The following is a 41,220-nucleotide window of genomic DNA, read 5'->3' on the forward strand; positions in this document are numbered from 1 at the left end:
CTTGCTAAAACAATTGATAGGCAAATTGTAGATTCGTTTTATTTGCACCCAGGTAATTACATTGCTGGTGGCTGTAAAGAGGCGGTAATAGATTCTCCTGATACAGCGACGTTTGAACAGCGTTTAGCCTGTGTACCAGAAGAGTTAAAACCGTTAGTGCTGGCCATGTACGCTAAGCCATTTCACCGTAAAACAGAGATAAATACCAATAGCTGTGAGTATTAATAATCCCAGCTCAACAAAACTAAGCAGCAATTAAATTGCTGCTTTTTTTTTGCTCAAAAATAACGCTATACTAATACCTCCTCTTCAACTGGGCGGTACTTATGCATGCAACAAATTGAAATATTTGATATTCCAAGTCCTTGCAAAAGTATTTGCTTAGTTAACAACAGAGGATATTGCAAAGGGTGTTATCGTAGTCGGGATGAACGCTTTTCGTGGAATACCTTATCGAACGACCAAAAAAAGAAGGTGCTTAGTTTGTGCCAGCAGCGCTACAAGCGCTACCTTCAAAAAAAGCAGCAAAATGCAGTGCCAAGCACGCAGGCGCAGCAGCAAGGGTTCGACTTTTAAAAGCTTAATCCATATTTGGCTCTTAGTGCGTACACAGTGCCATTGTTAGTTAGGTTAATTAATGACATTTTAAGCTTTTCTACTAAGTTTTCATTACGTTTATTTAAATAATGATAAAGCGGATAAGTACTCAATACTTCTTTTACAAAACAGCCTTGAGGTGACGGGAGCTCATTATTTTGCATTATAAAGTTAATCATTAAAGCTCCCTGTACTTTTTTCTGAGCAAGCAAATTAAGTTGGGTATTCATGCTTTTAACTTTAATAATATTCCCTGCAAACTGTGTGCTTGCTAAATAATGTTCTTGCACAGGGTAGCCATCAACGATTGCGACGCTATCGAGCTGTTCTAAACTGTTAGGTAAACAGTTTTTATATAATACTAAGTCAAACTTAAATAGCTCATAATCGACTCTAATTAAGTTTTCGTAATTTTCTTCAACGCTTGCATCTCTTCCTAACTGCCCATCAAGTACGCCATTATTTGCAGCGAGCAAAGCATTTTGGTGACTAAAATCGATTATATGTATTTTAAAACCGATATCTGCGTATGCTAACTTTAATAGCTCTAAGGCATAATCAGCTTGAGGTGTACTTTGCGGACGATTAAAAGTGAGGTTGTATTGATGACTAAAACAAGAGGCACTAAAAAATAAATTTACCAATAATAACAAGATACTAAAATGTCTATTCATTATCAGTTCCAATTACTACAGAAATAAATAAAATAAGACGCGTATAATAACAAGGAGATTACCTCTTGCCCAGTTTAGAGGGGGAATCAAATAATCTTAAAAGCGAATGAGGAAGTATTGTGAGTTTTAATTTATGTCTATTACCACGTGAAGAAAAATATCAAATTCAGTTAGATTATGAAGCGTCTTTTTGGGCGTATCAAATTAAGCGTAATAAAAAAACGAGAGAGCAAGTTTACAACACAATCCACAGCCGCCCAATGGCAGAGCAAATGGTTTTGAAACAAAAGTTTGAACAGTATTTAGCGCTAATGCTTAGCTAAATATCGATATAAAAATGTATAAAGTTGAAGTGTTAAATGAACTAAAAACCCCACTTGTGAATAAATTTTACAAAAAGCACAGCGTAAGAGGGCGTGCTAATAAGCAAGATAAGGTATGGGTTACTTACTATAATAATGAAATAGTGGCAGCATGTAGGTTACAAGATAAAACAGAGTTTTTATTTTTATCTACCATGTTTGTTGCGCTGGAACATCGCGGTAAAGGGATTGCAAAACAATTGCTTTCAACACTCTTAAAGTCGCAAAATAGAGAGATAAAGACCTTCGCATATGAAAACGTAGCTGATTTATATTGTGCTATTGGTTTTAACCAGGTGTTAACATATACTCTTGCTTTACAAGTACTTTTTGATACTTACAAACATCGAAATATAGTCGCTCTAGAGTACCCATAATAATAAATAATAATATGGAATAAGCATGAGTAAATGCGTTAATGGGATCATTAGTTGCTTTGTAGTTTTAATAACTATTTTAAGTTGCCAAGTAGGGGCACAAGTAAAACGTTTATCTCCAAGCGAAGGCTTATCGCAAAGCTACGTTAATACAATGCTTATAGACACTAACGGTTACCTTTGGCTTTCGACAGAGGCCGGGCTTAATCGTTATGATGGCTATCAAGTTATTCCAATAAATGGCCCTAATGGTGAGTTAGAAGAGGCGATCATCGATCGTATTTACCAAGACCCTCAAGGACATATTTGGATTGCCTCGTTACTTGCAGGCCTATTTAGGTACGACCCCGTAACAGATTCATATCAGCAATTCCTAGAAAAACCTACCAGTGAAGAAGAAATTATCAATCAGTCTGTTTTTAGTATGGTGGCCGTTGATAAAAAAACACTTTGGATTGGGCGAGGCCGCGATTTTGCAAAGCTTGATATAGCAACCGGAAAAATAACAACTATTTTTGAGCTGCCTGCTAAATATAAAAATACCCTTGTGAGAAAGCTGTTTGCCTACAATGGTTATATATTTATAGGTACAAGCCATGGCGCATACGTATTTGATATTGCCACAGAGCAAGTTAGACCTCTACAGCATTTAAAAGGTGAAGCTGAACATATTTACCAAAATAATGTTAAGTCGTTCGCATTAGGTGAAAATAAACAACTGTTAGTCGGGGCGGTACAAGGCTTATACGAAGTTGATATTAGTAACTTATCAAAAATGTTTGAACGCCCAGATTTACCTTTTAAAAGTAAAGTATTACTAAGTGACTTAAATGTTTGGAGCATAGTAAACGAACACGGAACAATAGATTTAGCTACCGACAAAGGCTTGTTTAAATTTGATTTAAACACCGGGGAGATGATTAAAAACACTCGAATAGCCCAAAGTAAGTACACACTTGCTGATACCAGTATTATTGATATGGCTAAAGATAAATCGGGTGGTACGTGGGTTGCGACTAAGACTGATGGAGCGTTTTACTTATCTCACGACAGCTATCATTTTAATAATGTCGATGGCACTTTGCTCGGGGGAGATGGTTTATCACATCACTCTATCTGGGGAATTACCGAATATAAAGATAAGCTTTGGCTTGCAACGCATAACGGTATTACTGAGGTTGATTTAAAAACAAATATTGGTAAAGCTTATTTAAAAGACTACAAAGTCGACTTACTCACCACTGAGTTTACCGTATATGAAATAACGCCCTATAAAGATAATTTATGGCTTTATACAAACCGTGGTTTATTTATTTTTGACCCTGTAACGCATCAAGTTAGCGAACCTAAAGTACATAATCCTGCTGATCAAGAGCTAATTACTGGTAGAGTGCATGGCGTTACACTCATGCCAAATGGCGATCTATACTTTGTACACTCAGATCATGGGGTATTTATATACAATATAGATTCTCAAGTAATAACGCGTTTGGGTGGCCAGTTTGATCAGTTTGAACCCTTTTTAGCTCATGGCTTTTTACCTGCGCTGAGCAATAAACCAGATTCACCATTATTTTTTAATGCCGGTATTTTATATCAAGTAAACCCAAGTGATTTAGCACTTAAAATGATTTACAAAGTGCCAAAACAGCACGAAAACGTAGCCATTAGCGTGCTTTCTTATTTAATTGATAACAACAATATATTGTGGATATCACTTTCTAATTTTGGCTTGATAGGCCTTGACGCATCTACTTATCAATTAGTACATACAATCGATTTAGAGAAGAATAAATTAGGCACATTGCTTTACGATATGGTGCTAGATGATGATGGCATGATCTGGATGAGTAGCCATAAAGGCATTTGGCGATTAAACCCAGAAACACTTCATTTTCAACAATTTTCTACGTCAGAAGGGCTACTCTCTGCTGAGTTTAATAGTAACGCCATGGCACAGCTCAAAGATGGCCATATTGCGTATGGTAGCTTAAAAGGTTTTACTTATTTTCACCCAATGGAAAACCAAAATTACCAATCACTTATTGATCACGTAAATATTACGCGAGTTGATTTAATGTCACGAGATCTATCGCTTGATTTAAAACAGCCGCTCAACGAAGTTGTGTTAAATCATGATGATATTGGGCTTGAAGTGGCATTTTCGGCTATGGCATTTAGTAATCAAGAACGCATCATTTATGAGTATCAACTCGATAACGGACAAAAAAGTTATACTCGAAATAACAACCGCGTATTGTTTCCAAAATTGAATCCAGGTAATTACCAATTAAAAGTTTGGGCTAAAGACCCCCTGACTGGCGAATATACCTCGCCTGCTATTTTAAAAATAAAAGTAAAGTATCCGCTTTGGCGTGCACCTTATTTTATGGTGCTTTACGCCATGCTGTTTATTGGTTTTGTTGCTATGTGGGTTATGCGCCGTAATAAAATTCAGCGTATTTTATTGGCAGCAAATAAAGAAAGTAAAGAAAGCGAAGCGCGTTTAAAATTAGCGCTTGAAGGCAGCGAATCGGGTGTATGGGATTGGGAGTCGAGCAACCCAAGCATTTACCAACCTCGCTTAGCGAGTGAGTTAGGCTACGAAAATGAAACCGTGAGCCTTGATGAATATTTATCTAAAATTCATCCGCAAGATAAACAATTATTTCGCTTAGAGTGGCTTGAGTTTTTATCTACCGATAAAGGTTACTTTAATTGTACTTATCGCCTGCGTCATGCAAAAGGCTATTGGCGCTGGTATAAGGACTTTGGAAAAGTAGTGGAGTGGGATGATAAAACACCACAAAAAGTAGCGGGAACTTATACAAATATGACCCGAGAAATGGTGTTTGAAGAACATGCTTTACTATTTACAGCAGCGTTTGAGCAAACGCGTGATTGGGTGTTTATACTCGATAAAAACTTAAATATTCGGGCTTCTAATAAATCACTGCAAACCGCCTTTAACTTCTCCGCTGAGTCGTTATCTAGTCGGACTTTAAATTTAGGTATATCGCGCAGCAATCGTTTTGATTATTTACGCATTATGCAAAAGCTATCTGTTGGGGAGCATTTTTCGTGTGAAGACTGTGTGGTTTTAGCTAATGGTGAATCGCGTCATGTACTTGTGAAAATAAGTGCAGTGGCCGATAACGAGCAGCGCCTTAATAGCTATGTCATTATTTTAACCGATATAAACGCACAAAAATCAGCTGAAAACGAACTGCACTTATTGGCCAACTACGATGCCTTAACTGGGCTGCCAAATCGTACATTATTTAATGACCGCGTTGAACACGCCCTTGAACAAGCAAAACTGCATGGATGCAAAGTGGCTTTGTTACATATCAATATTAAACGTTTTAAATACTTTAATGACTCATTAGGGCACGAAGCGGCTGATGAGCTAATTAAAGAAGTTGCTGAGCGCTTAAAGTGCTCTTTGCGACCATCGGATAGTGTTGCGCGATTTGGTGGCGATGAGTTTGTTGTGCTAGTAGAAGATATTCATCAGATAGAGCAAGTACTTATAATATGTACTAAGTTGATGGATTGCGTGAATCAAAATATTGCGATTAATGGCCAAGTTGTAAACGTTAATTTAAGTATTGGTGTGTCGATATCGCCAGATGACGCAGAGCAAGGCCCTGCACTTTTAAAAGCTGCGAGCATAGCGCTATATCATGCAAAAGACTCTTTAGAAGGGCGCTACCAGTTTTATAAGCAAGAGATGAATCAGCATGTTCAAAGAGCGCTGCATCTTGAATCTCAGCTTACTAGAGCGTATCAAGAAGAAGAGTTTTGTAATTATTATCAGCCTATTATTAATGCTAAGAGCCAAAAAACAGAAGGTTTTGAAGTACTGCTGCGTTGGCCCGAAAATAAACTAGTACAAACTCAAGAGTTTTCGCTGGCTGCAGAGGGGATAGGCTTAATTACAAAAATTATGCTGCAGACCTTTGCGCGCGCTTTATTGGAGTTAAAAGAGTGGCGAAAAGCCTCTCCTAACCTGTATTTATCTATTAACTTATCGGCACTAGATTTTGAGTTTAAAGAACTCGTACCTGAAATTAAAAAAGCGTTAAATAATTCAGGTGTATCATCTGAGGCAATTGTTTTTGAAATAACCGAATCAATATTAATGCGTGATTCAAAAGAAGCGCTGCACAGCATGGAACAGCTTAAAAAGTTGGGTTGTAGATTGTACATGGATGATTTTGGTACAGGTTACGCATCGCTTACTTATTTAAAGCGTTTCCCTATTGATGTACTTAAAATAGATAGAAGCTTTGTACAAGACATAGGCATAGATTCTGATGATGAGGCCATTATCCAATCAACACTCGCGCTTGCAGATAGTTTAGGCAAAGAGTGTGTCGCTGAAGGCGTAGAAAGCTCGCATCAACTTGCTTTTTTAAAGGCGAGAGGGTGCAAGCATTTCCAAGGGTATTTATTTAGTAAACCGGTACCTAATACCGAAGTACTCGCGCTTATTAATCGCGATTGGAGTGATATATTTAATTAATAATAGCAGTACTTATTTAGGGCCTTTTACCGCAGTGTCTGCAAAACAAATGGCTGTTATGCTCATTTAACTGCGTTTTAATGGCCTTATTAGCTTCAAGTTTACTCAAGCCTAGCTTATGGCGTAGCTCTTCTAGGTGTACTTGTTGGGTGTCATTAAGTGTGCCATCTTGAATTGACTCGTGCACAGCGTCTTCAAAAAACTGACGGCGTTTACGTATCTGTTCTGAAAAACTAGATGCCAGTAACCCGGTAGGAATAGCGACCATACCCATGCTCAGTAGTGTGATAACGCCACCGAAAAACTTACCCAATGGCGTTATAGGTACTACATCGCCATAACCAACGGTCGTTAGTGTTGCCATTGCCCACCACATAGCCGCAGGAATAGAGCCAAATTTATCGGGTTGTATATCGTGCTCAATTAAATAAATTCCGCATGAAGCTAAAATAAGCACAACGGCCATTATAAAAAAAGCAGCCATTAATGAACTACCTTCATCGTTAAAGGCTTTTAAAAGTAGCTGCATGGCGCGTGAGTAGCGAGTGAGTTTAAATACTCTTAATAATCTGAGTATGCGTAAAAAACGTAAATCGAGAGGAAATAAAAACATCATTAAGCTTGGCAAAATCGCTATTAAGTCGATTAACGCCAGTGGTGATAAAAAATACTTTAATCTGCGTTTACTGTTCGAGCCTTCCATTGCTACATAGTGTGTTTTATCTACGCAAGCCCAAAGCCTGGCTAAGTACTCAATAGCAAAAATAGCGACCGAGACAATTTCTAAAACTAAGAATTCGTTGTAATACTGCTCTGCCACACTTGGGATTGACTCAATAACAATGGCTACAACGTTAATCATTATTATGCTAATGAGCGCAATATCAAGAATATGCCCTGAACGTTGATATTGACCTGTACCTTCAAACAGGCAAGCCATTTTTTGGCGTAACGTTTGCGGTTCATTCATTATTTAAGTTTAAGTACCATGTTAATACTGCCTTCTTCAAAGTCGCGACTAATTTTAAAACCTAGCTTACGGGCAAGTTCGATCATCCCTGTATTCTCTGGTAAGGTTATGCCTTCAATCGACTCCACACCTTGGCGTTTGCAATGATTAATTGCAGCGCTCATTAGTATACGACCAAGCCCTAAGCCTTGGCAGTCTGAGCGCACTACAATAGCAAACTCAGCATGTAGGTTATCGGGGTCCATAATGACGCGAGACACACCCAGTGTACGGGTTTTACCTTCAAAGCGTTGGCACACAATAAACGCCATTTCACGGTCGTAATCAATTTGCGTCATTTTAGCGAGTTGATCGTGGTTAAACTGTGGAAGCTCGCCAAAAAAGCGTTTATATCTGTCTTCTTTGTTAAGTGACTCGTCAAATACTTTATGAGCTTGTTCATCTTCTGGTTTTATCGGTCTGAGCGTAGCTTGAGTGTTGTTTTTAAGTGTTACCACTTCAACAAGTTCAATAGGGTAAGGACGAATAGATAAGCGCTTACGATTGCTCTGAGCTTGATAGCGGTTAAGTGTCATAGTGGCATCGAGCACTAAAAACTGTCCATTGCTGGCAAGTATAGGATTAAGTTCCATTGAGCTTATATCGGGTTGATCAATAACTAACTGAGAAATACGCGTTAGCAGTGCACATAAACGATACTTATCAACCTTTTCTGGGAGTATGCGCTCCTTTAATACGCCTTTGTCGTGCGCTGCGGCAATTAAATACTTTGCCAAGTTCATATTCAGTGGAGGCAGAGCAACGGCGGCTTGTGCATATTCAAGGCCGGTGCCTGCTTCACCTAATAATATAACTGGGCCAAAATTAGGCTCGGTTTTAATTGCAATTCGCAGCTCATTTGCGCCTGCTCGCGGCGCCATTTTTTGTAATGAAAACCCTTCAATAACAGCATCCGGATAAGTGTTTTTAATACGGATAAGCATTGCAAAAGCGGTTTGTTCAACTTCGTTGGCGTCGTTTAAATTAAGCACCACACCACCTACTTCAGACTTCGAGGCAATACTTGGGCTAATCAGTTTTAATGCGACTGGAAAACCAAGCTCTATGGCTTGCTCTTTGGCTTCTGTTGGGGTGTAAGCGACCTCAGTTTGAATGCATTTAATACCATAGTGGTTTAATACTTGGCTTGCCTGATGAGTAGGTAAGTAGCTTTGTCCATCATCTAAAAACTCATTAATAAGGGTTCTAGCTGCCACCTTATTTATTTTAGCGTCATCAGTGTTCGACTCGGGTGTTTGCGTTAAATGCTTTTGGTTACGACGATACGTTACCAAGTGCATAAACGCGCCAACAGCCCCTTCGGGCGTACGATAAGTGGGTATTGCGTTGTTTGAGCACACTTTTCTGGCAGCGTAAGATGCGTCTTCACCCATAAAGTTAGTTATAACGTAAGGGCGCGCCATTTTAGGTAGTGTTTGTAAGGTTTCTACAATAATGTTGGCGTAGTCTTCGCTGGGCGCAAGCGCTGAGGGAGTATGGATAATCAGTAAGTTTTTAACTTCTTTTGCGTGCAGTAAAATTTCTAATGCTTGCTTATAACGCGCAGGTGCTGAGTCGCCAAAAATATCCACAGGGTTTGAGGTGGTTTCTGATTGTGGAATGACTTTATTTAGTGCATTTCGGGTTTCAATGCTTAGCTCTGCTAATTTACCGGAGTTTTGAATAAGCTCATCAACAGCCATAACACCCGGGCCGCCACCATTAGTTAAAATTGTCAGTTGTTCTACTTTTAATAATTTTGGATGCATGGCGAGTGTTTGTGTAGCTGCAAATAGCTCTCTTAAATCATTTACACGCAGCATACCCGCTCGTTGAAATAACGCATCGTAAACAGCATCAGAGCTTTGCTTTCCGCCGGTGTGAATTTCGGCTGCAAGTGCGCCCGCAGTTGTTTTACCTGTTTTAATCGCAATTACAGGCTTACTAAAGGCGGCGGCTCTTGCTGCTGATATAAAACCACGAATATCTTCAATGTTATCTATGTAGAGTAAAATAGCTTTGGTTTTAGCATCACGACCTAAAAAGTCGAGTAGTTCATTAAAGTTTATATCAAGGCAATCACCTACTGATACAAAATATGAAAAGCCAATTTCTTTGTTTTTAGCCCAATCTAAAATGGTTGAGCATACTGCTGCTGATTGCGATACAAATGCAATTTTACCTGGGCTTGCCACAGTATGTGAAAAGCTCGCATTTAACCCAATATGAGGGATCAGCAAGCCTAAGCAATTGGGTCCAAGCAAAGTAACTTGCTTGGCTTGAGCGCATGCTTTAAGCGCGCTTTTTTGCTCCCCTGATAGCCCATCGGCAATAACAATAGCCGTTTTACAGCCAAGCTCTCCTAGCTGCTCAATAATATCAATTAAGGTGTTTTTGTTAGTACAAATAACAGCAAGGTCAGGTACTTTTGGTAAGTCAGCAATAGAGGGGTAAGCAAGTACGCCATGTACTGCGCTATGGCTTGGAGTAACAGGCATTATCGGCCCTTTAAAACCGCCCTGAAGTAAGTTGCGCATAACCACAAAACCAGCCCGAGTTGATATGTTAGAGGCGCCAATAACAGCCACTGAGCTTGGGTTAAAAAATTGGGTTATACGCTTAAGGCTCATGGTTTTTCCTAGGCTGATTAAATTTTGCGTTATTTATAGTCTCAATGTACCCTGTTTACTGTGTTATTTCGAGCGTCTCGATGCTTATTATTGATATCAATCAAGGAGATTATTGTGAATAAAACCCCCGGTTTTTACATTGTTATAGCGGCTATTTGTTTAAGTATAGGCTTAATTAGCTTAGGGTTTATCTTAAAAAGTACCGCTTTGAGTGTGAAAGGGATGGAACGTACTGTGCAGGTTAAGGGATTGGCCGAGCGAGAAGTAATAGCCGATACGGTAATTTGGCCTCTGCAATTTAGTGATGCCGACAATAACCTTGAAAAATTAGTAAGCCGGGTTGAGAAAAAAAATGATGCGGTAACTGCTTTTTTAAAACTCCATGGTTTTGACGACGATGAAATAACAATAGGTAGCCAGTCAGTTATTGATAAGCAAGCACGTGAATACAGTAATGAAAATCAACAATTTAGATACATAGTGCGCTCAAATATTATTGTTTATTCTGCTGCGTCAGATAAAGTGCAAAACGCGCTGAGTAAAGTAAGCCAGCTTGCTAAACAAGATATCGCAATAGTGCAAGATAGCTACGAAACAAAAGTTGAATACATCTTTACTGGCCTCAATGATGTAAAGCCTGCGATGGTGCAAGAAGCAACTGAAAAAGCGCGTGAAGTCGCTAATAAATTTGCTAAAGACTCTAATTCAAAATTAGGCAAAATAAAAACAGCTCGCCAAGGGCAATTTAGTATCAGTAATCGAGATTCAAACACACCGCAAATAAAAAATATAAGAGTAGTAACCAGTGTTGAATATTATTTAAATGATTAGGGCCTGTTGACCTTTCAGGATTAAAATTTGTTCAATCTAGGGGCCGATTTAATCGCGGCGTGAGGTTTGTAACCTAGCGGGCTAAGTAAAAACCGAGCAAAGCTTCCGCGTCCTGCTCACGCCCCTTACCTACATCCATGTATGCAACAAAGAGTAAATTGCCCCTAGGCAGAACCCTTCGGGCAGCGCATGTTTGGCATTTATTCCACGTTATCGCCTATTAATGGGGAATAACCACACTGCATAGGCTCTGCCTTGCCTAAATACCAAACATACTGCTGCAAATTTAACCTCGAAAGATAAACAGGCCCTAGGAAATAATATGTCAGAGTCTAAATATGGTCAGTTTGTACTGGCGCCCCGTTCGTATTTTTTCACTGCTATAGCGAGCGTAGTATTTGCGTTTATAGGCTTTAGTTATAATGCATGGCGGATGGAGGCAAGTGAAGATAACAACAATACACGCATTGCTAGCTTTCAAATCTTACAAGAACTAGCCGAGCTTGAGCTTATTGTATTTGCGGCACATTACGATAATAACAAAATAGATGGCAGCCCCAGAAAAGGCTGGGTTAAAGTTAACCTAATTCATGACTTAAGCTACTTAGCCGTTGATGAAGTACATTTAAAAACAAAAGACTTACAAAAGGTCTGGCAAACAAATTGGCCAAATATGGTTGATCACCAAAGTGCTGCGCAATCTATTACACATGCCATAGACAGTGTGCGTACAGAAGTTGTGAGTGAATTAAAGCGCCTTGATTAAGTGAGCAACTTGCGCCGTTGAGCGTTGCAAGTAAGCGGCGCTCAGTAAAATTGTGGTCTCGTTAATTTTTTGCCCTTTTATTACGTTGGCAAGCTGTTGTTTAGCGTTAGGATTTTGTTTTTGCTCTATTTCCATTAATGCTAACAAAGCTGAAAATTCATGCTTTACCGGTGTGCTAGGTTTATTTGCATAGGCTATGTAGCAGGCCACCGGTGTTAAGCCATGAGAGTTGGGCTGCGCCAGCGCTTTAGCTAACTCATCATTTGATTCAAACAGCATCAAAGAGCGCACATAGTTAAATGGCAGCTTTGTCGCATCGGCATGCTTAAACACATTGTGCAGTACGTTATTTCCTTGTGTATCTTGTACTAAAAAGCCTTTATTTACTTTCAGCGCAGGGGTAAAAAAGCTCAATGCGTCAATATTAGTGAGTTGATTAATAAATGGAGAAGGCGCTGTGTTAGAGCTTAATATCCGCGTTGCTATGTTTTGCATAAAGTCATACTTAACACTCAACCGTTGGGCGCTGTCATATAAATGGTTAAGCTGCAAAGTTTGCTGAGCAGGGCTTAACTGCTTAAAGTCGTTATCGAGCTCATTTAACTGTTGCTTTGAAATACGCGCATTAAGTAGTTGTATGCTTAAATCCATTATTATTTCCAAAAATCTTTTTTACTACTATAAAACAAAAAAGGCCGCAAATGCGACCTTTCATATTTAAAGCAATTGTTTAAATTGGTTTTAAGCTTTTTTGCTTGCTACCCATTCATTAACAAAGTTCTCTAGTACATTTAGTGGTACAGGACCATTTTTAAGTACTACGTCGTGGAACTGGCGAATATCAAACTTATCACCAAGTTGCTTTTTAGCATCTTCACGAAGTTCTAAAATCTTAAGCATACCCACTTTATAAGCCGTTGCTTGTGAAGGCATTACAATGTGACGCTCAACCATTTTAACACCGTCAGATGTTGCATTAGGCGTGTTATTCACGTAGTAATCAATACCTTCTTGGCGAGTCCACTTCATCGCGTGAATACCCGTATCAACCACTAGACGACATGCGCGCCATAGCTCCATTGAAAGACGACCAAAATCTGAGTAAGGGTCTGAGTACATGCCCATTTCTTTAGGAATAAACTCTGAGTATAAACCCCAACCTTCAATATATGCTGTGTAGCCACCAAATTTACGGAACTTAGGAACGCCTTCTAGTTCTTGCGAAATAGCGATTTGCATGTGGTGACCCGGAATACCTTCGTGGTAAGCAAGTGCTTCCATTTGATATGTTGGCATAGCTTCCATGTCATAAAGGTTAGCGTAGTAAATGCCTGGGCGTGAACCATCTGGAGCTGGCTGTTGGTAAAATGCCTTGCCCGCTGCTTTTTCACGGAATGCTTCAACTGCTTTTACTTTTAAATCAGCTTTTGGTTTAACAATGAATAACTCATCTAAGCGTGTTTTCATTGTATCAATAAGTCCAGTGGCTTCATCAAGGTAGCGTTGCTTACCTTGTGCATCATTAGGGTAGTAAAATTGTTTGTCAGTTTTCATAAACTGCATAAACGCTTTTAAGTCGCCTTTAAAGCCTACTTTATCTTTAATTTCACGCATTTCATCATGAATACGTGTCACTTCAGATAAACCAATTGCATGAATTTCTTTAGCCGTTAAATCTGTTGTTGTAGTGCGCTTAAGTGCGTTGTTATAAAATGCTTCACCATCTGGTAATTTCCATGCGCCATCGCGATCATCAGCACGTTTCTCAAGCTGCGCTAGGTAATTAATTAGCTTAGAGTAAGAGGGTTTAACAGCCGATTTTAATGCATCTGATGCATCGCTGATTAACGAGTCTTTTTCGTCTTGGCTAATTTCAAGCGCTGTTACTTTGCGTTTAAAGTCAGCAAGCAATGTAGAATCATCGCCTTTTTCAAACGGTGCACCGTGAATAATGTTTTTGCTTGAATCAATAACATGCGGGAATACAAATTTAGGGGCTATGATGCCTTTTTCTGCACGTACAGTTAAATCAACGATAAGCTGATCAATAACACCAGTTACACCATTTAGGCGTGAAATGTAGTCTTTAGCTTCTTTTACATTACTAATTGAGTGCTGATTAATTAAAAACGCAGGGATCATAGAATGCGTACCAAACATTTGGTTCACAGGGTAATTATGGTAGCGCCATTTAAAGTCAGCAATTGAGCTTTCAAGATCCTGTTTTTTTAAGTCGTAGCTAACTTTTGTTGCATCATCTAATAGATCACGATTAATTGCTTTTAATGCAACTAGGTCAGCTTTTGTTTGTGCTAAATCTTTAAGCTTTCTTTCTTCGCTGCCATCGTCCCATTTATCGTAATCTTGCTTAATCCCCATGTATGTTTGATATACAGGGCTGCTCATTACATCGCGGTTAAATGTATCTTCAAAAAATGCATTGGCTTTGTCTATTTCACTTTGTTGTGATTGAACTGCTTGTGCAATAGGGGCTGAAGTAGATTGTTGTGTTGTTTGCTGGCAGCCAGCAAGTAGTGCAACGCTTACTGCGGCCGCAATAAAAGTGAGTTTACGCATTGTTTTCCCTTTTGTTGTTAGAAACCCATTAGGGTGATTTATATTTATTAGTTTTATATTGTTGTGCAGTGCCTTAGCGCTACACAAACAATTCTAGCAGGTCATTTAAAAAGCGATGACCTTTTAAGGTTACCTGCCAATGGCTGTCTGTTTGAGTCAATAAACCTTTATTTATTGCTTGGTTTAATGCACTTTGCTGACTTTGCAGCGGCAGTGTTGTTAGTTTATTAAAATCATTAATTGGGCAAGGCTCAACAAGGCGAAAGCGATTCATAAAAAATTCAAACGCTAAATCGTCTTGCTTTACATGCCAGCTTTTATACATATACGGTTTAATTAAATCCATATAGCCGCGAGGATGTTTAACCTTTTCGGTACGCGTTATAAGCCCTGTATTTGCATCAGTAACCTTACCATGTGCGCCGCAGCCAATACCGAGATAATCGCCAAAACGCCAATAATTTAAGTTATGTTGGCATTGATAGCCCGGTTTTGCATAGCCCGATATTTCGTATTGCACGTAACCTGCTTGCGCGAGTAACTCAACCCCTTGTTCTTGAATGTCCCACAGTGTTTCATCTTGTGGCAAGGTAGGGGGCTTTGAAGCAAACTGAGTATTGGGTTCAATAGTTAATTGATACCAAGATATATGCGGTGGATCGAGCGCTATTATTTGTTTTAAATCACTCAGAGCATCATCAAGTGTTTGCCCAGGTAAGCCATGCATTAAATCAAGATTAAAGCTATTTAAACCGGCTTCTGTAGCTTGTTGCGCGGCATAGTTTGCCTCGTCGCTGCCATGAATCCGACCAAGTGCTTTTAACTTGTCGTTTTGCATGCTTTGCACACCGATAGAAATACGGTTAATGCCTGCTTTTACGTAATCTTTAAAGCGACCTGTTTCTACTGTACCAGGGTTGGCTTCAAGGGTTATTTCGCAGTGTTCTTCAAGCCCAATTAGGTTGTCGACTTCATTTAATAAACGGGTATAAGCTGCACCAGTTAATAGGCTCGGAGTGCCGCCACCAATAAAAATGCTGTGAATTTTACGTCCTTGCACTAAGTGCAAATCTGCTTTTAAGTCATCAATTAAGTGTTGAACATATTCAGCTTCAGGTATTTCACCTTTTTGTCCGTGGCTATTAAAATCGCAGTACGGGCATTTTTGCACGCACCAAGGCACGTGCACATATAAGCTCAGTGGTGGAAGGTTCACAGGCCGCCTTTTTGCTGTAGTTCTAGTAATAATTTTTGCAGCGCTTGTCCGCGATGACTCACTGCATTTTTTTGCTCTTTTGTAAGCTCAGCACTCGTACAATTTTTCTCTGCTACAAAAAACACAGGATCGTAACCAAATCCACCATTGCCATTTTGAGTGAGCGTAATTTCGCCCTCCCAACTAGCACTACAAATAAGCGGAGTAGGGTCGTCTGCGTGGCGCATTAACACCAGTACACACCAAAAGCGTGCACTGCGAATAGGGTTATCACCTAAATCTACAAGTAACTTATCAATGTTATCTTGATCGCTGGCACCTGGGCCTGCAAAACGGGCTGAGTAAACACCGGGCGCGCCATTTAGGCCATCAACTTCTAAACCTGAGTCATCGGCAATAGCAGGCATACCAGTAATTTTAGCGGCATGGCGCGCTTTAATAATGGCATTTTCAACAAAGGTAGTGCCGGTTTCGGCAACTTCACCTACGTTAAAATCGCTCTGTGGAACTACATTAATATTCAGAGAGCTTAGCATGTTAGCTAGCTCTTTTACTTTGCCAGGGTTACCTGTAGCAAGTACTAAAGTTTTGGTCATGTTATTAATCTACGTAAAATTTTTGCTGAAACTGTAATTTTTGAAATTGATTATTTTGTTGTATCTCAATCTCAAAGCGTAAAATCTCTTCGTTGGTGTAATCAACTTGGGCAAGGTAATAAATTGACTCACCTTCTTTTACTTCTTTAAAAGTAAGTGTTTGTTTGTTGCCAAGTAGGTTTTTAGCTGTGCCTGTAAGCTTTGCCGTTTGTGCTGTTTTATCGGCATCATTTTTTAATATAGAAATGTTTACAACCCCTTTGTAGCCACTGCGCTCAAGGTTGTATGCTTTTGCTATTTTTGGCTGAATAAAAGTAGAAGGAAAGGCGATGTAATGGACTTGCCAAGGGCCAAGCTCTTTGTATTGTGCGCCCTGCATTTCTTCGCTTTGCGCGTTAAATGCAAATGCTAAACAAGCAATAAAACAAAACTTAATTAAACGGTTCATTATGTATTCCTCAAAACATATAAAAAAGAGGCCTTTGGGCCTCTAATTAAAAAATCTATATTAGACTAGAAAATCCATAAGCAGCATTTGCAAAAACTGAATACCAATAATAAGCACTAAAACTGATAAATCTAAGCCACCCATTGATGGCAATATTTTACGAATTGGTTTTAGCATTGGTTCAGTAAGCTGGTGGAAAACCGCTTCTATAGGGTTATAGCCTTGGCTAACCCAACTTAAAATAGCGCGAATAATAAGTACCCAAAATACTAAATTAAGGCCTTCTTTTAGTACCGTTATAAGTGCTTGAATAAGCACAGGCTGTATTGCCCACGCATTATATATAACAAGCATTAAAGTACTAATTTTGGCTACAGCCACTATAAATGCCAGCAACAGAGATGCTAGATCAAGTCCGCCAAACCTCGGAATGATTTTACGCAGTGGTTTTACCGCAAACGAAGTGGCTTTAACCACAAACTGGCTCATTGGATTGTAAAAGTCGGCTTTTGCCCACTGCAGCCAAAAGCGCAGTAATACCACCATTAAAAACAAATCAAACAGGGTACTGATTAAAAATTGCATGGCATTCATAGTGTAACCTTCAATAAAAAGTGGTTTTAAAGTTCTTTTTCCATTTGCTCTGCACGCGCAATACACGCATCCATTGCATCGCCAACGGTTTTAGTTAAGCCTTCATCTTTTAAGTGCTCAACAGCTGCGTGAGTAGTGCCGCCTTTAGATGTTACGTTTGAACGTAGTTGCGAAATACTAATATCAGGCTGGCTAAGTGCCATTTCGGCAGCGCCAAGGGCTGTTTGTTGTACCAGGCGACGAGCGTCTTCATCGTTAAAGCCCAGCGCTTTAGCTTTTTCTTCTATGGCTTCCATAAATAAGAAAAAGTAAGCAGGTGATGAGCCGGTTACAGCAATAATATCGTTAATTTGTGACTCTTTTTCCACCCATACAACAATGCCCGTACATTCAAAAACTTGTTGTACAAATTCGTGTTCGCTTGGTGTTTCGCCCGCACCATATAAACCTGATACTCCGCGACCTAATAAAGATGGCGTGTTTGGCATGCAGCGTACCATTTTAACGTCTTGGCCTAGCATTTCACGCAAACGTTTTACAGTTAAGCCCGCAGCAACAGAAATAAACAGTTTATCGCTAAAGTCTACGCCTGACTCTTGAAACGATTTACATAAATCGCCCATCATTTGTGGTTTAACAGACAAAAGAATTACATCAGCATCGCGCAGGGCTTCGTTATTGTCACTGGTGGTTTGCACCTTGAAATCAAAAGCTACCTTTTCAAGCTTTTCTTGGTTGCGGTTAGTCGCAATTATGTTACTTGCGTTAAAGCCGTTTTTTACCATGCCACCAATAATGGCGTAGCTCATATTACCTGTGCCTATAAATGCGATTTTTTTATCTGACATAAATCTGTTATCACCTTTTAAGTTCGTGTTCCAAAAATGTCTGTGCCGATCCTTACCATGGTTGAGCCTGCGCTAATGGCAGCTTCAACATCGTTACTCATACCCATCGACAAAGTATCTACTTGAGGATATTGGGTCTTTAGTTTATCAAAGCAAGTTTGTAATTGCTCAAAAGATTGAATTTGCGTATCCAGATCGTTGCTTTTAGCGGGAATTGCCATTAAACCTCGAAGTGTTAAGTGCTCACATTGGTTAATATAATCGGCAAGTTCATCTATTTCATCGCGGCGGCAACCTGACTTTGCTTCCTCATTACTTATATTTACTTGAATAAGTATATTAAGAGGCGGTTTATCGTCTGGGCGCTGGGAATCTAATCGCTTTGCTATTTTAATGCGATCAACACTTTGCACCCAATCAAAGTTAGCAGCTACTAATGCACTTTTATTTGATTGAATAGGGCCAATGAAATGCCAAATGATGTCGCTATATGACTGTAGTTGAGCTATTTTATCTATAGCCTCTTGAACATAAGATTCACCAAATTCGCGCTGACCATGCTCATAAGCTGCAATAATATCTTCGCTTGGTTTAGTTTTAGACACTGCTAGTAGAGTAACTTCGTTAGTGTTTCGCTGTGTGTTTTTTGCCGCGTCTGCAATTCTAGCGTAGGCGGATGTGAGTCGTTCTGCTATTGTAACCATATATTTATCAGTTAGTTGTGGAGTCATAAATGGATATTACCGAATTATTAGCGTTTAGTGTGCAACACAAAGCATCCGATTTACATTTATCGTCGGGTGTTTCACCTATGATACGCGTAGACGGTGATGTTCGCCGCATTAATATACCAGCCCTTGCAGACAAAGACGTAAACAGTCTGGTTTACGATATTATGAACGATAATCAACGCAAGGACTACGAACAAAATCTCGAAGTGGATTTTTCGTTTGAAGTGCCTAATTTAGCACGTTTTCGTGTGAATGCATTTAACTCTAATCGCGGGCCCGCTGCGGTATTTCGTACTATACCAAGTGAAGTGTTAACGCTTGATGATTTAGGCGCGCCAGATATTTTTAAAACAATCTCTGATACCCCACGTGGACTCGTGTTAGTAACAGGGCCAACGGGTTCTGGTAAATCAACAACACTTGCCGCTATGGTCGACTATATAAATCAAAATAAACATCACCATATTCTAACAATAGAAGATCCAATCGAGTTTGTTCACGATAATAAATTAAGTTTAATTAACCAACGCGAAGTTCACCGCGATACACATAGCTTTTCAAACGCGCTACGTAGTGCATTGCGTGAAGACCCTGATGTAATACTTGTGGGTGAGTTACGTGATTTAGAAACAATTCGTCTTGCAATGACCGCTGCCGAAACGGGTCACTTAGTGTTTGGCACGCTACATACAACATCTGCACCAAAAACTATTGACCGTATTATTGATGTATTCCCAGGTGAAGAAAAAGCTATGGTGCGCTCAATGTTATCTGAATCTTTACGTGCGGTAATTTCACAAACACTGCTTAAAAAAATTGGTGGTGGGCGAGTTGCAGCACACGAAATTATGATTGCAGTCCCTGCTATTCGTAACTTAATTCGTGAAGATAAAATTGCACAAATGTATTCGTCTATTCAAACCGGTGCGTCTGTGGGCATGCAAACAATGGATCAGTGTTTAACTAATTTAGTTAATCACGGTATTGTTACAAATGCGGCAGCGAAAGAAAAAGCGCAAGACAAAACACAATTTGGTGGGTAAGAAATTATTATGGCTTTATCTTTAAACGACTTTTTACTCATAATGATTGAGAAAAAGGGTTCTGACCTATTTGTATCGAGTCAGTTACCTGTAAGTGCAAAAATAAACGGCGAGCTAATAGCTCTCAGTGACGATAGACTGACTGATGAGCAATCGCTTGAGTTAGTAGAATCTGCAATGAGCGAAAAGCAAAAAGCAGAGTTTCATACAACGAAAGAATGTAACTTTGCGATTGCTACCGACGAAGGGCGTTTTCGTATTTCTGCTTTTTGGCAGCGCGATAGAGCAGGTATGGTTATTCGTCGTATTGTGACGCAAATTCCTGATGTAAGTGATTTAGGTCTGCCATCTACGCTGACAGATGTAATTATGTCTAAACGCGGTCTTGTCTTATTTGTAGGTGGTACAGGTACGGGTAAATCGACCTCACTAGCTGCACTTATTGGTTATCGAAACCGTAATCAACGAGGTCATATACTGACCATTGAAGATCCGATTGAATTTGTTCATGAGCATCGTAAAAGTATTATTACTCAGCGCGAAGTAGGGCTTGATACAGAAAGCTTTGAGTCGGCACTTAAAAGCTCATTACGCCAAGCTCCAGATGTTATTTTGATTGGTGAAATTCGATCGCAAGAAACCATGGAATACGCCCTAAGCTTTGCTGAAACCGGACACCTATGTGTTGCGACACTACATGCTAATAATGCGAACCAAGCGATTGACCGTATTATGCATTTAGTTCCAAAAGAAAAACACGATAAGCTTAAGTACGACTTAGCACTTAACTTACGTGCCATTGTTGCTCAGCAACTAGTGCCGACTGCTGATGGTGAAAGCCGAGTTGCAGCTATTGAAATATTGCTTAATTCACCAATGGTCGCTGAACTGATTAAAAATGGTGATATTGGCGGAATTAAAGAGGCAATGGCTAAGTCGAAAGAAATGGGCATGCAAACCTTTGACCAAGCGTTATTTGAGTTGTACAGACAGCAGCGAATTAACTACGCTGATGCACTGCACCATGCTGACTCACCAAATGATTTACGCTTAATGATAAAACTGCGCAATAACGAACAACAAGGTGCGGGCTTTTTACAGGGCGTTACTATTGATGGCCTTGATGATAAAAATAGCGATCAATAATTTAAAAAGTAATTAATGAAAAAGCGCCAATTGGCGCTTTTTTTATTTGTATAAAGGGTTGTTTATATAGCCAGCTTATTCACCGTAACTAGATTCAAAAAAACTTTCTAAAATAATAACCGCAGACATATTATCTACGTTACCTTTACCTAAGTTTTTATAGCCGCCACTTTCAAAAAGTCGCGCTTTAGCGTCCGCTGTTGTTAAACGCTCATCTTGTGTTTGCACAGGAATTCCATAATGATTATGCAATCTGTTGGCAAACTTTTTTGCTTTAAAGGTAACCTCTTGTGATGTTCCATCCATATTTAGCGGTAAACCAACAACCATTAAGTCAGGCTGCCACTCGGCTACTTGTACGGCGATATGGTCCCAGTTAGGAATGCCATCTTGTGCTTTTACAGCCTTAAGGCTAGACGCACTGCCGGTTAACTCTTGCCCAATAGCAATACCAATACTTTTGGTGCCAAAGTCAAAGCCCATTACAGTGCGTTCGCCTTGCGGCTTAAGCGATTTTTTTGTCATGTGTATCTTGTTTAAGTTTGCTAAGGGTTAGTTACTATTATGCGTGACCAGCTTCAGGGCTAAGTTGGCTAATATCAAAGCCCAACATTGAAACTGCTTTTTCCCATCGTTTTTCAACGGGGGTATCAAAAATGATCTTCGGATCGGCTTCTATGATCAACCAGCTGTTATCAAGTAACTCTTGTTCGAGTTGTCCTTGCTCCCACCCTGAATAACCAAGTGTAATAATAAACTGCTCTGGTGCTTGTGCAGTGGTTAAGTTTGCTAGAACGTCTTTTGAGGTAGTGATCATAATATCGCTACTGAGTTTTTGACTTGCTGAATAACCCGATTGGGGAGAGTGCAGTACAAAACCACGGTCAGTTTTAACGGGCCCACCTGCAAAGACACTTACTTTTGCTGCGTTTTGCGTTTTGTCGTTATCAATTTCTATTTTATCTAAAAGTTCGCCAACAGTAACATCAATAGGTTGGTTTATTACCAAACCCATAGCCCCATCTTCATTGTGCTCACAAATATAGGTAACAGCACGTTTAAAAAAAGGGTCTTGCATTGACGGCATCGCGATTAAAAAATGATTTTCTAATGACTGCATAGATTTCACCCTTTTTAGTTAATGAACTTTGAGTATGGCATAGTTATTTAAATTGACATAAAAAGCCCATTAATTGCATGAAAGGCTTAAACTAATGGGCTTTTTATTGTGGTAATTACTTACCTAATTTACGCTCAATCGCATCAAATAAAATACCTGTGATAGAAATATCATAAGCAGCTTCAATTTCGCGTACGCACGTTGGTGCAGTTACGTTAATTTCAGTTAATTTATCGCCAATAATATCTAAACCTACAAATATTAAGCCTTTTTCTTTGAGCGTTGGTGCAACAGCTTGCGCTATTTTTAAATCTGATTCGCTAAGAGGACGGGCTTCGCCTCGACCGCCTGCAGCCAAATTACCGCGTGTTTCACCATTTTGCGGTATACGCGCTAAACAATATGGAATAACTTCGCCATCAACTACTAGTACGCGCTTATCGCCTTGTTTGATCTCTGGAATGTAATTTTGCACCATTGCGAAGCGGCTGCCGTGCTCTGTTAACGTTTCACAAATTACACCAATGTTGGCATCGTCTTCTCTGATGCGAAAAATCGATGCGCCACCCATGCCATCAAGCGGCTTTAAAATAATGTCTTTATGCTGTGCTAAAAATTCACGAATTTGTTTTTGGCTACGTGTAACAAGTGTGTCTGGCGTATGCTCGCTAAACCATGCTGTAAATAGCTTTTCGTTAGCATCGCGAAGGCTTTGTGGCTTGTTAATTATTAACGTACCTTCTTGTTCAGCCCGCTCTAAAATATACGTCGCGTAAATGTATTCAGTATCAAAAGGAGGGTCTTTACGCATTAAAATTACGTCAAGATCGGCAAGGGCTATAGTGGTTTTTTCTTCAAGCTCATACCATTTTTCTGTATTATTAAACACTTGCGCTTTAGACGCTGTAGCGTACGACTTACCTTTACGAAGAGATAAATCGTCCATCTCCATATAATAAATTTCGTAGCCACGTTCTTGCGCTTGCATCATCATTGCAAAACCGGTGTCTTTTTTGATGTTAAATCCACTAATAGGATCTGAAATAATACCTAACTTAATTGCCATGCGCTGTGCCTTACTATAAATGTTACTGTTTATATGAGGGTGCTTTTAGTTATTTCAATTAGCTAAATCGCCAAATTGAAGTTGTAATGCACTTAAGACCGTTAAAGCGGCTGTTTCCGTTCGTAAAACGCGCGGGCCTAAGCGAATATCTACAAATTCTAGTTGTTTGGTTAGTGCCATTTCATCGTCGGTAAAGCCACCTTCGGGGCCTACTAAAAAGCGTACGCCATCTTTAGGTACCGTAATGGTTTTAATGCTGTGCTCAGCACGAGGGTGAAGAGTGAGCTTAATTGCATTGGTTTGTTGTGCAAGCCATTGTTTTAAATCTATAGGTGGGTGAATAATTGGCACAAAATTACGCCCTGACTGCTCAGCTGCTGCAATTGCAATTTTTTGCCATTGTTGGTGTTTTTTCTCAAGACGATCGCCCATTAGTTTCACGCCACAGCGCTGACTAAAAATAGGGGTGATTTCGGTAATACCTAGTTCAACTGACTTTTGAATTGTAAAATCCATCTTATCACCACGGGATACACACTGACCTAAATGAATTTTAAGTGGAGATTCTACATCGTGAGGGTTAAGTTCTAATGGCATTACGACGACTGTTTTTTTTGTTACCTCAATTATTTCACTAAGGTATTCGCCACCTTCGCCATTAAAAATAGATACATGCTCGCCTACTTTCATGCGCAGCACTCTGCCAATATGCCCTGCAGCATCGTCATCTAAAGTTACAGGGGTGTTTAGGGCAATACTCGATGTTTGATAAATATGAGGAACTCGCATAGGGCGTCACTTACTACATAGCGTAAAAATATATATTGCTATGGTAAGTAAGCTGGGGGCTGTGCGCAATTATTTATTTTTATTAAGTTGTTCGGCGAGATCTATTAAATCTTGTGGGGTGTGCGCTATATCGTGATGATTTTGCGAAGGTTCCGTTAACGTCTCGTCGGTAACCCGGCTTAGTGTATAGCCTGTATCATCAAGATTTATTAAAAAGCGTTCTTTATGCAAGGAGTTATAAATAAAGCGCTGCTTATCACTTGCGAGTAAATAATCGGTGCTATTGAAAAGGACTCCGTGTAAATCGTGATGATCTTTTAAATAATTAATTAACTCAGAAACGCTTATTTCGTTTTCAAGATCGCAATAACTATAGTCTTTAATAAGCTCGTCAAACATCATTTTTACTAATTGGCGGGTATTACTCCCTGCAGCAATAAGTGTACTCGCTTTTGTTATGCCATTACTATTTACATAGTATTCGGCAAATGCGCGGCTAAATTCGTTGTCTATGTCAATTAACAAATAGTTCGTTATTTCAGGCGGCATAGAGCTAGGACCTTGTTGCATCTAAGTAATTACCATTATTACTTAAATGCAGACGTTTTAATTGCTGTATTTTCAGTAAAAAAGGTCTAAAGAGAAAACATACTAATAAGTAAATAACCTATAGCACAAAAAACAGCAAATTCTATGCATGCTACCCCAATATTATCTTGATGGTCTATTTCAAGAGCCGTATCAATATTTGGTAAAGAGATAATTTTTATCACATACGTTAAGCTGTAAAGTAGTATCCACATTACACCGCAATGCATTACAAGTGTAAATATGTTTTCAACCATTTTACCGTTTTGAAATGCTGCGCTAGATAAACCAGCATATACAGCCAACGCTAAGCCAATTGATTTTCCAGCATATCTTATACCAATAGATGTATTTTCTAGGTTAAAGTTACTTTGTAGTGACGCACCTTGGTTTGCTTTTGCAAAACGGTGTTCTCGTATTTTGCTATCAAGTGCAAACATCCCCTGAAGTGTAAAAAAGCTAACGCAAGCAATAAGTAAGTTGCTAAACCCTTGCGTGTGGGTCCACGTGTACAAGCCCAGAGCAATAATACAGTTAGCGATTAACATTCCTGAGTCTACCAATGCAGCACATACATTTTGTTTTAGTATGGCAGCTTCTTCATTAAACCTGTGGAGTATCCATTTTCTGTGAATTAAATGGCCCACTTTTATAAAAGTGAATAAGAGAACAATAATAATTAACACTTTTAAAGGGTTTGACTGTGCCGTGCTTACGCTTATTTCGTCAAATAAAAAGGCTATAGTGGCTATAACGACTGATATTTCAGATGCAAAACTAATACCCATGGCAAAGTTGTCGTGTTGCGCTAACTCATCTTTAAGCGCTTGTTTTGCTTTGATTTGAGTGACAACTCGTAAACAAAAAATAGTTATGCAAATAACCGCAAAACTAATGGCAATCGCAATAAAACTAGTGTTAGATAAAGACAAATATGACATGGTGATCCTAATTAAGTTAACCTTTCTAGGTTTTAATCATTCTAGTACGGTTATTGATGATATAAAAGAGAGGATTGATGAGTAACGTAAAGCAACTTCCTATTCAATTACAAAAACTTGGCTTGATGCGCTTTGAACAGTTATACCCGCAGCAAAGTAAACAAAGTGAAGTTGTAAGGTTATTAGCATTAAGCGACTTTGCTTGGCGCAGTTTAGAGTCACAACCTGATTTAAATACCTGGCTATTATGCAAAGACGAAATACAAAATAGAGTAATAGATTCTCCTTTTAAAAACCTGAATTTAGCTGACCTTGATGAAGCACAGTGTCATAAAGTACTTCGTCAATATCGTGAAAAGTACTGGCTTAAAGTCGCCTTTTTAGATTTATGCTGTAACAACCCCATTGCCGATAGTATTAATTACATAAGCCAACTGGCTGACATGTTAATTAATAGCGCCAACCAATGGGCGCATGCACAGGTGGCAAAAGTAAATGGTGAACCGCTTGATGAGCAAAACCAAGCAATGCCGCTAATGGTATTGGGGATGGGGAAGCTTGGCGGACAGGAGCTAAATTATTCCTCTGATATTGATCTTATTTTTGCGTATCCGCGCAGCACAAAAACCCAAGGTGGCCGCAGAAGCCTTGAGGCCCAAGTATTTTATACCAAAGTTGCACAAAAACTGATTGCAGCACTTAACCAAGCCACCGGTGATGGGCAGGTATTTAGAGTTGATATGCGCTTACGTCCGTTTGGCGAAAGCGGCCCTTTGGTTATGAGCTTTAATGCCATTGAAGATTACTACCAAGAACAAGGGCGCGACTGGGAACGCTACGCCATGTTAAAAGGGCGCTTAATTGGCACCCCTAATAAATATTGGGATGAATTTATTAAGCTTTTAAAGCCGTTTGTTTACCGCCGGTATATTGATTTTTCGGTGATTGAATCCTTGCGTAAAATGAAGTTAATGATTGCACAAGAGGTTCGCCGTAAACGCTTAACTAATAATATAAAACTAGGCGCTGGTGGTATTCGTGAAGTTGAATTTATAGTGCAAGCCCTGCAAATGGTAAGAGGTGGGCGAGAGGCTAATTTACAAACCCAATCTTTACTCAAAGCATTAAATGAGTTGGCACTTAACCAAGTTATAGATGAGCAAGAAGCAAGCGAGCTGAAACGCAATTACCTTTATTTACGTAAAGTTGAGCAGTACCTTCAAATATTTGACGATCAGCAAACGCAAACACTCCCCGATGATGAATTGAATCAGCAGCGCTTAAATTTATTATTAGAACAAGCTGATTTTTCTGCCACTTTAAACACTATAGAAAAGGTGATGAAACAAGTTAACGGTGAGTTTGCACTTGTGATTGGCGAGGAAACCGTGCCACTTGATACCTGCGAAGGCGCATTTATTAGTGCTTGGGATCATGGTGATGTGAGCTTTTTAAAAGAGGCCAGAGATGAATGGCAAGCACCCCTTAACGATTTTAAATTAAGGCTGTCTAAGGTAAATATAGGTAACCGAGGGCGTGACACTCTTGATAAGTTAATGCCCGTTTTACTAAATCAATTAAATGACTTTAATGCCAGTGCAGCAGCTTTCACAATGGTTTGCCAAATTTTTAATAAGATAATTTCGCGTACTGCCTATTTAGAATTGCTTTACGAAAACCAAGGTGCATTAAAGCAACTCGTTTTACTGTGTTGTCATAGCAAATGGATAGGGGAGCATATTTCTCGCTACCCGATATTACTTGATGAACTAATAGACCCCGCAGTTCTTTATAAACCAACCCCGCTCACGTCGTATAAAGATGAAATAAGACAGTATTTTTTACGAATAGAGCATGACGATTTAGAACTGCAAATGGAGTCGCTTAGGCAATTTAAGCAAACGCATCAATTACGAATTGCTGCCGCCGATGCAACCGGTGTTCTTGATGTAATGAAAGTAAGCGATCATTTAACCGTACTGGCAGAGGCGATTGTTGACCAAGCCGTTAATATTGCATGGCATAACACTGTTAAGCGCTTTGGGATGCCCCCTGGCACAGATGATGAGAATAAAGGTTTTGCTGTTATTGCATATGGTAAAACAGGTGGCTTAGAAGTCGGATACGACTCAGATCTAGATTTGGTGTTTGTGCATAACCATGATGGCTCAAGCCTAACTAATGGTGAAAAACCGATAGATTCTCGTCAGTTTTATTTAAAGCTCGCTCAGCGCTTAATGCATTTATTTAATACCCGTACTGCATCGGGCATTTTATACGAGCTTGATACGCGATTACGTCCTGAAGGAGCCTCTGGTTTATTGGCTATCAATTTAGAGAGCTTTAATCACTATCAGCAAACTCAAGCATGGACGTGGGAGCATCAAGCACTTGTTCGGGCTCGATTAATTTTAGGTCAAAACGATCTGATAGATCGTTTTTCACAAATTCGTAAAAACATACTTTGCCAGCAGCGCGATGATACCGTGCTAAAAGCTGATGTAATAAAAATGCGCGAAAAAATGCGCGACCATCTAGCGAAGGGAAATATTGATCAATTTGATTTAAAACAAGATGTTGGTGGCATGGCTGATATTGAGTTTATTACGCAATATTTAGTACTTAAACACGCAAACGAGTTTGAACAGCTTACAGTTTACTCAGATAACGTAAGAATATTAACGGATGCGGCAAATATAGGTTGTATTACTAAAGAGCAAAAGCAGCAGTTGATAAAAGCGTATATTGATTACCGCTCGTGTTATCACGTGTTGAGCTTGGAGCAAAAAGGCAAATTGATCCCGCGAGAAACGTTTTTACAAGATATTACTAACGTAACTAATATTTGGAATAGTATTTTTGAATTGAATTGAATTGAATTGAAAAACCCAAGCGCTTGCTTGGGTTTTTGTATGTGTAAACCCTTAAACCTTTAGTTTTAAACAGTTTGTACGTACAAATTCTGATGGTAACTCGGTAATAACCGCTGCTCTTTGTTTATGGCAAAAGTAAGTATAAACCTCATGCTCAAAGTCATCATTTATAGCGCGCCCAATTTGGTACAGTGCCGAAGTAAAGTTACTGTCTACTCTAAAATGATCTTTAACTACGTAATCTTTACTTAAGTACCAGTAGAGCTCAATACCCTCGTTTTTAGCATATTGATTAAGTACATCTTTAAGAGTTGTGCCATTTTCAAAGCGCCTAGGTTCAACTTCTCCAGTCCAATTTGTCGGCATTGGATCTACTGTTCGCGCACGTTCAGCCAATACTCTATCCAAGGTTTGTTCTGGTGTTTTAAGTTTTAAAACAAATTGATCTCGTTCTTTATTACTTTTTACTTGGTTACGAATGGAGGAGTAAAAGCGTGATAATCCTTCGGCGGCTGCATTTTTAGATTTTTTAATATCAAATACAGAACCATCACCCACTAAAAAGTATACGGCGAGTGCTATTAGCACGGCTGCAAATGATAAATGTCTAATCCAAAACCACATGATTATTACCCACCTTATTTGTTCCTATTATTGTTATACCATTACTTTTTATAAAAAGAAGGGGTATTTTTATCCGGTCGAGTTTTAAAGCGACGGTGTAGCCACATGTATTGCTCTGGAGCGGCATTAACAGATTGTTCCATGCGTTGATTTACACGTGTTACATCAGCCTTATCATCACCACTTGGGAAGTTTTCAAGCTCAGGTACTACCTCTAAATGATACTTACCATTTTCGTCGCGACGCGAGATTAAGCTCATAGTTTCGCAGTTTTTACTGCCAGCAAACATAAGAGTACCTGTTGTCGTTGCTGCGTCAGGTACGGCGTAAAATGGCACAAATTCACAGCGGTTACGGCCGTAATCTTGGTCAGGTAAGTAATAGCATACTTTTTTGTTTTTTAATGATTTTAGTAAGCCTTTTACATCTTTTCGGCCAATTAGGTATTCGTTAGAACGAAGGCGGCCATTCGTTGTAAAGTATTCCATTAGAGCGTTGTTATGAGGGCGGTAAAAGCCTAAACCTTGGCATTTTAATCCCATTACACGACTCGCCATTTCAAGATGCAGAATATGAGGTACAAGTAATAAAACACCTTTACCAGATGCCTGTACGCGCTCAAAGTGCTCCAAACCTTTGATTGAGCCATATACACTTTTTACTCGCCACTGCGGCCACCACCAAGCCATGCCGGTTTCAACCATTGCAATGCCGGTGTTTTCCATATTTTTGAGTACAAGTTCTTTTTGATCTGCTTCGCTCATATCAGGAAAACACAGCTTAATATTTACTTCTGCAATATGGCGACGGCGCTTCATAAATTTATGGACTAAGCGGCCAAGTTGTTTACCCATTGCCAGCTGTAGCTTTTGTGGTAGCCAAGAAATTAAGTATAAAAATAAAACGCCAACCCACGTTAGCCAGTATCGAGGGCCTAAAAAAGATGCTTTAAAAGGAGATGAGGTGACCACAAAAATCTCTCTGAGAATAAAAACGATAGTTTAACGCTAAGCGCTATAAAATACAAAAAGCCAGCTACATGCTGGCTTTGAATAAATCTATATTATGTTTAGCTGTAAAAGTTAAGCTGATTTTAAACCTTGGTTTATAGCAACCAAATCTTCACTTGTTAGTGTACCCGCAGCTTGTTTTAAGCGAAGGGTAGATAACACATAACGGTAACGCACATCAGCAAGGTTACGTTTTGCATCGTATAAATTTTGCGTACTCACTAGTACGTCAACAATGGTACGAGTACCTACTTCAAAACCGGCTTCAGTTGCTTTAAGGGCACTTTGAGCTGAAACAACCGCTTGCTCTAGCGCTTTGTAAGTCGCAATATCTGAAACAACTTGATTATAAGATGTAATTACTGTGCGAGTGACTGCGCGGTAATTTGTTTCATAATCTTGGCTCGCTGATACGTAAAACGCACGCGCTTGGTTTGTTGCAGCAACCGTTGCGCCACCTGAATATAAAGGTACGCTAAAGTTAAGCCCAACAGAACTTGAGTCTGAACGCGGTTGGTCATCAAAATTAGCGCCATTTATTTGAGTGTCTGTAAGAGAGTCACCATAACTTGCACTTAGAGTTAGTTTTGGATAATGACCTGCTTTTGCTAATTCAATTTGATCTTTTGCAATATCAACCGTTACTTTAGAGACTTGTAAGTTGATATTTTTATCTTCAGCTACTTTAACAAAGTCGCTTGAGCGCTTAGTTGGCTTAGTTGTTGAGAAAGTATCTGTATTTAAAAAGTCTAATTTTTCGTGATATTTACCAGTTATCTCACGAAGTTGCTCGCGTGCAGTTTCTACAGCATTACTGGCAATAATTTCTTGGGCTACTGAGTTATCAAACTGAGCTTGTGCTTCGTGTACGTCTGTTATAGCTGTTAAACCTACTGCATAACGTTGTTTTGTTTGCTCAAGTTGACGTGCAATGGCACGTTTTTCAGCTTCGACAAATTCAAGGTTATCACTGGCACTTAATACGTTAAAATAACCTTCAGCAACGCGTACAATTAAATTTTGTTTAGCTGCATCATATAGGCCGCTTGCTTGTAGAGCTTGCTTATCGGCAATATCTAAAGTGTTCCAAGCACCTAAATCAAATAATGTTTGGCTTAAACTTACACCACGAGAGAATTGGTCTGTATCACTTTCAACTTTAACTTGGTTAGATAAGTCGCCAACGCTTTGGTACGACGTTGCATCGCTTTTCGTATAACCCATAGTTAAACCAATTTGAGGTAATAGTGCACTCATCGCCAAATCGCTTTGGTAAGACTGCGCATCGGCTTGGGCTTTTGCTTTTAAAACAGTAGGATCGTTAGCTGTTGCTATTTCAAAAACTTGTAGTAAATCTTCAGCTTTCACTGCTGTTGCACCTAGTGCGCATGATAAACTAACTAGCGCCGCAAGAATGTTCTTTTTCATGTGGGGTTCGGTCCTTAGACAATTTTTGTACTAAAAGCATGTTAACCTGTTTTACTGCATAACAAAAAAAATAATTAGTAAAACAGTATGTTCAAGTGTAACAGAATATATTAACGCATTTTAAAGCTTTAGATAAGTAGGAGGTAGGCACGTGGTTGATAAAAAGCTCGTTCAATTTACACATAAAGATGTAAATTTAAAGTCAATAAAAAACCTTTATAAAGGTTTTTTTCAGGTTGATTTATACCAGTTTGAACATGCTCTTTTTGCGGGTGGAAAATCAGAGCTAATTAGCCGAGAAATATTAGAACGTGGCGATGCAATTGCAGTACTCCCTTACGATCCAATATCAGATACTGTTCTTTTAATTGAGCAAATACGTATTGGCGCTATTAAAAGTAAGCATTCGCCGTGGCTACTAGAATGTATAGCCGGAATGACTGACGGCAGTACGGATTACGAATCAGTTGTAAAAAAAGAAGCGTATGAAGAAGCTGGGCTTGAATTAACTGAACTTGAATTTATGCTTTCATACCTATCAAGCCCTGGTGGTACAACTGAGCGCTTACATTTATATTTAGCGCGTACTGACTTAAGCCAAGTGAAATCAGGTGTATATGGTCTTGAAACTGAAGGCGAGGATATAAAAACTCATATTTTATCGGTTGATGATGCGCTAATGCGCCTCAATAACGGTGAAATGGATAATGCGGCAACGGTTATTTGTATGCAGTGGCTTGCGCTAAATCGCGAAAAAATGGCAAGCAAATGGGCATAAACTCTTACTAATATTATGGCGGAACTTTGACAGCACAATTAGCAACAAATCGATATATTCAAAGCCTCCCAAAGTATTTAACACTTTGTGAGCATAACTATGTGCGACTATTAAAGTTGTTACCGAGCGAGCGCAATATAGGAAGCATTCGTGAAGTAAAACTTGGCAACAGTGAATTTGCTACAAAAATTGATGGCAGCGCAAAATACACTATGGATATTTCAATTAAGCAGCTAACAGGAATGGTTAAAGGGATAGCGCCGCTGTATTTAACGGTGCGTTTGTATCACGATGCGAAAGTAGCTGAAATTATTCATCACGATTACCATCAACGCATAAAACCATCGTACGGATACCCCAACCCTAAAATGCATCAAAAAGATGAAAAGTATCAACTTAATGCTTTTTTATACGACTGGTTAGTGGCCTGTGTAGAACACGGGCAAGCAACATTAAATTGGGATGTAAATAATGGCTTGGTTTGATGATACATATACATTTGATAAATCATCTTTGTGCATTGCGCATATTACCGACAGCCATTTATTTGCAGATAAAAATGGTGAATATTTTAATGTAAATACTGCAGCCCATTTTGAACAAGCTTTGGCACACATCGCTGAGCAGCCAGTAGATTGCGTAATTTTTGGTGGTGATTTAACACAAGACCATAGTTTCGAATCGTACTTATTATTTAGTGAACTTATAAATGCCAGTGACATCACTTGCCCTGTATTTTGGGTACCAGGTAATCATGATGAACTAGTAATGCTTAATCGCATAAGTAGCGGAAAAATAAATTCGGCTAAACATATTATTGCTAACGGGGTTGAGCTGCTTCTTATTAATTCTAAAGGACCCACGCCCGCAGGATGGGTTACTGGCGCGCATTTAGATGAAATAACTGATACTTTAGTCAACTCGAATAATAGTAAAGTTATCTTTTGCCATCATAATCCGCTGCCAATAGATGGCTATCTTGATAAGCACTTATTAGAAAATGGTCCACAGCTTTTAAATATTTTAGTTAATAGTAATAATGTATCTGCGCTTTTTCATGGTCATGTACACAACGATTATGAACAAAACTTTAGAGGCTTGCCTATATATGCAAGTCCTGCCAGTTCAGTCCAGTTTGTAAAATACACTCCAAAGTGGGAGCAAAAAAATGCAGGGCCTGCTTACAGAATGCTAAATATAAAGAGTAAAAAAGATAAAGTTGAAGTAAAAACGGAAGTGGTATGGCTAAGCGCGTAATTTATATTCATGGCTTTAATAGTTCACAAAAATCATATAAAGCTGTGCGCTTTGGTGAGCTTATGGCAAACTATGACGTTGATTATTGTGTACCGAACTTAAACCACGAGCCCCTACAAGCTATAATTGAGCTTGAACAATTACTAACGCCAGATACCGTTTTATTAGGTAGCTCGTTAGGTGGTTTTTTTGCCACGTATTTATCGCAGCGTTATCAAATTCCTGCAGTGGTCATTAATCCCGCGGTCGCACCTTATAATTTATTACAGTCGTTACTTGGGCCTAATTATAATCCGTATCAAGATTATCATTACGATTTAAATAACAGTCATATTGAGGCGCTGAAACTACTCGCTGTAGATAAATTAGCACATCCTGAGTTACTGTATTTATTACAGCAAACAGGCGATGAAGTGTTGAACTTTCAACACGCAGTAAAATATTATTCGCAATGCAAGCAATTGATAGAGTTTGGTGGCGATCATAGCTACGTTGAATTTGAACGCACCTTTGCAAGTATTGTAGATTTTCTTAAAATCACGTAAAACTAGTTAGCCTGAACTGAGGTTAGTTACTATATTAACGCTTTAGCGCATATAACAATAAAACTAGTAAACGTATTAGAGCCTTAGCGGATATAAAGACAAAAACTATGAGTGATCAAAATTATAACGCCGAAGCCATTGAAGTACTTAATGGATTAGATCCGGTAAAACGACGCCCAGGGATGTACACCGATACCGTACGCCCAAACCATTTAGGCCAAGAGGTTATCGATAACAGTGTCGATGAAGCTATGGCGGGCCACGCTACTCGTATCGACGTAATTCTCCACGAAGATAACTCGCTCGAAGTGAGCGATGACGGACGTGGTATGCCTATTGATATTCACCCTGAGGAAGGTATCCCTGGGGTTGAACTAATCTTCACTAAGTTACACGCCGGTGGTAAGTTTTCTAATAAAAACTATCAATTTTCGGGTGGTTTACACGGTGTAGGTATTTCTGTAGTAAATGCGTTGTCTACACGTGTAGAAGTAACCGTAAGGCGCGACGCTCAACAATACAGAATGGCATTTGAAAATGGCGATAAAGTAGAAGATTTGAGCGTAATTGGTACTGTTGGTAAGCGCAATACAGGTACCACCGTTCGTTTTTGGGCTGATGTTAGCTACTTTGATTCACCAAACTACTCAATTACCAAGCTTAATCATTTATTAAAAGCCAAAGCGGTCTTATGCCCAGGACTGCGTATTAAGTTTGTTAATAAGCAAACAAAAGAAACCAAAGAATGGTTTTACGAAACTGGCTTAAAAGATTACCTAATTGAAGCCGTTAAAGGGTTTGAAACATTACCGCAAGACCCATTTGTTGGTGAATTTAAAAGCTCAATTGAAGGCGCTGATTGGGCTGTTGTATGGCTACCTGAAGGTGGCGAATCAATAGCGGAAAGCTACGTAAACTTAATTCCTACTGCGCAAGGTGGTACACATGTAAATGGTCTGCGCCAAGGCTTGCTTGAAGCAATGCGAGAGTTTTGTGAGTTTAGAAATTTACTACCTCGTGGCGTAAAGCTAACACCGGATGATATTTGGGAGCGTTGTAGTTACGTATTGTCGGTTAAAATGCAAGATCCACAATTTGCAGGGCAAACCAAAGAAAAGCTTTCATCACGTTCATGTGCCGCATTTGTATCGGGGGTTGTAAAAGATTCGTTTAGTTTATGGCTAAATGAACATACCGATACCGCAGAATTATTAGCTGAGTTATGTATTTCAAACGCGCAAAGCCGTTTGCGTGCAGCTAAAAAAGTCGTACGTAAACGAGTTACTGCAGGCCCTGCATTACCAGGTAAATTGACCGATTGTAGTGCTGCCGATAATGACCGAACCGAGCTGTTTTTAGTGGAAGGTGATTCTGCTGGTGGTTCTGCCAAACAAGCGCGAGACCGTGAATTTCAGGCAATTATGCCGCTACGTGGTAAAATTTTAAATACTTGGGAAGTAGAGTCGGGGCAAATACTAGCATCACAAGAAGTACATGATATTTCAGTGGCACTGGGTATTGACCCAGAATCAACAGATATGTCGGGACTGCGTTACAATAAGATTTGTATACTGGCCGATGCTGACTCGGATGGACTACACATCGCAACATTGTTATGTGCACTGTTTGTTCGTCATTTTCCAGAGTTAGTAAAAACAGGGCATGTGTATGTTGCAATGCCGCCATTATTTAGAATAGATATTGGCAAAGAAGTTTATTACGCCCTAGATGAAGAAGAGAAAACCGCAATTTTGGCGCGCATAGAAGCCGAGAAAAAACGCGGAAAAGTAAACGTACAACGATTCAAAGGTCTGGGTGAAATGAATCCGTTACAGCTTCGTGAAACCACTATGGATCCTAATACACGACGCTTAGTGCAGCTTACGCTTGATGAAGAAGTAGAAACCATGGAAATGATGGATATGCTACTTGCTAAAAAACGATCGCCTGATCGTCGTCAATGGTTAGAAGATCATGGTAACAAGGCGCTCGTTTAATTGCTTGTGCCTAACACTAGGAGAGACGAATGAAAAAATTACTAGGAAGTTTGCTGTTACTTGGGCTGACTAGCGCTCCTGCAATGGCTAAAAATATACTTGATAAGCTCACCGTAGCACCTGGGTTTGAAATTAGTTTATTTGCAAATGATGTAGAAAATGCACGTCAAATAGCTGTTTCTAAAAAAGGTATTGTGTATGTTGGCTCTCGTAAAGCGGGCAACGTATATGCGCTTATTGATCACAATAGCGACGGCGTAGCAGATAAAAAAATTGTTGTGGCTAAAGGCTTAAACATGCCCTCTGGCATAGCAATTAAAGATGGCGATTTATATGTAGGCGAAGTGCATCGTATTATTCGCTTTAAAAATATTGATACCCAATTAAAAGATCCAAAGTTTGATGTGGTCTATAACAAACTACCGAGTGAGCGTCATCATGGTTGGAAATTTTTACGTTTTGCACCAACGGGAGAATTAATCATTCCGGTGGGTGTACCGTGTAATATTTGTGCTGAGGATGAACGTTTTGGTCGTATTTTTGCCCTTAATGTAGAAACAAAACAAATAAAAACAATAGCTAAAGGCGTTAGAAACACGGTGGGTTTTGATTTTCATCCTGCTACTCAAGCTTTATGGTTTAGTGATAACGGTCGCGACATGATGGGCGATGATATTCCGCCTGATGAGTTAAATCGTGTAACACAAGAGGGTGAGCATTTTGGTTTTCCGTATGTTCATGCCGGCGCAATTATTGACCCTGAGTTTGGGGAAGGTAAAAACATTGCCGATTACACATCGCCAGCACTTGCACTTCCAGCGCACGTAGCGCCACTAGGTATTCATTTTTATAACGGTAAGCAATTTCCAGCAAGTTATAAGCAACAATTATTTGTTGCTGAACATGGCTCATGGAACCGTTCTAAAAAGTCAGGCTATAAAGTAGGCCTTGCAACAATCGAAGTAGGTCGCGTAACTAAATATACGCCATTTATTACTGGCTTTATGAAAGACGAAACAACATTTGGACGCCCTGTTGCATTTGCAGAATTAGGTGACGGCAGTCTGTTAGTAAGCGATGATTACGCCAATGTAATCTACCGTGTAAGCTATAAGAAAAACTAGGTAAGCTTTAATGAGTGATACAGATACCTTGCTAATGCAAGGAATTGAGCAACAAACAATGGGGCGTTTTACCGAAGACGCCTATTTAAATTATTCCATGTACGTAATTATGGACCGTGCCCTACCGCATGTAGGTGATGGCTTAAAACCAGTGCAGCGTCGTATTATTTATGCGATGAGCGAATTGGGCTTGTCGGCTAACGCTAAGTACAAAAAATCAGCCCGTACAGTGGGTGACGTACTCGGTAAGTACCATCCACACGGCGACAGTGCCTGTTACGAAGCGATGGTATTAATGGCGCAGCCGTTTTCTTATCGCTACCCTTTGGTAGATGGACAAGGAAACTGGGGTGCGGCAGATGACCCTAAATCGTTTGCAGCAATGCGTTATACCGAAGCGCGTTTATCTAAGTTTTCTGAAGTTCTGCTTAAAGAGCTTGGCCAAGGCACCGTTGATTGGACACCAAACTTTGATGGCACCATGGATGAACCTGTAGTATTGCCTTCTCGTTTACCGCATATTTTACTCAATGGTATAACGGGTATCGCCGTAGGTATGGCAACAGATATTCCGCCACATAACGTACGTGAAGTGGCTAGCGCATGTTGTTTATTACTTGATAAACCAAAAACAGAGCTTGAAGAATTACTTGAGCTTGTACATGCACCAGATTACCCAACAGATGCTGAAATAATTACCCCAAAAGCCGATATTCATAAAATATATAAAACCGGTCGTGGGTCTATCAAAATGCGTGCGGTTTACACCGAAGAGCATGGCGATATTGTTATTACAGCGCTGCCGCATCAATGTTCAGGTGGTAAAGTACTTGAGCAAATTGCAGCGCAAATGAACGCTAAAAAATTACCTATGATTGCTGATTTACGTGACGAGTCAGATCACGAAAATCCAACGCGTATTGTAATTATTCCGCGCTCAAACCGCATTAAAGCTGAGCCATTAATGGCGCACTTATTTGCAACCACCGATCTTGAAAAAAATTACCGCGTAAACTTAAACATGCTAGGCCTAGATGGTCGCCCGCAAGTTAAAGACTTGCGCTGTATTTTAAGTGAGTGGCTAACATTTAGACGCGAAACAGTGCGTCGTCGTTTGCAGTATCGTTTAGATAAAGTATTAGCACGTTTGCATATTTTAGAAGGTTTATTAGCAGCCTTTTTAAATATCGATGAAGTGATTGAAATCATCCGCAGCGAAGACAAACCAAAGCCTGTATTAATGGAGCGCTTTGATTTAACTGATACGCAAGCAGAAGCTATTTTAGAATTAAAACTTCGTCATTTAGCAAAACTTGAAGAGTTTAAAATTCGCGGTGAGCAAGATGAACTAGCCAAAGAGCGTGATAAATTAGCGCAAATTTTGGGCTCAGAACGTCGTATGTCGACACTGCTGAAAAAAGAAATTCAAGAAGCCGCTGAAATGTACGGTGACGATCGTCGCTCGCCAGTGATTGAGCGCTCAGAAGCGAAAGCACTTAACGAAAAAGATTTAATTCCATCAGAGTCAGTCACTGTTGTGCTATCTGATAAAGGCTGGGCACGCGTTGGTAAAGGCCATGATTTAGATGTACAAGGCTTAAATTACCGTTCAGGTGATGGCTTTAGAGCCTCGGCTCGGGGTAAGAGCAATCAACCTGCTGTATTTTTAGATTCAGCAGGGCGGGCATTTGCAACCGATGCGCACAGTCTGCCTTCGGCGCGTAGCCAAGGTGAACCAATGACAGGTCGTTTTAACTTAACACCAGGTGCTAATTTTGAGCACGTGGTAATGAGTGAAGACGAGCAAGTATTGCTTATGGCGTCAGATGCAGGTTACGGCTTTATTACCGACTTTAAAGACTTAGTGAGTAAAAATAAAAATGGTAAAGCGCTGGTAAGTGTCCCTAAGGGTGGAATATTACTTTCTCCTATTAGGGTGAACGATGTTGCTAGTGATTACTGTATGGCTATTTCTAACGAAGGTCGCATGCTTTTATTCCCGCTGCGTGACTTACCAAAACTTAGCAAAGGTAAAGGGAATAAGATTATTTCTATTCCTGGAGCTAAAGTACAAGCCCGTGAAGAGTTTGTAAAAGTGCTTGCTGTTGTGCCACAAGGAAGCAGTGTTACGCTTCATGCTGGTAAGCGTAAACTAACGCTTAAACCATCTGATTTAGAGCATTATCATGGTGAGCGAGGGCGTAGGGGTAATAAACTACCGCGCGGCTTACAGCGTGTTGACGAAGCCGTTGTTGAGCTAACCCCACAAGATGATGAACCAATAGAAGCCATTAACGAAGAGTAACCAATTACTTTTTTGTATAAATAAAAACGGTCTGCATTTGCAGGCCGTTTTTGTTTTAAAATAAAGAGCTTGCATATTTCAGCGTACACTTGTGCGCTATTGACTCGTCTGTGTCACAAAATAACGCTATAATAATCATAATTGATCTTTGGAGAAACTCATTTGCTAGCTGTTATACGCGTTTTTATTATGCTGATGTTTATATTATTCAGTTGTATTTTTGGTTTATTACTTTCGATAGTAAGACCATTTCATCCCAATAATGTACATATTATAGCGGGCTGGTTTGGCTCAATGGCTAAAATGATTGGCGTTAAATTAGTTTTAACACGTCATAAAGATGCAATTGATGCAGGCCCTGCAGTTTATGTTGCTAATCATCAAAATAGCTACGACTTATTTACAGTGCCTGCAATGGTGCCTAAAAACTGCGTAAGTTTGGGGAAAAAGAGCTTAAAGTGGATCCCATTTTTCGGTCAGCTTTATTGGTTGTCGGGTAATATATTAATAGACAGATCGAATCGCTCCAAAGCAGCAGGAACTATCTCCAAAGCAGCCGAAAAAATTAAAAATAATGGCTTATCTGTATGGATGTTTCCAGAAGGCACACGAAGCTATGGAAGAGGGTTGCTACCGTTCAAAACAGGTGCTTTTCACACCGCAATGAGCGCAGATGTACCCATAATTCCGGTATGTATGAATACAACACATAAAACCATTAAGCTAAATCGTTGGGATAATGGTACAATTTACATCGAAATGTTAGCGCCTATACCGCTTGATAAAGAAATTAGCGCGCGTGAGCATGCTAAAAGCGTGCATAGCATTATGGCTGCTAAAATAACTGAATTAGATGCTCAAGTGAGAGAAAAATAATGGAAAACTGGCGTGAAATAAGTGAAGACATCGTAAGTTCACTACTTGAAGATGGATCAGATCCTGAAATACTTTATGAAGTAGAACACCATTTTGTGTGTGAAGACTTCCCTAAACTAGAGCAAGCTGCATTGGCTGCTTTTAAATTAGGCTACGATGTTGAAGAGCCAGCAGAGCTTGAACTTGAAGATGGCAGTAAAATTTGGAGCTTTGACATTGTAGTTGAAGCTGAGCTAGACGTAGACGTTATTATGGAAGACGTTGATAAGCTAGCGCAACTAGCCGTTGAGTGCGATGTTGAATACGACGGTTGGGGCACTTACTTTCAAGAGTAATTAGCTGACTGTTATATAAAAAGGCGATCATTGCAAAGTGCTCGTCTTTTTTAATGCCTGTAAAAGCGTGCTAGCAAACATGCGCTGCCCTTTAGATAGTAACTCTTTGTTGCCTAAATCGATGTGGTAAGGGGCGTGAACAGGACGCGGAAGCTTTGCTCTGTTTTTACATACTTTCACATAAAGGTAAGCCAGTCGCATAACGTAGGAATAGCTACCTGGCTGGCTAGGTTATAAACCTCGCGCCGCGATTTAACAGCCCCTAGATTAAACTAATTTCAATCCACAAAAAAACACGCCGAGTTCTGCTAAAAAATCTAATATGAGCTAAATTAAATTAACCATCTAGGTATTTTTAATACTTTATTTAAAACTTATTGGTATTTTTTGTATAAATATCATTAATAAATTATCTACAAAAAAGAATTCCTCCCACTGAGTTCAAATACCTCTTAAGTTCTTTAAGCTAGCTTTCACAAATATTTAATTTTTAAATTCTTATTTCAAATGCATCTTGTACTGCCATGCTTAAATTTTATTTATACAAATAGTACGAGGTAATTGGTTAACCAATGGTATTTTAGCGCATTA

39 protein-coding genes (1 of these 39 running past the window's edge) are annotated in these 41,220 nt (G+C 39.5%); 19 read left to right on the forward strand and 20 right to left on the reverse strand.

Annotated elements, in window-relative coordinates; translation table 11 throughout:
• A protein-coding gene (locus QMA08_RS12415) for a 1-acyl-sn-glycerol-3-phosphate acyltransferase (RefSeq protein WP_138490038.1) crosses the window boundary here: on the forward strand, positions 1–225 show its final stretch. It extends 909 nt beyond the left edge of the window; only the last 225 of its 1,134 coding nucleotides appear in the window; its start codon lies off the left edge, out of view; the stop codon is at positions 223–225.
• A 105-nt stretch (positions 226–330) separates the two neighbouring features.
• Entirely contained in the window at positions 331–576 is a 246-nt protein-coding gene (locus tag QMA08_RS12420) for a DUF1289 domain-containing protein (protein WP_008170756.1), read from the forward strand.
• On the opposite strand, the gene QMA08_RS12425 is transcribed toward QMA08_RS12420, so the two are convergent.
• Entirely contained in the window at positions 573–1,271 is a 699-nt protein-coding gene (locus QMA08_RS12425; protein ID WP_182196852.1) for a transporter substrate-binding domain-containing protein, read from the reverse strand. The genes QMA08_RS12420 and QMA08_RS12425 overlap by 4 nt on opposite strands.
• A gap of 119 nt (positions 1,272–1,390) precedes the next feature.
• On the opposite strand from QMA08_RS12425, the gene QMA08_RS12430 reads away from it, so the two are divergent.
• From QMA08_RS12430 to QMA08_RS12440, 3 genes are read left to right on the forward strand one after another with little or no spacing between them, the layout of a single operon-like run.
• Positions 1,391–1,594, forward strand: coding sequence for a DUF3283 family protein (locus tag QMA08_RS12430; protein ID WP_002962585.1), 204 nt, complete (start codon positions 1,391–1,393; stop codon positions 1,592–1,594).
• A 14-nt stretch (positions 1,595–1,608) separates the two neighbouring features.
• On the forward strand, positions 1,609–2,010 hold the full coding sequence (locus QMA08_RS12435) for a GNAT family N-acetyltransferase (protein WP_024596205.1): 402 nt from the start codon (positions 1,609–1,611) through the stop codon (positions 2,008–2,010).
• A 25-nt stretch (positions 2,011–2,035) separates the two neighbouring features.
• Positions 2,036–6,538 (forward strand): EAL domain-containing protein, encoded by a 4,503-nt coding sequence (locus tag QMA08_RS12440; RefSeq protein ID WP_290174614.1) that lies wholly within the window; start codon positions 2,036–2,038, stop codon positions 6,536–6,538.
• A 16-nt stretch (positions 6,539–6,554) separates the two neighbouring features.
• Here QMA08_RS12440 and QMA08_RS12445 read toward each other — a convergent pair whose 3' ends face one another.
• Both QMA08_RS12445 and QMA08_RS12450 read right to left on the reverse strand, forming a co-directional pair.
• Positions 6,555–7,508 carry an ion transporter gene (locus QMA08_RS12445; protein ID WP_138489663.1) on the reverse strand — a complete coding sequence of 318 codons (954 nt, stop codon included), beginning with the start codon at positions 7,506–7,508 and terminating at the stop codon, positions 6,555–6,557.
• Complete coding sequence (locus QMA08_RS12450; protein ID WP_182754642.1) at positions 7,508–10,177, reverse strand: bifunctional acetate--CoA ligase family protein/GNAT family N-acetyltransferase; 2,670 nt, start codon at positions 10,175–10,177, stop codon at positions 7,508–7,510. The genes QMA08_RS12445 and QMA08_RS12450 overlap by 1 nt, the downstream gene beginning before the upstream one ends.
• Positions 10,178–10,291: 114 nt before the next feature.
• Here QMA08_RS12450 and QMA08_RS12455 point away from each other — a divergent pair, with 114 nt between their 5' ends.
• Together QMA08_RS12455 and QMA08_RS12460 are read left to right on the forward strand one after the other, a co-directional pair.
• Complete coding sequence (locus QMA08_RS12455) at positions 10,292–11,008, forward strand: SIMPL domain-containing protein (protein WP_290174615.1); 717 nt, start codon at positions 10,292–10,294, stop codon at positions 11,006–11,008.
• A gap of 322 nt (positions 11,009–11,330) precedes the next feature.
• Positions 11,331–11,774, forward strand: a complete 444-nt coding sequence (locus QMA08_RS12460) for a hypothetical protein (RefSeq protein ID WP_002962578.1) — start codon at positions 11,331–11,333, stop codon at positions 11,772–11,774.
• Here the strand turns inward: QMA08_RS12460 and QMA08_RS12465 are convergent.
• The 8 genes from QMA08_RS12465 to QMA08_RS12500 all read right to left on the reverse strand — a co-directional run bounded on the left by QMA08_RS12465 (position 11,757) and on the right by QMA08_RS12500 (position 18,784).
• Positions 11,757–12,425 carry a hypothetical protein gene (locus QMA08_RS12465; RefSeq protein ID WP_290174616.1) on the reverse strand — a complete coding sequence of 223 codons (669 nt, stop codon included), beginning with the start codon at positions 12,423–12,425 and terminating at the stop codon, positions 11,757–11,759. The two genes, QMA08_RS12460 and QMA08_RS12465, sit on opposite strands and share 18 nt — an antisense overlap.
• Positions 12,426–12,515: 90 nt before the next feature.
• A complete protein-coding gene (locus tag QMA08_RS12470) occupies positions 12,516–14,351 on the reverse strand; it encodes a DUF885 domain-containing protein (protein ID WP_182671390.1) in 1,836 nt (611 codons plus the stop codon).
• A 79-nt stretch (positions 14,352–14,430) separates the two neighbouring features.
• The gene (gene hemW, locus QMA08_RS12475) at positions 14,431–15,567 is read right to left on the reverse strand and encodes a radical SAM family heme chaperone HemW (RefSeq protein ID WP_290174617.1); all 1,137 of its coding nucleotides are present in this window, start codon (positions 15,565–15,567) and stop codon (positions 14,431–14,433) included.
• Complete coding sequence (locus QMA08_RS12480; protein ID WP_002962573.1) at positions 15,564–16,163, reverse strand: XTP/dITP diphosphatase; 600 nt, start codon at positions 16,161–16,163, stop codon at positions 15,564–15,566. The genes hemW and QMA08_RS12480 overlap by 4 nt, the downstream gene beginning before the upstream one ends.
• A 4-nt stretch (positions 16,164–16,167) precedes the next feature.
• Positions 16,168–16,611, reverse strand: a complete 444-nt coding sequence (locus tag QMA08_RS12485) for a DUF4426 domain-containing protein (protein WP_165723835.1) — start codon at positions 16,609–16,611, stop codon at positions 16,168–16,170.
• 60 nt (positions 16,612–16,671) lie between these two features.
• A complete protein-coding gene (locus tag QMA08_RS12490) occupies positions 16,672–17,205 on the reverse strand; it encodes a YggT family protein (protein WP_290174618.1) in 534 nt (177 codons plus the stop codon).
• A 26-nt stretch (positions 17,206–17,231) separates the two neighbouring features.
• Positions 17,232–18,053 carry a pyrroline-5-carboxylate reductase gene (gene proC, locus QMA08_RS12495; protein ID WP_290174619.1) on the reverse strand — a complete coding sequence of 274 codons (822 nt, stop codon included), beginning with the start codon at positions 18,051–18,053 and terminating at the stop codon, positions 17,232–17,234.
• A 17-nt stretch (positions 18,054–18,070) separates the two neighbouring features.
• Positions 18,071–18,784: a YggS family pyridoxal phosphate-dependent enzyme gene (locus QMA08_RS12500; protein WP_272451626.1), complete on the reverse strand. Its 714-nt coding sequence runs from the start codon at positions 18,782–18,784 to the stop codon at positions 18,071–18,073.
• Positions 18,785–18,786: 2 nt separating this feature from the next.
• Here QMA08_RS12500 and QMA08_RS12505 point away from each other — a divergent pair, with 2 nt between their 5' ends.
• The gene (locus QMA08_RS12505) at positions 18,787–19,827 is read left to right on the forward strand and encodes a type IV pilus twitching motility protein PilT (protein ID WP_039488318.1); all 1,041 of its coding nucleotides are present in this window, start codon (positions 18,787–18,789) and stop codon (positions 19,825–19,827) included.
• Positions 19,828–19,836: 9 nt separating this feature from the next.
• Positions 19,837–20,973 carry a PilT/PilU family type 4a pilus ATPase gene (locus tag QMA08_RS12510; RefSeq protein ID WP_002961946.1) on the forward strand — a complete coding sequence of 379 codons (1,137 nt, stop codon included), beginning with the start codon at positions 19,837–19,839 and terminating at the stop codon, positions 20,971–20,973.
• Positions 20,974–21,048: 75 nt separating this feature from the next.
• Here the strand turns inward: QMA08_RS12510 and ruvX are convergent, their stop codons facing one another.
• The 6 genes from ruvX to QMA08_RS12540 all read right to left on the reverse strand — a co-directional run bounded on the left by ruvX (position 21,049) and on the right by QMA08_RS12540 (position 25,477).
• Positions 21,049–21,498 (reverse strand): Holliday junction resolvase RuvX, encoded by a 450-nt coding sequence (gene ruvX / locus QMA08_RS12515; protein WP_002961947.1) that lies wholly within the window; start codon positions 21,496–21,498, stop codon positions 21,049–21,051.
• A gap of 37 nt (positions 21,499–21,535) precedes the next feature.
• Positions 21,536–22,093 (reverse strand): YqgE/AlgH family protein, encoded by a 558-nt coding sequence (locus tag QMA08_RS12520; RefSeq protein ID WP_002961948.1) that lies wholly within the window; start codon positions 22,091–22,093, stop codon positions 21,536–21,538.
• Between the two features lie 115 nt (positions 22,094–22,208).
• Entirely contained in the window at positions 22,209–23,159 is a 951-nt protein-coding gene (gene gshB, locus QMA08_RS12525) for a glutathione synthase (RefSeq protein WP_138489656.1), read from the reverse strand.
• A 54-nt stretch (positions 23,160–23,213) separates the two neighbouring features.
• Positions 23,214–23,948 carry a 16S rRNA (uracil(1498)-N(3))-methyltransferase gene (gene rsmE, locus QMA08_RS12530; protein WP_290174620.1) on the reverse strand — a complete coding sequence of 245 codons (735 nt, stop codon included), beginning with the start codon at positions 23,946–23,948 and terminating at the stop codon, positions 23,214–23,216.
• Positions 23,949–24,017: 69 nt separating this feature from the next.
• On the reverse strand, positions 24,018–24,518 hold the full coding sequence (locus QMA08_RS12535; protein ID WP_002961951.1) for a hypothetical protein: 501 nt from the start codon (positions 24,516–24,518) through the stop codon (positions 24,018–24,020).
• 65 nt (positions 24,519–24,583) lie between these two features.
• Entirely contained in the window at positions 24,584–25,477 is an 894-nt protein-coding gene (locus QMA08_RS12540) for a hypothetical protein (protein ID WP_039488320.1), read from the reverse strand.
• 77 nt (positions 25,478–25,554) lie between these two features.
• On the opposite strand from QMA08_RS12540, the gene glnE reads away from it, so the two are divergent.
• Complete coding sequence (gene glnE, locus QMA08_RS12545) at positions 25,555–28,350, forward strand: bifunctional [glutamate--ammonia ligase]-adenylyl-L-tyrosine phosphorylase/[glutamate--ammonia-ligase] adenylyltransferase (RefSeq protein WP_290174621.1); 2,796 nt, start codon at positions 25,555–25,557, stop codon at positions 28,348–28,350.
• A 51-nt stretch (positions 28,351–28,401) separates the two neighbouring features.
• Here glnE and QMA08_RS12550 read toward each other — a convergent pair whose 3' ends face one another.
• The 3 genes from QMA08_RS12550 to tolC form a co-directional block, all read right to left on the reverse strand.
• Complete coding sequence (locus QMA08_RS12550; protein WP_002961954.1) at positions 28,402–28,974, reverse strand: toxin co-regulated pilus biosynthesis Q family protein; 573 nt, start codon at positions 28,972–28,974, stop codon at positions 28,402–28,404.
• Between the two features lie 41 nt (positions 28,975–29,015).
• A complete protein-coding gene (gene lpxL, locus QMA08_RS12555) occupies positions 29,016–29,945 on the reverse strand; it encodes an LpxL/LpxP family Kdo(2)-lipid IV(A) lauroyl/palmitoleoyl acyltransferase (RefSeq protein WP_290174622.1) in 930 nt (309 codons plus the stop codon).
• Between the two features lie 111 nt (positions 29,946–30,056).
• On the reverse strand, positions 30,057–31,412 hold the full coding sequence (gene tolC / locus QMA08_RS12560) for an outer membrane channel protein TolC (protein ID WP_002961956.1): 1,356 nt from the start codon (positions 31,410–31,412) through the stop codon (positions 30,057–30,059).
• A gap of 151 nt (positions 31,413–31,563) precedes the next feature.
• On the opposite strand from tolC, the gene QMA08_RS12565 reads away from it, so the two are divergent.
• From QMA08_RS12565 to rraB, 9 genes are all read left to right on the forward strand, one after another.
• The gene (locus QMA08_RS12565) at positions 31,564–32,190 is read left to right on the forward strand and encodes an NUDIX domain-containing protein (protein ID WP_290174623.1); all 627 of its coding nucleotides are present in this window, start codon (positions 31,564–31,566) and stop codon (positions 32,188–32,190) included.
• A gap of 26 nt (positions 32,191–32,216) precedes the next feature.
• Positions 32,217–32,675 carry a DUF1249 domain-containing protein gene (locus tag QMA08_RS12570; RefSeq protein ID WP_039488324.1) on the forward strand — a complete coding sequence of 153 codons (459 nt, stop codon included), beginning with the start codon at positions 32,217–32,219 and terminating at the stop codon, positions 32,673–32,675.
• Positions 32,662–33,447, forward strand: coding sequence for a metallophosphoesterase (locus tag QMA08_RS12575; RefSeq protein ID WP_290174624.1), 786 nt, complete (start codon positions 32,662–32,664; stop codon positions 33,445–33,447). The genes QMA08_RS12570 and QMA08_RS12575 overlap by 14 nt, the downstream gene beginning before the upstream one ends.
• Positions 33,432–33,992, forward strand: a complete 561-nt coding sequence (locus QMA08_RS12580) for a YqiA/YcfP family alpha/beta fold hydrolase (protein WP_002961960.1) — start codon at positions 33,432–33,434, stop codon at positions 33,990–33,992. Before QMA08_RS12575 ends, QMA08_RS12580 begins: the two co-directional genes overlap by 16 nt.
• 107 nt (positions 33,993–34,099) lie before the next feature.
• A complete protein-coding gene (parE, locus tag QMA08_RS12585) occupies positions 34,100–35,989 on the forward strand; it encodes a DNA topoisomerase IV subunit B (protein WP_002961961.1) in 1,890 nt (629 codons plus the stop codon).
• Between the two features lie 29 nt (positions 35,990–36,018).
• Entirely contained in the window at positions 36,019–37,113 is a 1,095-nt protein-coding gene (locus QMA08_RS12590; RefSeq protein ID WP_290174625.1) for a PQQ-dependent sugar dehydrogenase, read from the forward strand.
• 10 nt (positions 37,114–37,123) lie between these two features.
• Positions 37,124–39,418, forward strand: a complete 2,295-nt coding sequence (gene parC / locus QMA08_RS12595; protein WP_002961963.1) for a DNA topoisomerase IV subunit A — start codon at positions 37,124–37,126, stop codon at positions 39,416–39,418.
• 162 nt (positions 39,419–39,580) lie between these two features.
• Entirely contained in the window at positions 39,581–40,294 is a 714-nt protein-coding gene (locus tag QMA08_RS12600; RefSeq protein ID WP_149603218.1) for a 1-acylglycerol-3-phosphate O-acyltransferase, read from the forward strand.
• Positions 40,294–40,629 carry a ribonuclease E inhibitor RraB gene (rraB, locus tag QMA08_RS12605; RefSeq protein WP_002961968.1) on the forward strand — a complete coding sequence of 112 codons (336 nt, stop codon included), beginning with the start codon at positions 40,294–40,296 and terminating at the stop codon, positions 40,627–40,629. The genes QMA08_RS12600 and rraB overlap by 1 nt, the downstream gene beginning before the upstream one ends.
• The last annotated feature ends 591 nt before the right edge of the window (positions 40,630–41,220 follow it).

Source organism: Pseudoalteromonas sp. APC 3355 (assembly GCF_030407615.1).
GTDB lineage: Bacteria > Pseudomonadota > Gammaproteobacteria > Enterobacterales > Alteromonadaceae > Pseudoalteromonas > Pseudoalteromonas distincta.

Bases quoted from the DNA above. Each gene is read 5' to 3' on its own strand.
- QMA08_RS12485 (WP_165723835.1), bottom strand. From the start codon at position 16,611: ATGAACCGTTTAATTAAGTTTTGTTTTATTGCTTGTTTAGCATTTGCA.
- QMA08_RS12575 (WP_290174624.1), top strand. From the start codon at position 32,662: ATGGCTTGGTTTGATGATACATATACATTTGATAAATCATCTTTGTGC.
- QMA08_RS12500 (WP_272451626.1), bottom strand. From the start codon at position 18,784: ATGACTCCACAACTAACTGATAAATATATGGTTACAATAGCAGAACGA.
- QMA08_RS12540 (WP_039488320.1), bottom strand. From the start codon at position 25,477: ATGTCATATTTGTCTTTATCTAACACTAGTTTTATTGCGATTGCCATT.
- QMA08_RS12420 (WP_008170756.1), top strand. From the start codon at position 331: ATGCAACAAATTGAAATATTTGATATTCCAAGTCCTTGCAAAAGTATT.
- ruvX (WP_002961947.1), bottom strand. From the start codon at position 21,498: ATGACAAAAAAATCGCTTAAGCCGCAAGGCGAACGCACTGTAATGGGC.
- QMA08_RS12445 (WP_138489663.1), bottom strand. From the start codon at position 7,508: ATGAATGAACCGCAAACGTTACGCCAAAAAATGGCTTGCCTGTTTGAA.
- glnE (WP_290174621.1), top strand. From the start codon at position 25,555: ATGAGTAACGTAAAGCAACTTCCTATTCAATTACAAAAACTTGGCTTG.
- QMA08_RS12465 (WP_290174616.1), bottom strand. From the start codon at position 12,425: ATGGATTTAAGCATACAACTACTTAATGCGCGTATTTCAAAGCAACAG.
- QMA08_RS12535 (WP_002961951.1), bottom strand. From the start codon at position 24,518: ATGCAACAAGGTCCTAGCTCTATGCCGCCTGAAATAACGAACTATTTG.
- QMA08_RS12505 (WP_039488318.1), top strand. From the start codon at position 18,787: ATGGATATTACCGAATTATTAGCGTTTAGTGTGCAACACAAAGCATCC.
- QMA08_RS12440 (WP_290174614.1), top strand. From the start codon at position 2,036: ATGAGTAAATGCGTTAATGGGATCATTAGTTGCTTTGTAGTTTTAATA.
- QMA08_RS12510 (WP_002961946.1), top strand. From the start codon at position 19,837: ATGGCTTTATCTTTAAACGACTTTTTACTCATAATGATTGAGAAAAAG.
- QMA08_RS12550 (WP_002961954.1), bottom strand. From the start codon at position 28,974: ATGTGGTTTTGGATTAGACATTTATCATTTGCAGCCGTGCTAATAGCA.
- QMA08_RS12435 (WP_024596205.1), top strand. From the start codon at position 1,609: ATGTATAAAGTTGAAGTGTTAAATGAACTAAAAACCCCACTTGTGAAT.
- tolC (WP_002961956.1), bottom strand. From the start codon at position 31,412: ATGAAAAAGAACATTCTTGCGGCGCTAGTTAGTTTATCATGCGCACTA.
- QMA08_RS12480 (WP_002962573.1), bottom strand. From the start codon at position 16,163: ATGACCAAAACTTTAGTACTTGCTACAGGTAACCCTGGCAAAGTAAAA.
- QMA08_RS12520 (WP_002961948.1), bottom strand. From the start codon at position 22,093: ATGCAGTCATTAGAAAATCATTTTTTAATCGCGATGCCGTCAATGCAA.
- rraB (WP_002961968.1), top strand. From the start codon at position 40,294: ATGGAAAACTGGCGTGAAATAAGTGAAGACATCGTAAGTTCACTACTT.
- QMA08_RS12490 (WP_290174618.1), bottom strand. From the start codon at position 17,205: ATGAATGCCATGCAATTTTTAATCAGTACCCTGTTTGATTTGTTTTTA.
- QMA08_RS12450 (WP_182754642.1), bottom strand. From the start codon at position 10,177: ATGAGCCTTAAGCGTATAACCCAATTTTTTAACCCAAGCTCAGTGGCT.
- QMA08_RS12470 (WP_182671390.1), bottom strand. From the start codon at position 14,351: ATGCGTAAACTCACTTTTATTGCGGCCGCAGTAAGCGTTGCACTACTT.
- QMA08_RS12425 (WP_182196852.1), bottom strand. From the start codon at position 1,271: ATGAATAGACATTTTAGTATCTTGTTATTATTGGTAAATTTATTTTTT.
- QMA08_RS12580 (WP_002961960.1), top strand. From the start codon at position 33,432: ATGGCTAAGCGCGTAATTTATATTCATGGCTTTAATAGTTCACAAAAA.
- parE (WP_002961961.1), top strand. From the start codon at position 34,100: ATGAGTGATCAAAATTATAACGCCGAAGCCATTGAAGTACTTAATGGA.
- parC (WP_002961963.1), top strand. From the start codon at position 37,124: ATGAGTGATACAGATACCTTGCTAATGCAAGGAATTGAGCAACAAACA.
- rsmE (WP_290174620.1), bottom strand. From the start codon at position 23,948: ATGCGAGTTCCTCATATTTATCAAACATCGAGTATTGCCCTAAACACC.
- proC (WP_290174619.1), bottom strand. From the start codon at position 18,053: ATGTCAGATAAAAAAATCGCATTTATAGGCACAGGTAATATGAGCTAC.
- gshB (WP_138489656.1), bottom strand. From the start codon at position 23,159: ATGGCAATTAAGTTAGGTATTATTTCAGATCCTATTAGTGGATTTAAC.
- QMA08_RS12590 (WP_290174625.1), top strand. From the start codon at position 36,019: ATGAAAAAATTACTAGGAAGTTTGCTGTTACTTGGGCTGACTAGCGCT.
- QMA08_RS12460 (WP_002962578.1), top strand. From the start codon at position 11,331: ATGTCAGAGTCTAAATATGGTCAGTTTGTACTGGCGCCCCGTTCGTAT.